General features: G+C 63.7%; 32 protein-coding genes and 1 pseudogene. 16 read left to right on the top strand and 17 right to left on the bottom strand.

What is annotated here, in order from left to right; translation table 11 throughout:
• The 7 genes from THIDRDRAFT_RS19875 to THIDRDRAFT_RS19845 all read right to left on the bottom strand — a co-directional run.
• On the bottom strand, positions 1-215 hold a 215-nt coding region (locus THIDRDRAFT_RS19875; RefSeq protein WP_007042705.1), incomplete at its 3' end, for a DUF4040 domain-containing protein.
• Positions 212-514 (bottom strand): monovalent cation/H(+) antiporter subunit G, encoded by a 303-nt coding sequence (gene mnhG, locus THIDRDRAFT_RS19870; RefSeq protein ID WP_007042704.1) that lies wholly within the window; start codon positions 512-514, stop codon positions 212-214. The genes THIDRDRAFT_RS19875 and mnhG, both read right to left, overlap by 4 nt.
• Entirely contained in the window at positions 511-777 is a 267-nt protein-coding gene (locus tag THIDRDRAFT_RS19865; RefSeq protein ID WP_007042703.1) for an MrpF/PhaF family protein, read from the bottom strand. The genes mnhG and THIDRDRAFT_RS19865 overlap by 4 nt, the downstream gene beginning before the upstream one ends.
• Complete coding sequence (locus tag THIDRDRAFT_RS19860) at positions 770-1,249, bottom strand: Na+/H+ antiporter subunit E (protein WP_007042702.1); 480 nt, start codon at positions 1,247-1,249, stop codon at positions 770-772. Before THIDRDRAFT_RS19860 ends, THIDRDRAFT_RS19865 begins: the two co-directional genes overlap by 8 nt.
• Positions 1,250-1,431: 182 nt before the next feature.
• Positions 1,432-4,038, bottom strand: coding sequence for a YbcC family protein (locus THIDRDRAFT_RS19855; RefSeq protein ID WP_007042701.1), 2,607 nt, complete (start codon positions 4,036-4,038; stop codon positions 1,432-1,434).
• 4 nt (positions 4,039-4,042) lie between these two features.
• On the bottom strand, positions 4,043-5,659 hold the full coding sequence (locus THIDRDRAFT_RS19850) for an NADH-quinone oxidoreductase subunit L (protein ID WP_007042700.1): 1,617 nt from the start codon (positions 5,657-5,659) through the stop codon (positions 4,043-4,045).
• 378 nt (positions 5,660-6,037) lie between these two features.
• On the bottom strand, positions 6,038-6,508 hold the full coding sequence (locus THIDRDRAFT_RS19845; RefSeq protein WP_007042699.1) for an Hsp20 family protein: 471 nt from the start codon (positions 6,506-6,508) through the stop codon (positions 6,038-6,040).
• Positions 6,509-6,782: 274 nt separating this feature from the next.
• Between THIDRDRAFT_RS19845 and THIDRDRAFT_RS19840 the strand changes: the two genes are divergently transcribed.
• From THIDRDRAFT_RS19840 to THIDRDRAFT_RS19825, 4 genes and pseudogenes are all read left to right on the top strand, one after another.
• On the top strand, positions 6,783-8,174 hold the full coding sequence (locus tag THIDRDRAFT_RS19840) for a phytoene desaturase family protein (RefSeq protein ID WP_007042698.1): 1,392 nt from the start codon (positions 6,783-6,785) through the stop codon (positions 8,172-8,174).
• Positions 8,175-8,289: 115 nt separating this feature from the next.
• Positions 8,290-8,913 carry an NAD(P)-dependent oxidoreductase gene (locus tag THIDRDRAFT_RS19835; RefSeq protein WP_007042697.1) on the top strand — a complete coding sequence of 208 codons (624 nt, stop codon included), beginning with the start codon at positions 8,290-8,292 and terminating at the stop codon, positions 8,911-8,913.
• A gap of 326 nt (positions 8,914-9,239) precedes the next feature.
• Positions 9,240-10,145, top strand: a complete 906-nt coding sequence (locus tag THIDRDRAFT_RS19830; RefSeq protein ID WP_007042696.1) for a D-hexose-6-phosphate mutarotase — start codon at positions 9,240-9,242, stop codon at positions 10,143-10,145.
• 115 nt (positions 10,146-10,260) lie between these two features.
• Positions 10,261-10,537, top strand: a pseudogene (locus THIDRDRAFT_RS19825) (HigA family addiction module antitoxin).
• 280 nt (positions 10,538-10,817) lie between these two features.
• Here THIDRDRAFT_RS19825 and THIDRDRAFT_RS19820 read toward each other — a convergent pair.
• Both THIDRDRAFT_RS19820 and THIDRDRAFT_RS19815 read right to left on the bottom strand, forming a co-directional pair.
• Positions 10,818-11,135, bottom strand: coding sequence for a helix-turn-helix domain-containing protein (locus tag THIDRDRAFT_RS19820; RefSeq protein ID WP_007042694.1), 318 nt, complete (start codon positions 11,133-11,135; stop codon positions 10,818-10,820).
• Positions 11,128-11,502, bottom strand: coding sequence for a type II toxin-antitoxin system RelE/ParE family toxin (locus THIDRDRAFT_RS19815; RefSeq protein WP_007042693.1), 375 nt, complete (start codon positions 11,500-11,502; stop codon positions 11,128-11,130). The genes THIDRDRAFT_RS19820 and THIDRDRAFT_RS19815 overlap by 8 nt, the downstream gene beginning before the upstream one ends.
• 390 nt (positions 11,503-11,892) lie before the next feature.
• Here THIDRDRAFT_RS19815 and THIDRDRAFT_RS19810 point away from each other — a divergent pair, with 390 nt between their 5' ends.
• Entirely contained in the window at positions 11,893-12,855 is a 963-nt protein-coding gene (locus THIDRDRAFT_RS19810) for a 2-hydroxyacid dehydrogenase (RefSeq protein ID WP_007042692.1), read from the top strand.
• Between the two features lie 115 nt (positions 12,856-12,970).
• Here the strand turns inward: THIDRDRAFT_RS19810 and THIDRDRAFT_RS24115 are convergent, their stop codons facing one another.
• Positions 12,971-17,548: a chemotaxis protein CheB gene (locus THIDRDRAFT_RS24115; protein ID WP_007042691.1), complete on the bottom strand. Its 4,578-nt coding sequence runs from the start codon at positions 17,546-17,548 to the stop codon at positions 12,971-12,973.
• Between the two features lie 350 nt (positions 17,549-17,898).
• On the opposite strand from THIDRDRAFT_RS24115, the gene THIDRDRAFT_RS19800 reads away from it, so the two are divergent.
• From THIDRDRAFT_RS19800 to ppk2, 3 genes are all read left to right on the top strand, one after another.
• A complete protein-coding gene (locus tag THIDRDRAFT_RS19800) occupies positions 17,899-20,151 on the top strand; it encodes an EAL domain-containing protein (protein WP_007042690.1) in 2,253 nt (750 codons plus the stop codon).
• Between the two features lie 102 nt (positions 20,152-20,253).
• Complete coding sequence (locus THIDRDRAFT_RS19795) at positions 20,254-20,625, top strand: hypothetical protein (protein WP_007042689.1); 372 nt, start codon at positions 20,254-20,256, stop codon at positions 20,623-20,625.
• 176 nt (positions 20,626-20,801) lie between these two features.
• A complete protein-coding gene (gene ppk2, locus THIDRDRAFT_RS19790) occupies positions 20,802-21,722 on the top strand; it encodes a polyphosphate kinase 2 (RefSeq protein WP_007042688.1) in 921 nt (306 codons plus the stop codon).
• Between the two features lie 70 nt (positions 21,723-21,792).
• Here the strand turns inward: ppk2 and THIDRDRAFT_RS19785 are convergent, their stop codons facing one another.
• The gene (locus THIDRDRAFT_RS19785; RefSeq protein WP_007042687.1) at positions 21,793-22,998 is read right to left on the bottom strand and encodes an NnrS family protein; all 1,206 of its coding nucleotides are present in this window, start codon (positions 22,996-22,998) and stop codon (positions 21,793-21,795) included.
• 252 nt (positions 22,999-23,250) lie between these two features.
• On the opposite strand from THIDRDRAFT_RS19785, the gene THIDRDRAFT_RS19780 reads away from it, so the two are divergent.
• Positions 23,251-23,871 (top strand): CBS domain-containing protein, encoded by a 621-nt coding sequence (locus THIDRDRAFT_RS19780; protein ID WP_007042686.1) that lies wholly within the window; start codon positions 23,251-23,253, stop codon positions 23,869-23,871.
• Positions 23,872-23,899: 28 nt separating this feature from the next.
• On the opposite strand, the gene THIDRDRAFT_RS19775 is transcribed toward THIDRDRAFT_RS19780, so the two are convergent.
• Both THIDRDRAFT_RS19775 and mobI read right to left on the bottom strand, forming a co-directional pair.
• Positions 23,900-24,421 (bottom strand): HPP family protein, encoded by a 522-nt coding sequence (locus THIDRDRAFT_RS19775; RefSeq protein WP_040845551.1) that lies wholly within the window; start codon positions 24,419-24,421, stop codon positions 23,900-23,902.
• A gap of 294 nt (positions 24,422-24,715) precedes the next feature.
• Positions 24,716-24,976, bottom strand: a complete 261-nt coding sequence (mobI, locus tag THIDRDRAFT_RS19770; protein ID WP_007042684.1) for a conjugative transfer protein MobI(A/C) — start codon at positions 24,974-24,976, stop codon at positions 24,716-24,718.
• A gap of 68 nt (positions 24,977-25,044) precedes the next feature.
• Between mobI and THIDRDRAFT_RS24110 the strand changes: the two genes are divergently transcribed.
• The 7 genes from THIDRDRAFT_RS24110 to THIDRDRAFT_RS19735 all read left to right on the top strand — a co-directional run bounded on the left by THIDRDRAFT_RS24110 (position 25,045) and on the right by THIDRDRAFT_RS19735 (position 32,227).
• Entirely contained in the window at positions 25,045-25,272 is a 228-nt protein-coding gene (locus THIDRDRAFT_RS24110; RefSeq protein ID WP_245535902.1) for a hypothetical protein, read from the top strand.
• The gene (locus THIDRDRAFT_RS19760; RefSeq protein WP_007042682.1) at positions 25,269-26,057 is read left to right on the top strand and encodes an SDR family oxidoreductase; all 789 of its coding nucleotides are present in this window, start codon (positions 25,269-25,271) and stop codon (positions 26,055-26,057) included. Before THIDRDRAFT_RS24110 ends, THIDRDRAFT_RS19760 begins: the two co-directional genes overlap by 4 nt.
• A gap of 229 nt (positions 26,058-26,286) precedes the next feature.
• Positions 26,287-26,556: a type II toxin-antitoxin system Phd/YefM family antitoxin gene (locus tag THIDRDRAFT_RS19755; RefSeq protein ID WP_007042681.1), complete on the top strand. Its 270-nt coding sequence runs from the start codon at positions 26,287-26,289 to the stop codon at positions 26,554-26,556.
• Complete coding sequence (locus THIDRDRAFT_RS19750; RefSeq protein WP_007042680.1) at positions 26,553-26,831, top strand: type II toxin-antitoxin system RelE/ParE family toxin; 279 nt, start codon at positions 26,553-26,555, stop codon at positions 26,829-26,831. Before THIDRDRAFT_RS19755 ends, THIDRDRAFT_RS19750 begins: the two co-directional genes overlap by 4 nt.
• The gene (locus THIDRDRAFT_RS19745) at positions 26,828-29,374 is read left to right on the top strand and encodes a hypothetical protein (protein WP_007042679.1); all 2,547 of its coding nucleotides are present in this window, start codon (positions 26,828-26,830) and stop codon (positions 29,372-29,374) included. Before THIDRDRAFT_RS19750 ends, THIDRDRAFT_RS19745 begins: the two co-directional genes overlap by 4 nt.
• 186 nt (positions 29,375-29,560) lie before the next feature.
• On the top strand, positions 29,561-30,892 hold the full coding sequence (locus tag THIDRDRAFT_RS19740; RefSeq protein ID WP_245535901.1) for an IS4 family transposase: 1,332 nt from the start codon (positions 29,561-29,563) through the stop codon (positions 30,890-30,892).
• 177 nt (positions 30,893-31,069) lie between these two features.
• Positions 31,070-32,227, top strand: coding sequence for a hypothetical protein (locus tag THIDRDRAFT_RS19735; protein WP_139058830.1), 1,158 nt, complete (start codon positions 31,070-31,072; stop codon positions 32,225-32,227).
• A 141-nt stretch (positions 32,228-32,368) separates the two neighbouring features.
• Here the strand turns inward: THIDRDRAFT_RS19735 and THIDRDRAFT_RS19730 are convergent, their stop codons facing one another.
• From THIDRDRAFT_RS19730 to THIDRDRAFT_RS19715, 4 genes are all read right to left on the bottom strand, one after another.
• A complete protein-coding gene (locus THIDRDRAFT_RS19730; RefSeq protein ID WP_007042676.1) occupies positions 32,369-34,633 on the bottom strand; it encodes an ATP-dependent helicase in 2,265 nt (754 codons plus the stop codon).
• 685 nt (positions 34,634-35,318) lie between these two features.
• Complete coding sequence (locus tag THIDRDRAFT_RS19725) at positions 35,319-37,376, bottom strand: TonB-dependent receptor plug domain-containing protein (protein ID WP_007042675.1); 2,058 nt, start codon at positions 37,374-37,376, stop codon at positions 35,319-35,321.
• Positions 37,377-37,382: 6 nt separating this feature from the next.
• Positions 37,383-39,347, bottom strand: coding sequence for a hybrid sensor histidine kinase/response regulator (locus tag THIDRDRAFT_RS19720; protein WP_007042674.1), 1,965 nt, complete (start codon positions 39,345-39,347; stop codon positions 37,383-37,385).
• A complete protein-coding gene (locus THIDRDRAFT_RS19715) occupies positions 39,331-40,131 on the bottom strand; it encodes a type 1 periplasmic-binding domain-containing protein (RefSeq protein ID WP_245535900.1) in 801 nt (266 codons plus the stop codon). The genes THIDRDRAFT_RS19720 and THIDRDRAFT_RS19715 overlap by 17 nt, the downstream gene beginning before the upstream one ends.
• Between the last annotated feature and the right edge of the window lie 297 nt (positions 40,132-40,428).

The following is a 40,428-nucleotide window of genomic DNA, read 5'->3' as shown; positions in this document are numbered from 1 at the left end:
AGCGCCCCGCCGAGCCCCGCGCCGATGGCCGCCTCCGCCAGCGCCACGTCGGGCGCGCGCAGCCGTGCCCAGACCAGCGCCAGCCAGAGCCCGAAGGCGATGAAGAACATCACCGCCCGACGCACGTCTGGGCTGGTCAGTGCGGCCACGGCCAGTCCCAGCAGTGTGGCGAGCAGCACCAGATCGAAGAGGAACATCAGCACATCGGCGGTCATGGCGTCAGATCCTCGCCGTCGCCGCGCAAGGCCCGCTTCGCGATCAGGTGGGATCCAGTCGCGCCGGCGAGCAGCACCAGCAGCCAGATCAGCACCAGCTTCAAGGCATGGAAGAGGTCGGGCACCCAGGGCAGCAGCCCGAGGATCACCAGTCCGAGCCCAAGGTTATCGGTCTTGGTCAGGGCGTGCAGCCGGCTGAAGAGGTCCGGCAGCCGGATGAGTCCGAGCGTCCCGACCAGGAAGAAGAAGGCACCCAGCAGGATGGACACGACCGAAAGCAGCGTCAGTACCAGACTCATTCGTCAGGCTCCCGATCCAATCGACGCCGGGTGAAGGCGGAGACGGCAACGGCGGCCAGCAGCGCAAAGATCAGGGCCACATCGGCCAGGGCCGGCATCTCGAAGGCGCGTCCCATCAAGAGCAACACCGCGATGCCCGTAGTCCCCAGGAGTTGGGCGCCCATCATGCGATCGGCGGGCGTCGGCCCGACAACCACCCGGGCCAGACCGGCGGTCATGCTGAGCAGGAGCACCAGGGCGGTTGCGATGAGGACGTCAGACATGCGCATCCGGCTCCAGGCGCTCGTCGAAGATGGCGGCGACGCGGCGCTCCAGGTCGGCCAGCTCGGGCGTCACATCCAGGCTCGCATCCAGCAGATGCACCTGGATGACATCCTGGTGTCGGTCGGCACTCAAGGATCCCGGCAGCAGGCTGACGCAGTCGAGGAACAGCACGCGCGCCGCAGGTTGCGACAGTCGCATCCGATAGGTCTGGAATCCGGGCGCGATGCGCATGCGCGGACGCAGGATCCGCCGCGCTACATCCGCCCCGCCACGGAAGGATTCGCGCAGGAAGAAGGGCAGGAACGCAAGCATCGGACGGATACCGGGGCGCGCCGAGTCCTGTGCCAGACGACCATACACCCAGCTCGCGAAGAGTACGGCGGGAAGGCCGATGACCCAGGAGGACGGATCCCAGCCGGCCAGGATCGTCCAACATCCGAAGAAAACGAGAAGCCTGGTGGCAAAATCCATGCGTCGCTCAAAATCCTTGATTGCCGATGCCTGAGTATCCCATTGAGGGCGATATCCGAGTCAACTCCCGCGAAACAAAATAGACCAGGATGTGGCGAGGAACGCACCGCATTGGTCGCGCAAGATGCGGTTCGCACGCTCATAGCATCCTACGACAGGTCGATTCTTACGCGGAAATCGCCTTAGAGACCCTCGGGCAGGACGCTGATCCAACCTTGCCCAGGAAGACGCCGCTCGATCTCGGCCCCGGACTCACCGAGCCTGAACAGATGCAGCCAGCCGTTATCCAAGAGCTGCCGGATCAGTTCATGACGGGCGATGATGTCCTCGATCGCCGCCTCGGGCGCCTGCAGAAAGGCGCTCAGACGCAGTGGCTCGTGCATCCAGCGCTGGCCATCGTGCAGCGACTGCAGCGGCAGCCCCACGCGCAGGTCGCCGGCATTACCCTCCAAGACGCCGATGGCACCGCCAACCACATTGTGAAGCACCTTGTTACCGCTGCCGAAACGGCGGTTGTCAACCATGGACCCGTAATATTGCAGATTGATCCAGGTCGCCACCACCAAGGGCGCGGTCATGATCAGCTCAAGGGTCTTGAAGTCGGCATCGGTTTGCCAGTCGTAATCATGCAGAAAGCTGCGCCCGCCAAGATCGATGCCCTGGGTGCGGGCGCGCGGGGCGGCGATAAAGGCGGCATTGCCCGCCAGCCCCCACTCCGGGCGGATCTGCGACCAGTCGCGACTACGGCGACGGATGCGCGTCTCCAGCCCGCGCCCGCTCAGCCCGTCGAGGCGGAGGAACGTGGCGCGCTGCATCCGGGTCAGCGCCCCCGCCTCCTTGAGCCAGCTCCTGATCTCGGCCAGCTCTTCCGCATAGTCCGACGGCAGGATGGCGGTGTCGAAGAGCCGCACATCGTCGGTCGTGGTGTCATGCAGACCGGGCAGGAACCAGGTGTCCGCAGGGATGGCGATACCGCGCTCGGCCAGTCCCTCGCGCACCCTCGGCTCATTGAGCAGGGCCGCCACGACGCGGGCGCTGGCCTCCCCGGTCTGCCCCCCGCAGGCGCCGCAATCGAGGCCGGCGGCGTAGGGGTTGTTGACGCTGGTGCTGCCGTGCCCGACCAACAGGACCAGGCGCGCGAACCCTTCGGTCAGGGACATGCCGCGCAGGATGCCCTCCGCCAGAGAGAGGCGGTCCTCCTCCGGGATGCCCAGGGTGGTCTCGGGCGCGGCACAACAGTGATCATGGGCCGGAACGTCCAGGCTAGGAGCGACCCGAGACGCCGCCTCGGCATCCAGTCGCAGATCGTTCGGGGCCGGCACGGGGCGGCTCCAGCCCAGGCTGTCGCCGATGAGCTTGGGGGCATAGAGCCAGATGCCGGCGGCCTCGACGAAGGAGAAACAGGACGAGGCACCCATCTTGAACGCCTTCCAGGACTTGCTGATGCCCATCCGCCGGCGCTGGGTGTTCAATGCCCGGTCGGAGCGTGCGCCGTCGGCACCCTGGATCTCGCTGCAGACGCGATAACCGGGACTGAGCAGCACCGGCGCATGGGGTTTCGCCTGGGCCGCGCCCAGGGGCACGACCTCGATCGGCGCGCCGAAGAAGCCCGCGAAGCCGAGCGTCTGAGCCTGTGGGCAGGCGGTCTCCAGCGATCGGCGCATGACCTCGGAGCGCACATCGATACAGAAGGCGGCCTGCATCACGGGCCGAACCGGCGATTCCTGGTCGTCTCCCCTGGCGGCGGTCAACTGACCGATCAGTCGACGCTGGTAGGCCAGCTCCTGGGCGGTCAGCAGCAGGTGGTCGATGCCCTGATCGGTCGACGGCCCGGCATCGGCCTGACCGGCAGGCTCGGGCACGACCGGAGCCTGGGCGAGCCCGGCGCAGACCGCGCGCCAGCGCCGAGTCAGCTCCGGCCTCGCCTTGTGTTCATAGACCAAGAGATCCCAGGCCAGGCGGATCGCCAGCAGCTCCTCGATGGTCGCGTCGCTTTCCCCCACAAGCTCCGCCTGCCAGCGCAGCAAGCGGGTCCAGGCCGCCCAGCCGCCGACATCCATCAGGGCTGCGTGCAGATAGTCGAGGACGGCGGCGTTCGGGATGCCCAGGCGCGTCAGGGCGGATCGGATGCAGTCGCGCGGGTTCTCCGGAAGGGCCTTGACCCGCGCGCGCATGCCGCCCTGCCCCATCATGGTGGTGCTGAAGTCGAGCGCCGCGAAACGCCGCCAGGAGGCGTAGAGCGACATGCCCTGCCAAGGCTGCTTCCAGGTTGCCTGGCCCATGTCGAAGTAGGCGGCGCAGTGATGGCTGATCCGGTCGACGACGAAGCTCGACCAGCGATCGGCATCCATCTCGTCGAGTACGGCGGTCAGCAGCGGGACACCGCCGGCTGGATGCGCCTCGCTGGCCGTTGCGCGCGCGATGTCATCCGGTTCGAGCTGGCTGCCGCAGAGCGCGGCGGCTTGGCGCAGGTCGTCCGGCGTGATGCGTCCGGCCTCGATCTGTTCCCGGTAATAGGCCCTGGGCATGTAGAGGCGTGCGCCGGCCGCCCGGCGCATGATGGCGGCGGCTTCCTGAAAGGGTGCCTGGCGCAATCCATGGAAAGGATTGACGGCGACGAAGCGATCGAGCGGCCAGACCGGGGCGATGCGATCGCAGGCCGCCGTGATTTGCGTGTCAAGCCATGAAGGCGCGATTGCGTGGGAAGCGTCGGTCACCTCTATCTCCTCCGTCATGGTCATCGCCTCGACCGGCGTCAGCGCAAGATTGGAGAGTGCGGTCAGGTTCATGCTGTCATCCTCCTCGGACGAGGGCCGGCGTGCGGCGAAGCGGCCACAGACGCGTGATCAACCGCGTGACCACCACGTCCACATAAAGACCGTTATAGAGGTGAACCTGGATGGCCTGGCGCAGCGGTGCCGCGAGGCGCATGAAGAGGTGCTGGAGCAAGATCAGGCCGATGAAGACGGCGACGATCGCCAGGCTCAGCGCCGTATCCAAGGCCCTACCAGGCAGCGGCACGGGGCGCACGCTCCCGGCAATGGCGGACTCGAAGGCGGTATGCAGGCCGAAGTAGCCGAGACAGACCAGTGCACCGATCGCACTCGCGCGCACCAGAAGGACCCCCTTGTCTTGCAGCACCAGCGCCTGGAGCAGGAGCTGGGCGACCGCGATCGCGACGATGACACCGGTGACGATGAGCGCCGGCTGGCGCGTTGGATCCACCCCAAAGAGGAACCCGGCGACCAGGGCCATCAGCACGGCACCCTGGAAGGCCACCAACCACTGCCAAGGCTGCGGTCCCGCCGCGTCGAACTGGAGCGCCGGCGCGCGGAAGGCGTCCACGCTGCTGCCGGCGGCGAGAAAGGCGTGCGCCTTGTAGAGCGAATGTGCCACCAGATGCAGCAAGGCCAGACTGTAGAGTCCCAGCCCAGCCTCCAGCAGCATGAAGCCCATCTGTGCCGAGGTCGACCAGGCCAGCGAGACCTTGATGCTGGTCTGCGTCAGCATCACCAGCGAGGCCACCGTCAGCGTCACCAGACCGATCACCGCCAGGGCCGTGAGCGCCGGTCCGGACACCGACATGATCGGACTCATGCGGATCACCAGAAAGGCGCCTGCGTTGACGATGCCCGCATGCAAGAGGGCCGAAACCGGGGTCGGCGCCTCCATCACCTGAATCAGCCAGCCGTGGAAAGGGAACTGGGCACACTTCAGGGCCGCGCTCAGCACGATCAACCAGGCCGCCCATTGCAGGGTGGCGGGCAACGGACCTTGGATCGACTCCATGGCCGCCCCGACGCCTGCCCAATTCAGGGTATGGAGTGTGGCGCCGATCAGGATCACGGCGATCAGCAGACTGGCATCCCCGATGCGGCTGAAGACGAACTTCTTGTGCGCGGCGATCAGCGCCGCCGGTCGCTCCGGATAGAACAGCAGCAACCGGTGCAGACAGAGACTGGTGGCGATCCAGGCCAACGCGAACATGAGAAGGTTGCCCGCAACGATCAGTGTCAGGATCGCCGCCAGCGTCATCAGCAACCACTTATGAAAGCGCCCCTCATTGGCGTCGCCCGCCACATAGTTGCGCGCATAGGTAGAGACGATCGCCCCCACCAGCGAGACCAGCGTCAGCATGATGACCGTCACCGCGTTGACGTAGACGCCAATGGCGAAGGCGCCGATGTCCAGCGGCAGATCGATACTGAGGAGCGTCAGGGATTCCTCGGGGCCGAAACCGTGGGTCAGGAGCGCGACCACAGCCAGCGCAAAGGCCGACCAGGCCAGACTGTTGGCCAGGGGCACCAGGCGTCGACCGAAGCGGTTGGCAAGATCGCTCGGGAGCGCGGCAGGGAGCCAAAGTGCGAGTGGCGCGGCGAGTGCCGCTGCCGTGGTGATGGTGACCGACATCTGCGCCTCCTGGGTCTCAGTCTCTGACGATGCGATGGTCAGAACATAGGCGTTAGGAGCACGCAAATAAAATCAATATTTGAGATCAAAACCATCGACAATTGTCGATGATTTCGTCACCCACGTGCGATGAGGACGACGACAGGTTTCGCGACACGACGGGAGAGATCCGGGTCGAACAGTTAACGACGACCGAAAAGGTGTCGTGAAGCGCTGGGCTGAGGGCGACGGCCTGCGGCTCCCGCTGGCCCCCTGCCCCACGGCCAACACGGGCGGAGCATTTCCGCGTCTTGAGGCCGCACATTCTCCGGACAGCAAAAGGCCGGGCACATGGCCCGGCCTCCTCACTCTCAGGTGAGCACGCTCAGTCGAGCGTCATCACGCAGCGGCCTTCGCCGAGTCTGCTGCATAGTCGATTGCTGGGCTCACGCCCATCCCGCGGATCTCAATGCGCCGGGGCTTCATCGCCTCGGGCACTTCGCGTACCAGTTCGATGTGCAGCAGCCCGTTCTCCAGACGTGCGTCGACCACCTTCACATAGTCGGCCAACTGGAACTTGCGCTCGAAACTGCGGTTGGCGATACCGCGATAGAGGAAATTTCCCTCGGCCTCGGTCTTCTTGCGCTGACCCGAGACGGTCAGGAGATTCTCCTTCGCCTCGATACCCAGTTCGTCCTCGGTGAAGCCGGCAACGGCAAGCGTGATACGGTACTGGTTCTCGTCCTGGACCTCGACGTTGTAGGGCGGATAACCGCCGGGCTCGCTCTGATAGGCGGTCTCCAGCGCATTGGCCATGCGATCGAAGCCGATCATGGAGCGGAACAGAGGCGAAAAATCGAGTGTGGTCATGACATATCCTCCAAATGAGCAATATGAAGTATCGAATCGATGGCGTTCTTGCGAACCGCCGGTTTCCAGGGACCCCAGGTGGGCGCCCCTTGTGTTATGTAAAGTAAATCCAGATTGGCACTCTGTCAAGGGGAGTGCTAATCGTGCTGCATTACACTTTTTTAACAATCCCTTAGGCTGACTTCCCAGAACCGCTTTCCGCCCTAGACACATCGAAGCGCACCTTCCGCAGCTTTGCCAATCCGATGGGCTTCACTCAACTGGAGAGCAACGCATGAAAGTCATCATCGTCGGCGCGGGCTTAGCAGGCCTCAGCGCCGCCATCTATGCGCGGGCTGAGGGATACGAGGTCCAAGTCATCGAGAAAAATCCATTGCCCGGTGGAAAGCTGTGGCAATGGGAACACGAGGGTTTTTCATTTGACATGGGACCGTCCATGATCATCGAGACCTGGATCATCGATGAGGTCCTCCGTCTCGCCGGGCAGGAGCCGATCGAATTCCAAGCGGTCTCACCACTCTTCTCGGTCTGGCTCGAGCATCAAAGCTGGACCATCGAGACGCACTCCGCCCTGGAGATGGTGCAAAGCCTCGCCCCGGACGATGCGGACAATTTCGCTACGATCGCGCGAAAAATGGAGACGGTCATCGCGGACATCCGGGCATCCTTGTTCCAAAAGCCCGTCAAGGGTCTCCTTGGACTCATGAATCCGCGTCTTCTGAGAGTCGCCAGCATCATCGATCCGCGTCTAAGCGCCTCGGAATATGCGAGCAAGCACTTCAAAAGTGATGTCCTTCGTGCCCTGCTGTCAACCTATCCATCCTATACCGAGCACCTGATCCAAAAGTCTCCTGCGATCGCCGTTTTCGTCCCCTTTCTCATGCTGCAGGACGGTATCCACTACCCCAAGGGCGGCATCTACTCGATTGCCGACCGGTTGTATCGAGGCGCCTTGGAGATGGGGGTGGAGTTTGTGTTCGACTCCGAGGTCGAACGCATCCAAATCGAAGAAAATCGCGTGGTGAGTGTCGGCGATGGTCACACTGCGGATGCCTTCATCTGCACGGCCGACTTCAACCACATCCAATCGCTCCTCGGAAGGACGTCCCACAAGAAAGCGGCACATGCCTACTTCGCTGCCGCTGTCGCCGTCGACAGAAGACTCCCGTTCACACATCACACGTTTCTCATACCCAAGGAGTATCCGGCGGCGCACTGCTCGATCGATGAGGGAAAGGTCCCGGATGAGTACCCTCTCTACCTATGCAGCGCCTCGAAAACGGACAGCGACTGTGCGCCGCAAGGATGCGAGAACCTCTTAATCGTCGGGGTGCTGCCCAGCACACAGGAGCACGATTGGTCCGACAAGGAACGCGTCTTCGACAATGCACTGAAGCAGATCGAGCGAATGACAGGCGAGACGATTCGTCCAGTGGCGAAGAAGATCGTTGCGCCCGACGACTTCGAGTCGCGTTTCAACAATACGGGCGGCTCTGTCTTCGGACTGTCCGGCCTGCATAATCCATTCGTGGGATTCAGAGAATACAACAAGGACAAAGAAATCAAGAATCTGTACTACGCGGGCGCGACCGTTCAGCCTGGAAGCGGCGTACCTCTTGTGATCCGATCAGGAAAATTTGCAGTCGACCTCTTGAAGCGCTCCTGAGCAGCGCGTTCTTCCGTTGGCTCGCGGGTCGTGATCGCTCGTGAAATCAGAAACTGCTGCGCCGCCCTCACTGTCAGATCGCTTCTTGGACAGACAACGATCAGGAGACAACGTCATGCAAATCGCTCTCTTCGGCGCGACCGGCGGCACCGGCCGGCAGGTCCTGGCCCAGGCACTGGAGCAGGGTCACCGCGTCACCGCCCTCGCCCGCGATCCCAGCACGCTCGATCCCCTTGAAGGACTGACGACGATCGGCGGGGATGTGCTCGATCCGAAGGCCGTCGCCCAGTGCGTCCAAGGCGCGGAGGCGGTCATCTGCGTGCTCGGCTCGCACGGCCGACAGGCACCCATTGAAGCCCCCGGCACCGAACGCATCCTGACCGCGATGCAAGAGGCCGGCGTGCGTCGGTTGGTGGTCGTGAGTTCGCTCGGCGTCGGTGACAGTCGCGCGCAAATCGCCTGGCCCTTTCGGTTGGTGATGGACCTCATGTTGAAACCGATCCTTGAGGCCAAGGCGGAACAGGAACGGTTGGTGAAAGCGAGCGGGCTCGATTGGGTCATCGTGCGACCCGGCGGACTGACCGATGGACCCCGTACCGGCGCCTATCGCTTCGACTTGAGGGTCGGTGTCGACCCGACCCTCAAGTCCGGTCGCATTGCGCGCGCGGATGTGGCGGATTTCGTGCTCCGCCAACTGACGGACGACACCTTTCTGCAGCAGACACCCGCAGTCACCTGAGCCCGCGTAGGGCGTAATAGCGATAGCCTATTGCGCCGCATGTTTGGCAGGCTGATCAGTCAAAGACGCAACAAACGCTGCATGCCCCTCGCACCTCAAATTTCATCTTTGTGCCACCAACCTGATAGCCCTGCGCCAATTCCTTTCGGCGCAATACGCTGCGCTATTGCGCCCTACGAACGACGAACCCGCAAGGGTGTCGCCGATTGAGCTTGATCGCGGGCACAACACACTGGAAGCGGCGAGCCTCCGTGTGCGAAAGGTCTAGACTGTCCTCCACCAACGCCATCGGGCATGCCAACCGATTCAACCAGGAGCGACCCGCCATGACATCCGAGCAACTCAACGCGGAATTTGGAATCCCCGAGCACCTTGTCTTCCTCGACGGACCCGGCGGTCTGGTGCAGGCACGCATGACGTGTCCCTGGGGAGCGGCGGTGGTCTCGACCTACGCCGCTCAAGTCTTGAGCTATGTACCGGCAGGCGCCGCACAGGATCTGCTGTTCGTCTCCGAGCAGGCCAACTACCAAGCGGGCAAGGCCATCAAAGGCGGTATGCCGGTGTGCTGGCCCTGGTTTGGCCCCGATCCGCAGGGGATGGGCCGTCCTCAGCATGGCTTCGTCCGCAACCGTCAGTGGCAGGTCACCGGGAGCCATCGATCGGCCAACGGCGAGATCCGGCTGGTCTTGGGTGTGACCGACACGGACGAGACCCGTCAACTCTGGCCGTCTGCGTTCGCGTTGCGGATCGAGATCACCCTGGGTCAGGCCCTCCAGGTCACGCTGGTCACGGAAAACCGCAGCGACGCCGCCATGGAGATTGGCCAGGCCCTGCACACCTATTTCAGGGTGGGCGATGTCAACCGGGCCAGGGTCGTCGGCCTTGAGGGTGTCACCTACATCGACAAATTGGACGGGGGTATCGAGAAGGTCCAACGCGGAACAGTGACGGTTTCAGGGCCGTTGGATCGCATCTACCTCGAACCAACAACGGAACTGGTGTTGGAGGACCCCGTCTTTGAGCGGGCGATCAAGATCCGATCCAATGGCAGTCGCAGCGCGGTGGTGTGGAACCCCTGGGTCGAGCAAGCCGCCGCCATGGGGGATTTCGGTGACCTCGAGTATCTGCAGATGCTCTGCGTGGAGACCACCAATGCCGGTCCGGATCGGGTGTCCATTGCGCCCGGCGGGACTTATCGTCTTGGGGTCGATATACAGGCGAAGCGCATCTGAGTTGAGCCCATTGTGATCGACGATCAAGGCGCTGCGGACGCCGATATCGCTCCAGCTTCGCAGCCCGCCGGGGAATCGCCTGGAAGCGTTGAGCGGCGACCGCGCCACTAACACGATGCGCCCGATGCATCCGGGTGAGATTTTGCGCGAGGACTTTCTCGCCCCCCTTGGACATGAGCGTGAACGCCTTGGCCGTGGCGCTGCGCGTGCCGGCGACACGACTCCATGAGATCGTCAAAGAGCGCCGCGCTATCTCGCCTGATACGGCGCTGCGCCTGGCGTGCTACTTCGGGGGTGATGCACAGTCCTGGCTGAACCTACAATCCAGCTTCGATCTGCGCTGCGCGGAGTTGTATTCGCGCGATGCGATCCCGCGTGAGATTGACGCTTGAGAGCGCTGCTGATCGGAGCGGTCCACTTGCACTTGATCGGGCAGCATAGATCGCCCGACTTTCCGGATCGTCCCAATTGCTGACATTCGGCCAACGCCAGCGAGCAACCGCAGCGGCCTCTTCAGTGGACGTTGGAGCCCGTCTGCGGCCGACCGATGTGGAGGCCATTCCCCTGTTACGACCCTGACCACCAAGACTTAGGTCCTACTTGTCTTCCGTTTCTCCGAGCTGATCAGCAAGGGACCAGCGCCTCAAGCTTCCTTTCGACTGAACCGGGCGTTCAGGCGATTGCCTGAATCCCCTTCTTCTCGATGACGGTCAGAAGCCGAAGTGCTGGCCCGCCCGGGCGCTTGACGCCTCGCTCCCAGTCCGAGACCAAGTTCTTGCTTACATTGAGGTAACGGGCAAAAACTGGCTGAGAAAGATGCTCGCGCTCACGCAGAGCGCGAATGGCCTCAGGAGAGAGGGGCTCGACTGGCGTCAGACAAGCGTCATCGAATTCGCGCATTGTCTGCTTGTCGATGGCACCTACCTCTTGGAGGGCCTCCATGGTCTCGTGAATCGAAGCCATCGCGTCGCTACGATACTGTCTAGCCATCCTGTTCAACCTCCGAGAATTGCCCATTATGGATCAGTGCAGAGAGCTGCTCGTGCGTCAACTCAAGGACGTGCCGCGCCGCGTTCTTGAATGCTGTTTCTTCCTCGTCGCTGATATTGGCCTGCTGGCTCTTGGCGAACCCGTAGACGAAGAAGGCGCGATGCGCCTGACGGTACAAGATCAGCGTCCGGTAGCCTCCTGATCGGCCTTGCCCAGGGCGCGCCAAACGCTGCTTGATGACTCCACCGCCGAGATCAGCATCGATCAGCCCCTGCTCCGCTCGCACGACGGCTTCACGTAACATCCCGTCCCGGATCTTCTGCTTGCGCGCGAAGCGCTCGAACCAAGCGTTCTTGAAGATCCTCACGTGCTCTTTCACTCCGATGCTATATCACACTAAGTATTATATCACTGAGTCGACACAATCACCTCCGTTAAGATCCAGGCGTTCGTCAGCGCAACGGCAAAATGATTGGCAGAGCATCTGACCTGCTATCAGACGCATTTGGTTCGGTAGGAACTTGATACTGCTAGCTAATCCGGACCGGATCCGACGATGCTCTAGCGTCCGGTTCCCAGTCGATTTCAGCCGTCGAAGCAGTCGGCGTTCAGAGCCTCGACGTAGTCACAGGTCTGGTGCGGATGGACGGAAGGGCAGAACAATCAAGCCGCAGAGCCGCGACAGATCGGCCTCTGGTGACGGCTCCCTGCCCGGCCCATTATCATGCAGTGCTCAGCCACTGTTGCGAGCCCCCTCATGACCACCCTGAACGGCGTTTTGCTGGACCTGGCCACGATCGACCAAGGTGACCTCGACCTGTCCTCACTGGATCGGGTCTGCGGCCACTGGCAGCGCCATGCCTACACCGAGCCGGTCGATACGCTGGAGCGCCTCAGCCACGCACAGATCGCGGTGACCAACAAGGTGGCGTTGGATCGCCAAACCCTGACCGCTGCCAACGAGCTGCGCCTGGTCTGCGTCGCCGCCACCGGCACCAACAACGTCGATCTGGAGGCCGCCCGCGAGTTGGGCATCGCAGTGGCCAATGTGGCGCGCTATGCCACCCCGGCGGTGGTGCAGCACGTTTTCGCCCTGATCCTCGCCCTCACCACCCGCTTGCCGGAGTACCAACGCGCGGTCTCCTCGGGGGCCTGGCAGCGCCACGACCGCTTCTGCCTGATGGACTATCCGATTCGCGAGCTCGCCGGGCGCACTCTGGGCATTGTCGGTTTTGGCGAATTGGGCCAGGCGGTCGCTCGGGTGGCCGAGGCCTTCGGCCTGCAGGTGCTGATCGCACAGCGCCCCGGTGGCCCGTCTCGTGAGGGCCGGCTACCGCTGGAGGCGTTGTTGCCGCAGGTCGATGTGCTGACCCTGCACTGCCCCCTCACGGACACCACCCGCGGCCTCATCGGCGCCCGCGAACTGGATCTGATGCGACGCGATGCCCTGCTCATCAACACCGCCCGCGGCGGTATCGTCGACGAGCAGGCGCTGGCCGAGGCCCTGCGACGCGGCACCCTCGGCGGAGCCGGGATCGACGTGCTGAGCACCGAGCCGCCGCGCGGGGGCAACCCGCTGCTGGCGCCGGATATCCCCAACCTGATCGTCACCCCGCATATCGCCTGGGCCAGCCGCGAGGCGCGCCAGCGCATGGTGGACGAGGTCGCGGCTAACATTGAGGCATTCCTGGCGGGGAAGGACCGCAACCGCGTCGCCTGAGCGGCATCGGCTGGGGACTTCGCCCGAGGACGGAAGCTGGCCCGCTCACTGCCGACGAAACCCGTGATCATCCCTCAGATCCGATCAGCGCCCCACCCACGCGACATGAACCCCATCAGGTCGCGGTAGCGTCTCGCGGTTTGAGATGAGGGATGAGCGCGCTGAGGGTCACAGGCTTGAGGAGGCGCACATCGAAGTCGTGGGCACCTTCGGCCGAGGTAAAAGCCGAATCCGTGTAGCCGGTCACGGCAATGATCTTGATGCGTTCTCTGAAGGGCTCCTGCGCCAGCGCATGCGCGATCTTGTATCCATCCACGTCCGGCAGCCCCAAATCCAGCAAGAGAATCTCCGGCGGCGCGGCACGAATCGTTTCCAGGACCTGGCCGCCATTGTCCAGGAGACGGACCCGATGCCCGACCATCTTGAGGAGCATCCCCAAGGCATCGAGCACGTCCTGGTTATCGTCGACGACCAGGATGTCGCATGACTCGGTCGCCGCCAACAACGGGTTCGCGTGCTCCACGTGATCCACGCCGATCTCTGGGTCCTCACTCCGTTCCTCGGGCGATTCGGGAGAGGCCAGCGGCAGGATGACGCTGAAACGACTCCCCCGTCCTTCACCCTCGCTGAATGCCTCGACCTCGCCCTCATGCATGTCGACGATCTGTTTGACCAATGTCAGACCCAGGCCGAGACCGGCATGCTTGCGCCCTGCGTCCGTCGGGGTGGTGTCAAGGATGCTGAAGACATGCGGCAACAGATCACTCGCGATGCCACGGCCGCTATCCTCGACATCGAGTCGGAGGCACCGATCACCCTCAATCCGCAGCGAGAGACGGATCCGGCCGCCATTGGAGGTATAACGCACCGCATTGCTCAGCAGATTCGAGATGACCTGGATCAGCCGCGTCCCGTCGCCGATGACGAAGATCGGCTCCTCGGGGATCTCCAGGACGAGCGTCTGCTGCTTGTCCTCCAAGGCGGGACGCAAGGCGTCGAGGGACTCCTGGATCAGCGATTGGAACGTGTGCCGAGCCATATCGAGGCTGAGTAGGCCGCGACGGATGCGCGACATGTCCAGCAGGTCGTCCACCATGTGCTTCAGGTGCTGGGCCTGACGGTCGATCATGTCCGCCGCCCAGCCCAAGTCGATGTCCCGCTCATCGTTCATTTGCATGATCTGGATGGTCGTGCAGATGGGCGTCAGCGGGTTGCGCAATTCGTGTCCGAGCATCGCGAGGAACTGGTCCTTGCGCCGATCCGCCTCCTCGAGCTCACGCGAATGCTCGCGCAGCGCGGCCTCCAGGCGTTTCTGTTCGCTGATGTCGACGAAGGTTCCGACGCTTCCGCGGACCTCGCCCTTCTCGTCGAAGAGCGGTGCCGAATAGGTCAGCAGATCGAGCCTCGATCCGTCCTCGAACTCGATGACCTCCTGGAAACCGCTGATCGTCTGTCCCAGCTTGGCCGCCTGCTGCATGGGCATGTCCTCTGGGTCGAGCACCTTCCCGTCGTGGAGGACACGAAATGTCAGCCCCGTCGCCTCGGGTCCGGACATGGAGGGATTGATATCGGGTGGGAGACGCAGCATCTGAGCGCCCGCCCGGTTCATCACCATGTCTCGGCAATCCTTGTCGCGCGCGAAGAAGATGCCCACCGGGGCCGCCTCCAGCAGCGCCTGGATCTCGTCGAGATGGCGCCGATTCTCGCGATGCAGGCTGTTGAGACGCTCCTCGTCCCGGCGCCGTGAGGTGATGTCGGTCACCAAGGCGAAGAAACCCTGGACGCCTTCCTGGTCTTCGATATCCGGTATGTAGTCAGCCGAGACGTAGCGCGGCTCGCCAAGGACATAGTTTACCCAGCCCTCGAAATGGGCGGGCGTGCCGGAGAGCGCGGTCTCCATATGGGAACGGACCGCCTCGAAGGCCGCATCGCCCAACAGATCCTGCACACGTTTCCCGCACACCGCATCCTGGTCGACGCCGAACCAGTGCTGGTAGACCGCGTTGTTGAAGCGATAGCAGAGATCCTTGTCGATATAGGAGATGAGCACCGGCAGCGAGTCGGTGATCCGGCGCAGATGAGTCTCGCTCTGGCGCAGGGCGACCTCCATGCGCTTGTGCTGGGTGATGTCGGTGAAGGTGACGACGACCCCCTCCGTATGATCGTCCTCGGTCCGATAGGGCAGAATGCGTCGCTGGAACCAGCAATAGTCGCGGCTTTGGACCTCGTGGAACTCGACGGATTGGCCGGCCAGCGCCCGCCGGGCATCGCTCAGCAGATCCGCGTCTTCGAAACGCCAGGTGATATCGGTCACCAGACGCCCGATGTCCGAAGGGATGAGGCTCATCAGCTTGCCCACGGCGGGCGTATAGCGGCGGATGCGCTGATTCCGGTCGAGGAAGAGCGTGGCGATGTCGGTGCTGACCAGCAGGTTGTTGAGATCGTTGTTGGTCTCCTCGAGCTCGTGGACCTTGTCCTCCAACTGGCTGTTGAGGGTGGTCAGCTCCTCGTTGAGCGACTGCAGTTCCTCCTTCGAGGTCTCGAGTTCCTCGTTCGTCGACTGCAGCTCCTCGTTCATCGACATGACCTCCTCGTTCGAGGCCTTCAGCTCCTCGTTAGAGGTCTCCATCTGCTCGATGGTGCTGCGCAGATCCTCGCGCGTGCTCTTCAGCTCTTCCTCGAGCTGGCGCACCAGCGAGTCCTCGCCCTCGCGGCGCTCGACCTCGGTGCGGACGCTCGGATCCTCCTTGCCCTCGTCTTGGAAGGAGACCAGCAGCAGTCCACCCTGCTCTCCATGCTCGTCGGTCTCGCGGATCGGCGTGACGGTGATGAGGACCTGATACCACTGCTCGCCGCGGCGGACGTGCGCGCCGCGGCTGATCACCTGGCGCTTCTCGCTCGCGGCCTGGCGCAGGGCGCCGCGGAGCTTGCCGCGCACGCCCTCGGCCGCGAGCAGCAGCAGTTCGTCGGTCGGGTCGCCCGGTGCCGGTCCGAGATAGTCGCGGATGGCGCCGTGGAAATAGAGCACCCGATGGGAACGGTCGACCAGCACCGAGGCCGGCGTGAAATGCTCGACCAGCGCCTTCTGGGTGATCACGCCGTAATTGGTGCCCGGACGCCTGCTCACCCCCTGACGCATGTCACCGGACCGATGCCGCCGGATCGACTCGCTCGGGAACTCCAGATTGCTGGGCGCAGCCGTATCGATCTTGCGATAGAGGCGCCACTTCTTGGACAGCGGCTCGAACAGCCGAGAATCCTGCCCGGTCGTCTCTGAGGTGCCGAGGAAGAGATAGCCGCCGGGCTGAAGCGAGAAATGAAACAGGGAGAGGATCCGTTCCTGATACTCGGGCTCGATATAGATGAGCAGATTGCGGCAGCTGATGAGCGACAGATTCGAGAAGGGAGGATCCGTTAGGAGGTTTTGCGGGGCGAAGATGACGCGCTCGCGCAGGCTCTTCTTGATTTGATAGCGATCGCCCTCGTGGTTGAAGAAGCGCCGCAGACGCTCGGGCTCGATGTCGGCGACCAGGCTTTCGGCGTAGACGCCCGCTCGGGCGACCTCTAGGGCGTCCAGAGACACGTCGGTGGCAAAGACGATGAGGTTGTTCGGGCGCCCGATCGACTCGGCCGTTTCCGCGAGCAGGATCGCCAGACTGTAGGCCTCCTCGCCGGTCGCGCAGCCCGGCACCCAGACGCGCACGCTCTCCTCGCTCTTGCCGATCCGCTCGAACAGCGCGGGAAGTACCTGGTCGCGCAGCTGCTCCCAGGCATCGCGGTCGCGGAAGAACTCGGTCACGCCAATGAGCAGATCCTTGCCGAGCGAGCGCACCTCGTCCCTATCCTCGCGCAGCCGGGCGTGATAGGCCTCGAACGTCGGGGTGTGGACCAGACCCATGCGGCGCAGGATGCGTCGATGCAGGGTTCCGCGCTTGTAGCAGCGGAAGTCGTAGTTCTCCCGCGCGATCAGGAGCGAGAGGATGTTGTCCAGATAGTCCTGGTCCTGCTTCATCCGCGCGGTAGGAGCACCCTGCAGGCTGAAGTGCTCGATGTAGCGGACCAGGACGTGGGGCATCTCCTCGACCGGCAGTGCATAGTCGACGTCCCCAGTCCCGATCGCGCTGCGGGGCATGCCATCGTAGGCGGCCGTGGACGGATCCTGCGCCAGAACCATGCCGCCGCGCGCCTTGACCAGACGCACACCATAGGTGCCGTCGGTGCCGGTGCCGGAAAGCACGATGGCGATGGCATGCTCCTGCCGGTCGTGGGCGAGCGAGCTGAAGAAATGGTCGATCGGCATGCGCAAGCCGCGGCGCTCGGTCGGCTCGCTCAGATGCAGCGTGCCATCGGAGACGGTCATGACCGTATTCGGCGGGATGACGTGGAGACGGTTGGGCTCGACCCGCATGCCGTCCAGGACCTGTACCACCGGAATCCGAGCATACTTGTTCAAGAGCTCGGCCATCATACTATCGTGGGTGGGATCCAGATGCTGTACGAGCACGAATCCGGCGCCCGTATCCTGCGGCATCTCTTGAAAAAGCGTACGCAGAACCTCAAGACCGCCCGCGGATGCGCCGATGCCGACGATCGGAAAACCAACCGACTCGCGAGGCTCGGAATCGCGCGTCGGTTGATCCGAGGATGGATGAGAATCGGGCGTCTGCGCCGAATCGTCGCTCCCTGAATGCATACCCCCACCTGAGATCGGTTCGATCAAGAATTGACTATCCTGAAATCAGCCCCCAGACATACACGGATAACGTACTAGCGACCTGGCCGCAGCTCGCATTTCACGCCCCGTTCATTTGGATCAGCGGTCAGATTCATTGCCCCTGACTCACGTACGTGACCCATATGCGTCCGACATCGACGCGTTCTGTGTCATCGAGAAAAAGGCCCATGCCCTTCGAGTCGGCCGCCGCCGACTGCTTGCGACCATCTCTCGCTCGACCAGCACGCAGCTCAGGATAGCCCCGCCCCCCCGGATTGAAAAGACACCCAATCTGGATGCGATACGGCGGTCAGCCAATGGAGGCGACGATGAACGGCAAGAGAACGATCGAGAGCCCACACGCACCGACCACCCCGACGAATGGGTCGAGCACGCCTCGGAACGTCTCCGATATCCATGCCTTTCGGGGCCGATCGGCCCAAGTTCTGAAAGCCAGAACCGTCAGCCAGGCGCTACGCACAACCCTGGAAGCCCTAATGCAATTGGACGGCGTCTCGGCCGCTGGTCTCATGGAAATAGGCGGCGACGCCTCGGATCCCCAGGCATTCGTGCAGTTGGGGGACTGTGGATGCGCCTTGGCGCTCTGTCAGCACGCCCCTTGCGAGACGGCCGAAACCCAGGGGTTTTGGACCGGCCCAGTGACATGCTGTCATCCAGTGTTCGCGCATCTGCTTTCCATCGAGGGATTCGTCGAGGTCCTTTGGCTGCGCTCGGCCTATCACCGTCGTCGTTCGCTCACCCTCTTCGTTCTGAGCCGGGAAGCGTCCTGGCGATCGGATCTCGTCTACTCGATATTGGCCCTGGCAGCCACGCTAGGCGGGAGTCTGGCGCGGCTCATCGCCGAATCGGAATTGCTCGCTCGAAGCGAGGAACTCGAGCACCTGGCCTTCCACGATCCGCTCACCCGCTTGCCGAATCGGCATCTGCTGAGCAGCCGCTTGAGTCGGGCCTGTGCAAGAGCCAAGCGCAGCGGGACCAGCCTGGCGGTCTGTTACCTGGATCTCGACGGATTCAAGACGGTCAATGATCGGCTTGGCCACGCCATGGGCGATCAGGTACTCAATCGCACCGCCGAATGCCTGCTCGAAGCCAGCCGCGAGGACGATACCGTCGCCCGCCTCGGCGGCGACGAGTTCGTCTTGCTGATGAGTGGCCTGCAGGACACCCAGGATTTGCCGTCGTTCGCACACCGCGTGCTCGATGGGCTCCAGGCAGGTCTCGCCGATCTGGACCTGCCGACGCCTGTCACGGCCAGCATGGGGATCACCCTGTTCCCTCAGGACGACGCCGACGGCGATACGCTGCTGCGACATGCCGACCACGCGATGTACGACGCCAAGAACCGAGGCCGCAACACCTATGCCCTTTTCGACGCGGGACGGTTGGACCAGACCAGGATACTGCCCGAGACGGTCGATGAGATCCGCCGTGCCATCGTGAACGACGAGTTCATACTCTACTTCCAGCCGCAAGTCGATCTGCGCACCGGGCGCGTCTCGGGACTGGAGGCATTGATCCGCTGGCAACACCCGCACCGCGGTCTACTCGAGCCGAATGACTTCCTGCAACCCGTGATCACGGGCCACTATGCCAAGACCTTCGATGAATGGGTGATTCAATCCGCCTTGCGCCAGATGGAACGCTGGCAAATCCAGGGACTGGATCTGATCGTCAGCGTCAACATCAGCGGCAGTCAACTCCAGGATTCGGGATTCGCCGAACGCCTTGGCCGCTTCCTGAAACGGCATCCGAGCGTGCCACCAAACCGTCTCCATCTCGAGATACTGGAATCCGCCGCCTTGGCGAACATCGCAACCGCCAGTCACGTCATTCAGCAATGCGAAAGGCTGGGCGTCCACTTCGCGCTCGACGATTTCGGTACAGGTTACTCATCCCTGACCTATTTGAAGGAGCTGCCCGCCACCTCTCTCAAGATCGACCGATCCTTCGTCGCCGGGATGCTTGCAGACGCTGGCGATCTGGCGATCGTCGAGGGCATCGTCGGACTCTCGCAGGCCTTCCAGCGCAACGTCATCGCCGAGGGTGTCGAGTCCGATCTTCACGGCGAACTGCTCCTCAAGGCAGGCTGCCAGAATGCCCAGGGATTCGCGATCTCACGTCCCTTACCGCCACACGAGGTGGCACCCTGGGTACGGGCCTACCGTGCACCAGAGACTTGGCGCAGAGCGGCCTCTCGATTCATCCGCTCGGACAAGGTCTCCTTCCTGACGCTCGAGCTCGCCCTGCGCAGCTGGGTTCGCCACCTGTTCGAGGCGATCGAGACCGGCGGCGATTTCCACGACCTGGGCGAGAGCAATTGCTTCCTCGGGCGTTGGATTCGGGGCGAAGGTGTGTCGCGCTATGGCCGGCATCCGGAGATCAGGAATTTCATTCGGGTACACCGTCGGCTGCACCAGATTGCGGAGCAGATGCACGCGCTGTCCGCCCCCCCGGAGGACGAGGAGATGGGCTATCTCCGCCAGGAGATTCTTCTCGCCCAGGGTGCACTCATCGACATCCTCCAGCGGATCTTCGTCGATGAGCAGGAGCTGCCCGAATGAATGTTAGGATCCATGCTTGGAGTGCATTCACTCGGCCGTCCTAAGGGTTGCGCTGATCGCCCCCCTTTGATGGCCGCCTCGAGGGAGCGACAGGAGAGCCCCATGAAGAACCCCGAATATGCCATCGCCCAACGCTGGGCGTCCCGCGTGCTGTTGCCGGCGTTGTGCCTCGCCACCAGTCTGGCCCACGCAGACGTCGAGCCGAACGACAGCTGCCCATCGGCCGATCGCGTCGAGCTGTCCTCAATGCCCACTACCCTGAACGGAACCCTGGAGGCGTTCGGATCCGGGATGGGCGACATCGACTTCTATCGGATCTCGGCGACACCCGAAACGCCGGTCCAGATCACGCTGGAAGGCGACTCGGAGCACACGGATGCCGTCGGGGATCCGTCCTGTCTCACCAAGACGGGTGAATCGGAATATTCGGTCCTGTCGAAGAAGGAGAGCCAGGCGCTGACCGAGGTTCGCTGACGGGCGACGATCCCAGAGGGCCATGGATGCCCGAGGCCAATCCGCCGGCCTCTCTGTAGCCCTGGGTGACATCGCATGACTGACAGATCGGAGACGGATCCTCCGTCCATAGGGTGCGAAGTTCCGTAACAGTCGGTGGGTATTGTGTCCGACGATTCATGATCGGGAGTGAGAGCATGACCAGCAAAGACGCGCATTTCGAGGGGATGGACTGGATCAGGGCCGAGCTTGAGGATTCGCTCGACGAGGATTTCGAGCTCGAGATCTCGGAGCCGGCCCTTTCGCTGGAGCTGCGCAAGATCTACAAACGCAGACATCCGGACACGCTCGACCGCCGGGTCTATTTCACCGAGCTCCTCGCACTCCAGGCAGAGCTGATCAAGCTTCAGGACTGGGTTGAACATACGGGCGAGAAGATCGCCGTCATCTTTGAGGGCCGCGACGCCGCCGGTAAGGGCGGGGTCATCAAGCGCATCACCCAGCGGCTCAACCCGCGCGTCTGCCGCGTGGTCGCGCTCACCAAGCCGAGCGAGCGCGAACGTACCCAATGGTACTTCCAGCGCTATGTCCCTCACCTGCCCTCTGGCGGCGAGATCGTGCTTTTCGACCGCTCCTGGTACAACCGCTCCGGGGTCGAGCGGGTCATGGGCTTCGCCTCCGAGGATCAGGTCGAACAGTTCTTCCAGGATGTCCCCGAATTCGAGCGCATGCTGCTGCGCTCGGGCATCCGGCTGATCAAATACTGGTTCTCGATCACGGACGAGGAGCAGCAACTGCGCTTCCTGATGCGCATCCACGATCCGCTCAAGCAATGGAAGCTGAGCCCCATGGATCTGCAGTCACGCGTCCGCTGGGAGGCCTACACCAAGGCCAAGGAGGAGACCTTCGCCCGGACCAACATCCCGGAGGCCCCCTGGTTCATCGTCGCGGCCAACGACAAGAAGCGCGCCCGGCTCAACTGCATCCACCATCTGCTCCAGCAGATCCCCTACGAGGAGGTGCCGCACGAGCCGATCACACTGCCGGACCGCGTCTTCGATCCGGATTACGAGCGCGAGCCGCTTCCGCCGGAGCTGCATGTACCCCAAAGGTACTGATTTTTCCCAGCGGCAGGGATGCCGCCCCGTCAACGGAAGAAGCCCCCCGATTCAGGGCCATTGAGCCCACTCAGCCCGGCCGCCCGTCCGGGCGCGCACTCACCAGCATCGGCGCATGCACCCACAGGAAGAGTCCGAAGGCGAGGATCCAGCCGATGCCGCCCACCATCAGCCAGATGTGATATCGCGCAGGGTCGAGCAGCGGCCCGAGCCCACGCAGCACCGCCGCGAGGTTGATGCAGACGAAGGCGACGAGGGTCAATGCGCTCGCCTCCATCGCCCGCCCCGTGTGTCCGACGGCGACCCGCGCCATCATACCCAGCGTCAAGACGCCGATCGCACCGATCGTCAGGGCATGCAGGGCACCGCGCGCGGGCATGGACGTGAAGGCCGGCAGCCCATCCAGAATCAGACCGAGCGCGAGCCAGAGCAGACCGGCCTGGAGCACGGTCAGCATGGGCGTGATCCAGACGCGCCGATCGTGCCAGCCGACCAGACGCGCCAGTTGGATCAGACCCAGCGCAACCGCGAGGACGCCGGCGATGGCGCCAAACGGCGCGATGACATCGGCGACCAGGAACGCGGTGGCCACGACGAAGTTCAGGCGTTCCAGGGGCACGAAGGTTCGCGGGCGCGCATCGGCGATGACACTGCGGATGAAGAAGGGCATGACGCGTCCCGAGACCAGCAGGATCACCAGCACCATCAGGTCCAGCATCAGGCGATGACCGCGGCTCGCACCTCCCGGCAGGAGGCCCAGCGCATCCAGATGCACGAGCGCGTTCGCCAGGATCATGCCCGCGAAGACCGCCAGAAACACCCGGTTGACCGGATTGGGGCCGTGCCAAAGCGGCCTCCAGAGCGCCCATGCCAGTGCCGGCAGAAAGGCGAGATCCACCAGGGCGGCGATCCAGGGCGGCAACCCCAGCCAAGGCGCGAGCCGCCCGGCCAGCCAGAGCCCGAGCAGCGCGGCGAGGCGCCCGCCGGTCGCCGTCGGCATCCCGGTCCAATTGCGCACGGCGGTCAGCAGGAAGCCGGCCAGCACCGCCACGAGATAGCCGAACAGCATCTCGTGGGCGTGCCAGGCGATGCCGACGAGATGGCTCGGCTGCGGCCAGAGACCGCGTAGCATGGCCAGCCAGATGGCGACGTCGAGAACGGCTGCCGCGCCCGCAGCCAGAAAGAAGGGCCGAAAGCCGAGGGCGAGAACCGGGGCGGACTCGAAGTTGGGGATAGCCGCAGCGCCTCGGTGGCGCCGGGTCCATGGCTCAAACATCGCGACTCATCATGGCATGCATGTCCCCTCTAACGTACCGATCGGCTGAATATCGAAGTTCTCGGCCAGTCCTTTGACGGCGTTCGGCGACAGGTCGGGCCGAGACGGAGCCGAGGATGGCGATAGGTTGACAGCCGAGCGCAGGGAGCGACTTGATGCGAATCAAGGCACATCCCGCCGTGAGACGGGAGCCTAGCCTCGTGGGGGTTCCGAGAATCCCGATCACGACTGACTTCACCACCGAGACATCCGATGCAATCGAACAAGACGACCGAGCCCGCCTCGGCGGGCGACCTGCCCGAGCTGGAGCTGTCCGACGCCGACATCCTCGATGCGATGCGCCATATCCCAGGTTACATCGACATCAGCACGACGGACTTTCGGGCGATCTACCATCTCGCGCACACCCATGCGCTTGAGCGTCTCTTCGGCCCGATCAAGGTCGAGCGTCTGATGCGCACCGGCATCGAGCCACTCACGCCCGAGGTCATGCTCGACGCAGCGGCCCGCTCCATGGTCCGTCAAGGACTCAAGGGCCTGCCCGTGGTCGACGGCGAGGGTGTCGTGATCGGCATGCTGACCGAGACCGATTTTCTCCATCGACTGCAGGCCGGCACGCTCATCGAGCTGCTGCTGCGTCTGATCGAGACGCCCGATGGGCTCGACCACCGCTGCCACGAAACGCCGGTCGGAGACGCCATGACCGCACCGGCAGTCAGCGTGCTCGAGGGGGCCGGCTTCGCCGAGATGATCGCCGCCTTCCATCGCCATGAAGGACGCGGCATGCCCGTCGTCGATGGGCAGGGCCATCTGCGCGGTGTGCTGCTGCGCAAGGACTTCATCTCGGCCTTCCATCTAGAGGACCTGCTGTGAGACGGACGCTCCGGCGTCGCAGGCCCGTTCAGATCCAGTTCTCGGGATAGCGGCGGGACTCGGGGATGTTGTTGACCAGGAGGGCGACGACCAAGAGGATGATCGGACCCAGCGTCGCCGGCACCAGGCAGTAGAGGAAGCCCAGGTCGTGAATCTGCTGCGAACCGATGATGGCGATCAGGGCGGTGGCCCCGCCGGGTGGATGCAGCGTCTTGGTGGCGTGCATGAGCGCGATCGCCGTGGCGACCGCCAAGGCTGCGGCGAGCCAGGTGTCGTTCTGAAACAGCGTCCACACGGCCACGCCGACGACGGCCGACACCAGATGGCCGCCGACCAGATTGCGTGGCTGCGCGAGCGGGCTGCGCGGTGCGCCGTAGGTCAGAACGGCCGATGCTCCGAGTGAGCCGATCACCAGCGTCAGATCGGTCCCGACGAAGAACCGCTGGTTGACCCAGACAAGCGCACCGATCCCGAGAAAGGCGCCGACCCAGGACCAGAGCATCTCGCTCAGACTGACACGCGGCGGCGATCCGCGCGTCGTACCACGCATCTTGCGGAAATACCGGCCCAGTCGACTGAAGAGAGTCGGGTTCCGGGGCTCGTCAGAGGGGGCCCGATCAGACGCCCGCTCCCGCTTCGACGCAGGTTTCGTCATCAATCCATCCTCATCATGATCCTCACTCCATCCCGATCGAGGAGCAGGCTGATCGCCGTGTCGTGCACCAGGCCACAACGCTGAATGAGATCGGCACCAGCCTCCTTGATCCACATCAAACCGCATGGGCCGCATGACAGAGGCTGGGAATCCAAACGCGACTGTCCAAGAGGCATTGGCGAGGACGGCTCAGACGTGTCGGCGATGCCCCACTGACGCCCCTGACTCCCACCTCCCAACGGCATTGGTCAGATAACGCGCCTGACGACGCAGCATCGCGATCTGGTGGAGCAAGACACGGATCTCGGCGAAGCGCGGCTCATAGGTCTCGATCAGCTCCCGCTCCCAGGGCTCGGTCCGACCAAAGGCGCAGGGGGGATAGCGGTGCCCTGCCCCGCGCGGGATGTCGTCGGTCCGTCGAGGTCCCCGCACCCGGAACCATTCGATCATGAACACGCACGGCGCCAACCCCGTTCTGTGCCATGATTGAGGGTATCGCTTCCGATGGGGACAGTGCCATGCAGCGGTGGATCAACCCGGAGAAGGACCGTTACGACCTGATCGATCTGGTCCAGGATCTGTTCGGCGACTGGGCTCTGGTGCTCTGCGCACTCGGTTCGCGCCGGGGACGGCTGCGGGTGGTCGGCCCGCCGTCCGAGGCGGAGGTACAGGCGCAGGTCGAAGACATTGCCCGACACTGCGGGCGGGCAGCGGGGTTATTGGCGACAAGGGGGCTCGTGCGATGACTGAGACGGATCGGACACCGGTAGGAATCGTCACCGGCGGAGCACAGGGCATCGGACGCGCCCTGACGCAGCATTTCCTTGAGGCGGGCTGGCGGATCCTGGTGCTGGACCGGGATGCCGAGGCCATCGCCGATCTGGAGCAGGACCTCCAGCACCCTGCCCTCCTAGCCTGCACGAGCGATGTGGGCGAGGAAGCGGCCGTGACTGCGGCCTTCGCGGCCCTAACCGAGTGGCAGTCCCGCGACGGCCAGTCGGCGGGGATCGATCTGCTGGTCAACAACGCCGGAATCGCCGATCCGCACAGCGGCCCACTGGAGTCGCTGACCCTCGCGGACTGGCGCCGCTGGCAGGACAGCCATCTGACCGGGGCCTTTCTCTGCACCCGAGCGGCCATCCCTGGGCTGCAGATCCGGCACGGCGCCATCGTCAACATCGCCTCGACCCGCGCGCTCCAGTCCGAACCCAACTGCGAGGCCTATGCCGCAGCCAAAGGCGGTTTACTGTCCCTCACCCATGCCCTGGCCATCAGCCTCGGACCGGAGATCCTCGTCAATGCAGTGAGCCCGGGCTGGATCGAGACCGGCCCCTGGCAGAAGTCGAGCACGCGCCACACCCCGACGCACCGCCCCATCGATCATTCCCAGCATGCGGTGGGCCGCATCGGCGAGCCGGCCGACATCGTCGCGGCGGTCGCCTTCCTCGCCAGCCCGCAGGCGGGGTTCATCACCGGACAGAATCTGGTCGTCGACGGCGGGATGACGCGCACCATGATCTATGCGGGATGAGGCCAGGGAGGCGTCGTAATGATCGACTGGACCAGAGTATTACCTGAGCGAAGCAGACGTTGGAGGTTGACAGGTCAGGGTCTCAGTCACGCGGATTCCTGCCACCCAGGCGAGAAACTACAGCGACTGGATTTCCTCAGTTTGCCGGCACGCAGAAAATCGGCAGCCAGCTTGACGCGCACCTCTAGTAGCGCTCAAATTGGTATCAATTTGAGTATCAGGAGAGGTCATGAACAGCATTCCTGCCCAAGAGATCAAGCGCCGCGGAATCGCGGCCGTGGACGAGGCCCTTCACAAAGGCCCTGTACATATCATCAAAAACAACCGCCCGAGCTATGTCGTGCTAACCGAAGATGCCTATGCAGAACTGCAAGAGGCCCAGCAGGAAACCGCGAGGGAACGTCTCCGTGCCTCGCTGGCTGACCTCGAGGCAGGTCGAACGAATCGCTACGCGGATGCGGATTCGCTGATGCGCGCACTCGACGCTGACGAAGCATGAGCTTCACGCTCGTTACGACGGAGCACTTCGAGCGACGGGCTCGCAAGTTTCTTCGCAAGCACCCCGACCTCCGCCCCACGCTCAGGGACACCTTGGGCGACCTCAGTCGAGATCCTTTCCAACCCAGGCTGAAGCTGCATCCCCTCGCCGGCAAGCTGGAAGGGATGCAGGCGGTCAGCCTGACCTACAGCTATCGGTTGACGCTGTTGCTCAAGGTCACGGAACAGGAGATCGTCCTTCTCGATATTGGGACCCACGATGAAGTCTACGGATGAGAGTCACCGCCAAAGACATCGACAGCTGGGCTGAGCGTCGCGAGGCGCAAGGCGAGCTGCCACGTCTGATCCGACGCTTGGCGATGCAGGCAGGGTCGATCACGGAGATGACCTTTCCGGCGGGAAACTCGGTGAGTCGTCCTGGCTGGGATGGGCAGCTCACCAGCAAGGAAGGTGACGCTTGGGTTCCGGTCGGCCGATCGCTCTGGGAGCTGAGCGTTCGAGGGGACGTGACAACCAAGGAGAACGAGGACTACGTCAAGCGGACCGATTCGACGTCTGAAGAGACACGCGCTGCCTCGACGTTGGTTGTCGTGACGGCGAGGCACTGGGCGAAGAAAGAGGAGTGGTCAGGCCACAGGCAAGCCGAAGGCAAATGGCGCAACGTCCTCGCCTACGATGCAGATGACTTGGAAGCCTGGCTAGAAGCCAATCCGGCAATCGCGCTGTCGTTCGCCGAGGACCTCGACATCGCAGGCGACGGAGTCGAAACCGTCACCCACCATTGGCAGCACTGGGCCTCCCAATGTCAACCACCCATCTCGCCGCAAGCCTTCTTCGCCGATCGGCAGGACGCCAAAAGCAAGCTCCTGGCCGATCTGCGGGCGCACATCGGCCAAGAAAAGAACGGAACTTACGCGATCCGCGCTGACAGCGCCGCAGAGGCAGCCGCCTTCGTCTGTGCCGCCGTGCTGGAAGCAGAGGAGATCGCGGATGTCGCAGTCGTCCTCACCGATGCCCATGGATGGCGCTTCGTCGAGGTCAATCCACGACTTCGACTTGTGATTGCCGTCCGCCCAGAAATCGCGGCAAGACCGGCAGCCGATGTTCTCACGGTCGTTCCGGCCGCGGCAGGCGACTTGGCGTCTGGATATGGAGGAGCCGATGGCCAGGGGTTCCATCTGGAGCTCAAACGACCCAGCATCTACGCCTTCCGCGACGCCTTGATCGAGATCGGCGTCGAAGAATCGGATGCTCGACGACTTGCAGGCTCGACCGGACGCTCCTGGAGTGTCTTTCGTCGACGACGCGCCGCGAATCCTTCAATCCGTCGCCCGCATTGGCTCGCGCTGCCCGAAAGTGATGTGCTCACGAGCCTGTGCTTGCTAGGTGCCTGGCACGCCGAGAAGTCGGCAGATCGGGAGATCGTCCAACGACTCGTGGGTGATTCTTACGAGGCGATCGAGCGCAAGCTGCGCGTGCTCGCCCAAGTCGATGACGCCCCGGTGATCGCCATCGGTAAAGTCTGGCGCGCCAAGGCACCATTGGAGCTGCTCGACCTCTATGCCGACCGGATCACGAGCGCCGAGCTGGATCGCTTCTTTGAGATCGTGCAATCCATCTTGATCCAGCCGGACCCAATGCTGGAGCTCGAGCCAGACAAACGTTGGATGGCACAGGTCTACGGCAAGGTGAGGGACGAATCCGGTCTGTTGTTCGAGTCGGTTTGCGACGCCTTGGTGAAGCTGGCGGTACGCGGAGCCGATTACCCCGGACTCGAGACGCTTCATGTCGAGGCCCGGGTCAAGCGCCTGATCGAGGGATTGCTTCTTAACGCCGACGAAACCCGGTGGTTATCTCTAGCGTCGCATTTACGTCCATTGGCCGAGGCTGCCCCCGATACCTTCTTGCGCGCCCTGGAAGCAAGTCTTGCTAGATCGGACGCCCCGGTCATGCGTCTTTTCGCTGAGAGTGTCTCTGACGAAAATCCTCTGAATACCGGAATCTGGTGGTATTCCGATCTGCTTTGGGCTCTGGAGACACTCGCCTGGTCGCCGCGCTGGTTGCTGCGAGTCGCGTTGGTCTTGACGCGTCTATCTCGCGCGAAGCTCCCGGACAACTGGGGCAATCGACCCATCCGCAGTTTGGTCGGTCTTTTTCGAAGCTGGTGGCCACAAACCACGGCGAACTTGGATCAGCGCATCGCAGTGCTCGACAGGCTCATCGCGAGCGAGCCCGACATTGCGTTCGACCTCTTGGATGCATTGCTGCATCGCGATCAAGACATAGCCTCTCCGTCGTCAAGTCCGAATTGGCGCGACGACGATGCGGGCAACGCCGCGCGGCCGACTGGAGCCGAGATTTATGGCATGCTCATCGCCGCAGCCGATCGGATGATTGGAATGGCGGAGGGAAATGCCGCTCGGCTCGTTCGCTTGCTCGACAAGCTGACCCTGCTTGGCGATGCCCGAGCCGATAAGCTGGCCGTGATGGTATTCGCCTTCGTCGACCCGAGTGCGGACGACTCCGCCCGGGAGTCGCTTCGCGATGAATTGCGTAGGCAGTTGCATTGGCATCTGAATTACGGAAAAGGCCATCCTGACACTGACCTTGGTATCGTTCAGCTCAATCGTTGGCGTGCGCTCTACGACGCGCTGTCTCCAGCCGATCCGGTCCTCCGTCATCGTTGGCTGTTCCAAAACGGATGGGTGGAGCTACCCATCGAAAAGGGTGAAGACATTGAACAGGAGGAACAGCAACGAACAGCTGAGCGCCTTAGCGGACTACGTCAGATCCATAAGGAGCTTGGACCAGGGCTTTGAAGGTCACATATAGTGACTCCGCACACTCATTGAGTCCAAGGCATTGCCAGTGTTGATTCGCCCTCCTGTGGGCGCTGTCAGGCCCCTACATTGCTGACAGTCTGCTTGTTTTTGACCACGCCCTGGAGCCTCCCTGTGCTGACCCCGTTGCTCGATCGCTTTGCCACGCATTTTCCGATTCCTACCATGGCCCGTGCGCTGCTGGAGCGCAGTTTTCATCCGGAGCGGCTCAACGCCTGGTTCAAGACGGTGGCGCAGGGCCAGTACAACCGCAAGCTGCTGTTTTCGAAGCTGTTCGAGCTGATGATGCAGGTGGTCACGCGTCAGCAGCCCTCGGTGCATGCGGCCTATCAAGGGGCGCCCGAGCCGATTCCGGTTTCGCTCAAGGCGGTCTATGACACGCTCAATGGTCTGGCGCCGGAGATCGCCTCGGCGCTGGTCGATGACAGCGGCGAGCAGGCCACGTCGATGATCACCGCCCTCGGGGGAAGCCGTGAGCCGCTGCTGAGCGGCTACCGAGTCAAGATCCTTGATGGCAATGCCCTGGGCGCACGTGAGCACCGCCTCCAAGAGAGCCGCAGGCAGTGTGCCGCCCCCTTGCCGGGCAAGGCGCTGGCGGTGCTCGAGCCGGCGCTGGGACTGATGACGCACCTGATCGCCGAGCCCGATGCCTATACTCAGGAGCGGGCACTGCTGCCCCAGTTGGAGAGCGCCATCGAGGCCGGAGATCTGTGGATCGCCGATCGCAATTTCTGTGTTGCCTCCTGGATCTGGACACTGCATCAGCGCGAGGCAGCCGTGCTGGTGCGCGAGCACCAGCAGATCCCGCTCCATCCGCTTGAACCATTGCGCCCGGTCGGGCGTAGCGAGCAGGGCGTGCTCAGCGAGCAACGCGTGACGATCACTGCCCCCGACGGGCAACAACGCCTGGAGTTGCGCCGCATCCGCCTGGAGCTGAGCGCGCCGACGCGCGACGGTGAGACACAGCTGTACGTTCTGACGACCCTGCCCGCCGCGGTGGCCGACGCCGCGCAGGTAGCCACGCTTTACCACACGCGCTGGAGAGTGGAACAAGCCTTTTTGCATGTGACCACCGAGCTGCGCTGCGAGCTCGAGACCCTCGCTTATCCGTCTGCGGCCCTGTTCGGATTGGCCATGGCCATCGTTGCCTACAATGCCTTAGCCGTGCTCAAGGCGGCGCTGCGCCAGGTCCATGGCGCTGAGACCATCGACACCGAGCTCTCGGGCTATTACATCGTCAACGAGATGGGTCGCGTCAGCGAGAGCCTCGAGACCCTGGTCGAGCCCGAAGATTGGGCCGTCTTTCAAACGCTCACCACCGAGGCCATGGCCGCCTGGCTGCTCGCCACAGCACAGCACGTCCAGCTGCGTAAGTACCGCAAGCATCCCCGTGGACCCAAGAAACCCACTCCGGCCCGCACGCACGACCCCGCCAATCCTCATGTCTCCGTCGCGCGCGTGCTTGCACAGCGTCAGAAGGCCAAGAAAATGGCCTGAGCCTGAGACAGTATGGGCAAATAGCGGCGTCACGAATTGTGACCTTCAAAGCCCTGGGAGCTTGGACTCGCGGGAGTCGAGCGTCTAGCGGAAACCTGCGGGGATGCCTTCCTCGTCGGCTATTGCCTGCTAGAGATTCTGGATCGCGACTCGCTGTCAGACTGGATCGTCGAATTGGTGCCAAATCTCGAGCTCAGAAAACATTTGGCACCGATGATCGCTGGGATCGTCCGCTCTCAGCCAGACGTGGAAAAATCGGCAATCCTTCGCAACATCATCCAGTCCGGGCGGGAAAGAGAATGGCCACCGGAGCATCTCGCCGAATGTCTGCGGCTGGCACGGGATGAGCCCTTTACTTGGGGGCTCGCCGAGGAGTGCGGAGACGCGGTCGAATCCGTCTACTGGCGCACCGTCACCCCTTGGCTCATGCGGTCGAAGCCAGCGGACCGTGAGTTTGCGATGTCGAAACTGCTCGAAGCAGGCCGGCCGATCAGTGCGTTGAACGCCACGATCCATGACACAAACGCTGTCAATCCCGCCTTGCTCGTGGAAGCCCTGGATACGGCACTCCGCACCGGAGAGCCCAATGCCCAGTTTCCGAGATCGTGGCATCTCGCGAAGCTGATCGAGCGATTGGAATCCTGGGAGGACATGGACCAAGAGCGCTTGTTGCAGATCGAGTTCCTGCTGGCTCCCTCGTTTCGGATCGAGCAAACCGCTGAACTTAAAGCGCTCACAGAGGCCATCACGTCCAGACCAGAGCTATTCGCCGAGCTGATCTGCCTGCTGTACCGACCCGAGTCCGTTGAGCCAAAAACGCAAGCGTCACCGACTGACGGAGAACGCGCGGCTGCGGAGAATGCCTGGCACCTACTGGATGACTGTCGCCGCCAGCCCGGAACCTTGCCCAATGGCGAGATCGATCACGATTCCTGCATTCGCTTCGTCGATAGGGCTCTCGAACTCTGCCGCGAGCAGGATCGCCTGACGATGGCAGAACAAACGATTGGCCAGATTCTGGCACACGCACCAGAAGGTGCGGACGGCATCTGGCCAGGATCGCCGGCGCGAGACATCCTCGACCGCGCTGAATTCGAGCAGATGCGCACAGGCTTCGAGTTTGGAGCACGCAACAAACGCGGCGTCACGTCGCGCGCCATGGATGAAGGCGGCGCGCAGGAACGATCCTTGACCGCTCATTTTCGAAACCATGCCGATGCGCTGGCGGTGACCCATCCGTTCCTCGCAGAATCGCTCCGGCGGATTGCTCAGAGCTATCACGACGACGCGAAGCGCCACGATGACGAAGCGGCTCTATGGCAGGAGCGATACTGAGCCAACTGCTGCCAGCTCGTAAGACAAGACGCTCAGATGGACCTGGACGCTGCGCGTCGTTTGATCGAAGCTGACCAGAAAACCCGTCGAGACCTGTCCGCCGGCTGCAGGGCGTTTTGCATTCAGATCGCGCCCAAATGATCACACCCGCTCCAGCGGGGCCATGCTCGTCTTGATCCGCCGCACCCGGCCGTGAAAGTCGATGTCGACGATATCAGAGTCGACGAAGCCGACGATGAGGCCGTCTCCGAAGACCCGATGCCGAACGCGATCATGCAAGGACCAGTGCTGGAGGCACTGAGGCGTTTCCGGTTCGGTGGCCTTTGAGACCGGCGGGGCGTAACGGGCGTCGATCCCGACCTCACCCAGGTAGCGGTTGAACACCGCCAGCCGAGCCGCCGGTGCCGGCGGAAGCGTCGTGAGCGGTTCCTCTCCCTCGAGATGACGGGCGATGGCGTCGCCGAGGTCCTGGCTGGTGCGCAGGTTCGCCTCGAAGACGAAGGGGCTTGCCTGGAGTCCGTCCGGATGGTTGAACGCCATCGGTTCACCGCGCGGCTGGGCGTCGAGCCGCGCATCGGGCGGAACCACCAGATGCAACGCCTCCTGGGCGCGTGTCAGGGCGACGTAGGCCAGACGCCGTTCCTCCTGAGGATCGGCGCGCCTGCCGGGAAAGACTCCCGCTTCGAGTCCCAGGACCATCACCATCGGCCATTCGAGTCCCTTCGCCTGGTGGATCGTGGAGAGCAGGACGCCGTCGCCTTCGGGCGCGTCACGTTCTGCGGTGCGGCGCAGCGCGTCCATCTGGGACAGGAAGTCAGTGACCGAGGCGGCGGTGCGCGTGGCCCATCCGAGGAGGGTGTCGTAGGCGATCTGTTTGTCGCGGGCAGTATCGCGGTCGGCGGAGCGCGCCTCGGTGCGCCGGAGGTCGGTGCGCTCGGCATAGTGGCGCAACACCTCGGCGGCCGGACGGTCGCGCCAGCCGGGGGCCGCACGCCAGAGCGCGGCGCGCTCTCGGATACGGTCGGCGTGAAAGGCGTGCTTGACGGTCTGGGCGACCGCGGCGATGGCCTCGGCGCCCTGCCCCGGATTCTGGAGGATCCTTTCGATCAGGGCATCGAGCACCTGGTTGGAAAGACGCAGACTCGGGGTGGCGAGCAGGTGCCGGATGATCGCACGGGCGTCCGGCTCGGCGAACAGGGTGCCGGCGGCGAGGCGCAGGACGCCGAGCAGTCCGGCCACCTCGGGGACCTGGAAAGCGGAGTCCCGGCCGGGCTTGATGACGGGGATACCGCGCGCGAGCAGGGCGAGTTCGAGACCCAGGGTCTGGGCCCAGAGCCGGGCGAGCACGGCACAGTCGCGATAGGCCCGGCCGCGACGATGCCAGTCCTCGATGGCGGTCACGACGTCGGCCTGATCGCCGGTCGCGGTGGCACCGATGGTTGCGATGCGGGTGCGCGGGGTGCCCGGCGCCGAAACGCAGAGGGTGTCGAGACGATCGGGGTTGTGGGCGATGAGCTGGGCGGCGGCGAGCGACAGGGCATGGCCGAAACGAAAGGTGCGCGAGAGGCTGTAGCGGGTGGCGCCGGGAAAGAAGCGGTCGAAGTCACGGCCCATAAACCTGGGCTGGCTGCCACGCCAGGCATAGATGCACTGGGCGTCGTCGCCGACCGCGCTGAGGCTCGCTCGGGTGCCGACGATGTGGCGCAGCAGCTCGAGCTGCACCCGGCTGACGTCCTGGAATTCATCGACGATGACCGCATCGAGCCGGTTGGTGACCATCTGCCGCGCGGTTGCGTCGCGGCATAGGAGCGCCACGGGCTCATGCTGCAGGTCGGCGTAGACGCGCAGTCCCTGCCGCGCCAGGGCCTCCTCGAAGCGATCGAAGGCGCGGATGAAATAGCGGTACTGAGGCTGGATCGAGAGGACCTCGAAGGCCTCGGTCGCGGAGCGAAGGTCGGCTTTCACCAGGTCGACGAACTGGATGAAGGTCTGCAGGTCGTCCGGGCTCGGTGACTCGTCGCTCCCCTCCTCGCGCAGGGCCGTCTGGGCGGCGTGACGCGCGAGGGCCTTGATCACCGTGTCCTTGGTCTCGAGGCGGCGTTGCGGCAACAACCCTTTGCTCTCGAAGAGCCGGGTCAACCTGAGACCCAGGGCGTGAAAGGTCTGCACCTCGGGTGCTGCCGTCCCCGCTGGCAGCGCCGCGGCGAGCCGCTGGCGAAACTCGGCCACGGCCGCGCGGTTGAAGGCCAGGATCCGGATGCGTTCGGGCTCCAGGCCCTGCTCGAGCAGGAAGCGCACGCGCCCGACGAGCATGTGCGTCTTGCCGGATCCGGCCACGGCGAAGGTCAGCGAATGACCGGCGGGATGCGCGATGGAGGCGCGTTGTTCCTGGGTATAGGGCCGCACGGGTGTGGCTGTCGGGGGCTTTCGGGACGGGGAGAGCCTAGGGTATCAACCTTTTAGGCTTGCGAGGGATCGCTTCAGGGGTTATCGACGGGTGACACTAGAGTTGACATCGCAGGGCGCGATTGAGGCCAATCGAGGCGATTCATGCGCCTTGACGTGACCATAAGCGATTAATTTGGTGGGCCGTGTAGGATTCGAACCTACGACCAAGGGATTATGAGTTAACTGCACAGTTTATGTAAAACATACAGTTACGTGGGATTTGTTTTCCCAAACAACTGGCTTTGTAGCCTTTCAGGTCAATAGCTTATGGATTTTTTTCAGGAGTCCATGAGCCGAAAAATAGCGTGATGGTGCTGATCTCGACAACACTTCGGTGACGCGTCGACTGTGTTTATTCAACCGAGATCGACCGGCAATGGCTGACAGCTATCTAGTAACGAAACCCACAATACTGGGACAGTTACAACCTCTCTTGCCCTGTCTCGGCGACCTATCCTTCTGGACCCATTTAACCGCCCATCCCTCTCGGCTACCATTGTCAGACTCACGATTGCCTAGACTGCATCAACGACGCAATAATACACAAAAAGTCTACGAAGACGCGTTCCAAGCGCCGCATCGCGTCACCCACAATAACCTCAGACTATTTCGAAGTCTTCGAACTCATACCTCCTGACTGCCCCTAGAACCGCACCTCAATCGACCCATAAACAGTGCGGACCGCGAGGGGCAGATCCTGCGGCAGCGAGGTTCCGGCTGATGCCTCCTTCAGATTGCCGTTCAGAAGATTGCGGATGTCGAGCTGTACCGAGAGCTGCTTGGTCAGGTCGTGACGGATGAGCAGATCGAGCTGGCCGTATTCCGGTGCTTCGTTCCGCGTATCCTCCGCTACGCGGGCACGATCGCCGACATACATCCCCTGCAGATTGAAGACGGTGCGACCCCACCGGTATTGCAGGGATCCGTACAGGCGATGATGCGGGCTGTAACCGGCGTCCTCGCCGGTGGTTTCGTCGGTGTTGTACTGATAGGCGTACCAACCGCGCAGGAGCAGGTTGCGCGAGAGCGCCCAGCGCATGTCGAGCTCGCCTCCCTGGCCAATCTGACGACCGACGTTCTCCGGCTCGGCATAGAGGGTGCGATTCTGCTGGCGGATCTGATTCAGGGTCTCATGATGAAACAGATTCAACCCGAGCTCAAAATCGTGGTGGGGCCGGTACTGCAGGGCCAGCTCGACGGTACGTAGCCGCTCCGATTCGAGTTCAGCGTTGGCCTGATAGATCGGCAGCAGGCCATTGCGCGTCTCAAGCAGGGTCGGGGCACGAAAGCCCTCGCCATAGAGCAGCTTCGCGGTCCATTCGGGCAGTGGCGTCCAGACCAGGACAGCGCGCGGGCTGACCTGGGTGCCAACATCTGAGTCATCATCCAGGCGTGCGCCCCAGGTGAGCGACCATTTCGGTACGATCAGCCACTCGTCCTGGAGATAGGCGGACAGCAGCCGGCGATGGCCGTCATAGGCAGACCCTGTCGCGGCCGCTGACAGCAACTGGGTCAGGGCACTGGCATAGCCCGTGAACGAATCACTCAGCGTGGTGCCGACGCCCATGCCAGAGCCGATGGAGGCCAACCCGCTCAGCTCAAGCGCATCCACTGCATAGCGGATCTGCGCAACCCCCAGTCCCAGGGTGATGAAATGCCGAGCGGTGGCCGCATAGCGAAGATCCGCCCGCAGTCGCGCGGTCTCCTGTTCGGCTGAGGCATCGAAACGCACGCCCTGCGCGAACAGCCCGGAGGCGGGAAACCAGGTGACATCATCGAGCGCGAGCCGGGTCTGCGCGGCATCCAGTTGCAGCGTCAGCGCGAGGCGCTTGCTGAATCTGACCTCGCGCGCAAGCCGTCCTTCGACCGTCTCCAGCGTGCGGGTCCCGCTGGGATCGATGGCACTCAGGATTCCGGCTCCGAGCCCCTGCGTCGTGCGCGAGAGTCGCAGCATGGCGCGCGTCTGACCGAATCGGGCATTCGCCAGCACGCCCAGATTACGTTGGTCGGTGTTGACCGCACGCGGTGCCAGCGAGACGTCGGTGCCGAGCGCGGCATCGATCTGCGTCAAGTGGTCGGCACGTATCAGGGGCGTCGGCCCGTCCGTCTCCATGACCTCGGCGCTGAGCAGGATGTCGCTGGATTCGGTGCGGTTCCCAACCAGGAGACGGCCGTCGCGCGTGCGCTCTGAGCCACCGCTGAGCGTGATCTGCGGCTGATCGACTTGCTGGCGCGTGATGACATTGACCACCCCGGAGAAGGCATCCGCGCCAAATACCGAAGAACCGGGGCCGCGTGTCACCTCGATCCGGTCGATCGCATCGATCGGGATGACGCCCAGGACGCTGAGCGGATTGCCGAGGATCAGGTCCGATTGGGCCACCCCGTCGAGCAGCACCAGGAGGTTGCCCGAGCCGAAACTCGAGAAGCCACGCACCAGGACATTCGGCGCATAGTCGTTGGTCCAGCCCAGATGAACTCCGGGCACCAGTCGCAACGCCTCGACGACGCTGCGAAACCCGCCGTCACGGATGTCCTCGGCCGTGATGACGGTCGCCACCGCCGGGGCCGTGCGATAGAGGTGGGCGCGTCCGGTCGCGATGCTGACGGATCTCTCCGAACCGAACAATGCCTCCGCAGCGGTTTGAGCCAGGGCGTGGTTGGCGAATGCGCCCAGGACGGCGAACAGGAGTCGTTTCATGGGATGTCACCTCGGCGTGCCGCGATCAGCCTGCACAGACTGCTCGATCAGCGTCACGATGGTCTCAATGAGCCGCTCTGGCCGCACGGGCTTGACCATCAGGTGGGCACCCAAGCGGGTGATGGCCGCCTGTAGGGGTGCCCGATCGTCCCCGGTCAAGATGACGGCCGGGGTAGTGTTCGTGGGGAAGGCGCGCAGTCGCGCCAGGATGTCGAGGCCCTGGCAGCCCGGCATGCGGTGATCGAGAATCACCGCAGCGTAGGCACTCGGAGCGTGCTCCCACAGGGCCAGGGCAGAGGTGCCGTCAGCACAGGCGTCGACGCTGAATCCGGCCTCGCGCAGAAAGAGCGTCAGGGGAGCGCGGATGCTGTCCTCGTCCTCGGCGAGCAGGAGGCGCTGTCCGCGATGCGCAGAGGTCTGAACCGGCGTTGGCTCCGACTCCGACGGTTGCTGCGTGGAGGAAAGCGCCGCAGCGCCCGTCGGCATCACCGGGAGCGCGATGCGAAAGCAGCTGCCGATCCCAGGCTCGCTGGTGACCGTGAGGCGGCCACCTAGGGTTTCGACCATGCGCCGACTCAGCCAGAGACCCAGTCCGATCCCGGAGGATACCGCCCCTGCGATCCCGCTGAACCCCTGGTAGAGGGGCTCGAAGATCCGTTCCTGCTCTGCCGGCTGGATGCCGATCCCTTCGTCGGTCACCTGGATGACGACGTGCTTGCCATCGCGGCTCGGCTCCAGGGTCAAACGGATCACGCCCCCGTCGGTAAACTTGTCGGCATTGCGGATCAGGTTGTAGAGCACCTGGGTCAGGCGCGTGCGATCGCCGATCAGGGTGATGTCCGCGTCTGGCCGTGTCAGTTCGAGCCGATTGCGCGGCGACAGCGTCGGTTCAAGCGTGGTGACCACCTCATTGAGGAGTGCGCCGAGCGCGACATGCTGGTAGGTCACCTCGATCGGAGGCCCGGACTCGACCTTGGTCAGATTGAGTAGCTGCTCGATCAGTTCGAGCAGTTGGTTGGAGGCCCGCCGGATGACCGCCAGGGATTCGCTGCTCGGCGCGGGCCGGCAACGCTGGAGCAGGCGCACATGGAGAATGATCGCCTGCAAGGGCGTGCGCAGCTCGTGGCTGACATTGGCGAGAAAGAGCGTCTTGGCGCGATTTGCCTGCTCCGCCGCATCGCGTGCCGCGCGCAGATCCTGCGTGCGTGCCGCGACTGTGGCCTCAAGCGCCTCGGCGTGGGCCTCCAATTGGCGGTGATTCTCCGCGAGACGCGTCCGCAGGGTGGTGACCGCAGCATAGAGGCGATGGACCTCCGCGGGACTCGCTGTTGGCGGATTGGGAAGCACGGTCCCGAGCGGATCGCCGAGACGGCGCACCAGGGTGCCCAACGGGGCGATCATGCGCAGGGATCGGTACGCGACAGCCAGGCCAAGCAGCAGCGTCAGGACCCCGAGCTGCGCAAGCGACACCTGTGCCGTCTCCAGCGCGAAGCGGAAGGCTCGCTCCAGCGACAGGGTGAGAACCACGCGCCCGAGCGGGGTCTTGGGGTTGGGCGTCCCTGCGTCCACGCGGGCGGACGATCCACGGGCCTTGGCCAGAACCGCCATCTCCACCTGCACGGTCCGTTTGGCCTGCGCGTGCTCCGCAGTGGACTGCTCGGCCATCACCTGCCCGGCGGCATCCAGCAGCCGGACCTGGATCAGATCCGGAAACTTCAGCAGGCTGCCGACGAGCGCCTGTGCGTCCGGGCGTGAGCCCACCAGCAGGGCATAACGGGCGTCCTCGGCCAGGATCGTGGCCAGTTCATCGGCGGTGCGCTCGCTGAACAGCCGTGCCTGCTGCCAAGCGGTCCAGAAGAGGATCAGGGGCACCGCCAGCCCGAGTCCCAACGCCAGGAGCACGAAGGCATCAACGAGCTGGCGAGCATAGGATTTCTGGCCTGGTGGGGGCCTTTCAGTCGTCGAGCGCATCGAAACCTATCTCCTCGGCCGGGCGCACCGTCAGTCCGATGGCCCGAGCCGTGCGTGCATTGAGCACCCGCTGGACCCAGCGAATGTCGCTCAGCCCCCGATGGTCTTCGGACAGGTGCGCGGCGGCGGCGCGCCCGAGCGCCCGATAGTCGGGCGTCAGCGCAAAGAGCAGTCCCCGCTCCACGGTGTCGGCGTCGTCGCTGATGACAGGGAAGCCGACCTTCCAGCTCGATCGCACAATCGGTGGAATCAGGATGTCCGGATTGAGCGCCAGGACGTCGCGATGGAACCAGACGGCGCTGCTGGTGCTGGCCTCGCCCCGGACCCGCTCGATGGCCAGCGCGGCCGCGCGCAGACCGTCGACCGCGATCGGAATCCAGCGGAGCCCGAGCGTATTGGCCGCGCGTTGTGCGCGCCGGATCAGCTCGGCCGGCACCGTTTGCAGGTGGATGAAATAGAGCACCTCGGTCGTTGGCGATAGCACCTGCAACTGCTCGACGACCAGAGCCGGGTCGACGAAGCTGGAGAGTCCGTTGCGCGCCTGCGGGGGTAAGGTCCCAACCAGGATCGGCAGGACCCGGGCATCCGGAAAGGCCCGCTCGGCCGCAGTGTAGGCGGCGGCACCGACGGCCACGATCTGCCGGGGTGCGCGCGACCAGGACTGTGCCTTCATCGCGTCAAGCGTGCAGATGCCAATGTCCTGGCTCGCACCCTGGGTCAGCCCCTCCAAGAGCTGATCGATGACCGCGTCATACGCGGGAGCCACGGCGGGATGGACGAGCATCAGAGGCGCCTCCTGGCACACGTCGGCCAGCGCAGGGCGCGGGGTCGGCAGCCAACACAGCAAGAGGGCCACCACCCAGACGCGCCAAGCGGTCCATCTCCCCTTTCGCGAGCGATGACGCAACAGGCCCATGCAAAGGGATCTCCTCTTTCAATGGGTGGCGTGACCAGGGGTCTCATCGCGTCCAAGCGCCGGGTCAGTCACTCATCTGGCCCGATGATCCGGTGCCACCGAGCACGGCGCAGACAGCCTCGACGGCCGCCGGCAGACGCCGTCCCCAGCGCGCGGCCGCCGCCA

The sequence above is a fragment of the Thiorhodococcus drewsii AZ1 genome (assembly GCF_000224065.1).
GTDB lineage: Bacteria > Pseudomonadota > Gammaproteobacteria > Chromatiales > Chromatiaceae > Imhoffiella > Imhoffiella drewsii.
The sequence above is the reverse complement of the archived record's forward strand: the minus strand, read 5'-3'. Positions and strand labels throughout refer to the sequence as shown.

Excerpts from the sequence above, each read along its gene's own strand:
- THIDRDRAFT_RS19840 (WP_007042698.1), top strand. The coding sequence starts at position 6,783 with ATGAAAGTCATCATCGTCGGCGCGGGCTTAGCAGGCCTCAGCGCCGCC.
- mobI (WP_007042684.1), bottom strand. The coding sequence starts at position 24,976 with ATGATCGAATGGTTCCGGGTGCGGGGACCTCGACGGACCGACGACATC.
- THIDRDRAFT_RS19780 (WP_007042686.1), top strand. The coding sequence starts at position 23,251 with ATGCAATCGAACAAGACGACCGAGCCCGCCTCGGCGGGCGACCTGCCC.
- ppk2 (WP_007042688.1), top strand. The coding sequence starts at position 20,802 with ATGACCAGCAAAGACGCGCATTTCGAGGGGATGGACTGGATCAGGGCC.
- THIDRDRAFT_RS19860 (WP_007042702.1), bottom strand. The coding sequence starts at position 1,249 with ATGGATTTTGCCACCAGGCTTCTCGTTTTCTTCGGATGTTGGACGATC.
- THIDRDRAFT_RS24110 (WP_245535902.1), top strand. The coding sequence starts at position 25,045 with ATGCAGCGGTGGATCAACCCGGAGAAGGACCGTTACGACCTGATCGAT.
- THIDRDRAFT_RS19740 (WP_245535901.1), top strand. The coding sequence starts at position 29,561 with ATGGCCCGTGCGCTGCTGGAGCGCAGTTTTCATCCGGAGCGGCTCAAC.
- THIDRDRAFT_RS19720 (WP_007042674.1), bottom strand. The coding sequence starts at position 39,347 with ATGCGCTCGACGACTGAAAGGCCCCCACCAGGCCAGAAATCCTATGCT.
- THIDRDRAFT_RS19755 (WP_007042681.1), top strand. The coding sequence starts at position 26,287 with ATGAACAGCATTCCTGCCCAAGAGATCAAGCGCCGCGGAATCGCGGCC.
- THIDRDRAFT_RS19795 (WP_007042689.1), top strand. The coding sequence starts at position 20,254 with ATGAAGAACCCCGAATATGCCATCGCCCAACGCTGGGCGTCCCGCGTG.
- THIDRDRAFT_RS19760 (WP_007042682.1), top strand. The coding sequence starts at position 25,269 with ATGACTGAGACGGATCGGACACCGGTAGGAATCGTCACCGGCGGAGCA.
- THIDRDRAFT_RS19810 (WP_007042692.1), top strand. The coding sequence starts at position 11,893 with ATGACCACCCTGAACGGCGTTTTGCTGGACCTGGCCACGATCGACCAA.
- mnhG (WP_007042704.1), bottom strand. The coding sequence starts at position 514 with ATGAGTCTGGTACTGACGCTGCTTTCGGTCGTGTCCATCCTGCTGGGT.
- THIDRDRAFT_RS19865 (WP_007042703.1), bottom strand. The coding sequence starts at position 777 with ATGTCTGACGTCCTCATCGCAACCGCCCTGGTGCTCCTGCTCAGCATG.
- THIDRDRAFT_RS19750 (WP_007042680.1), top strand. The coding sequence starts at position 26,553 with ATGAGCTTCACGCTCGTTACGACGGAGCACTTCGAGCGACGGGCTCGC.
- THIDRDRAFT_RS19785 (WP_007042687.1), bottom strand. The coding sequence starts at position 22,998 with ATGTTTGAGCCATGGACCCGGCGCCACCGAGGCGCTGCGGCTATCCCC.
- THIDRDRAFT_RS19850 (WP_007042700.1), bottom strand. The coding sequence starts at position 5,659 with ATGTCGGTCACCATCACCACGGCAGCGGCACTCGCCGCGCCACTCGCA.
- THIDRDRAFT_RS19830 (WP_007042696.1), top strand. The coding sequence starts at position 9,240 with ATGACATCCGAGCAACTCAACGCGGAATTTGGAATCCCCGAGCACCTT.
- THIDRDRAFT_RS19855 (WP_007042701.1), bottom strand. The coding sequence starts at position 4,038 with ATGAACCTGACCGCACTCTCCAATCTTGCGCTGACGCCGGTCGAGGCG.
- THIDRDRAFT_RS19745 (WP_007042679.1), top strand. The coding sequence starts at position 26,828 with ATGAGAGTCACCGCCAAAGACATCGACAGCTGGGCTGAGCGTCGCGAG.
- THIDRDRAFT_RS19715 (WP_245535900.1), bottom strand. The coding sequence starts at position 40,131 with ATGCTCGTCCATCCCGCCGTGGCTCCCGCGTATGACGCGGTCATCGAT.
- THIDRDRAFT_RS19845 (WP_007042699.1), bottom strand. The coding sequence starts at position 6,508 with ATGACCACACTCGATTTTTCGCCTCTGTTCCGCTCCATGATCGGCTTC.
- THIDRDRAFT_RS19820 (WP_007042694.1), bottom strand. The coding sequence starts at position 11,135 with ATGGCTAGACAGTATCGTAGCGACGCGATGGCTTCGATTCACGAGACC.
- THIDRDRAFT_RS19835 (WP_007042697.1), top strand. The coding sequence starts at position 8,290 with ATGCAAATCGCTCTCTTCGGCGCGACCGGCGGCACCGGCCGGCAGGTC.
- THIDRDRAFT_RS19800 (WP_007042690.1), top strand. The coding sequence starts at position 17,899 with ATGAACGGCAAGAGAACGATCGAGAGCCCACACGCACCGACCACCCCG.
- THIDRDRAFT_RS19775 (WP_040845551.1), bottom strand. The coding sequence starts at position 24,421 with ATGCGTGGTACGACGCGCGGATCGCCGCCGCGTGTCAGTCTGAGCGAG.
- THIDRDRAFT_RS19725 (WP_007042675.1), bottom strand. The coding sequence starts at position 37,376 with ATGAAACGACTCCTGTTCGCCGTCCTGGGCGCATTCGCCAACCACGCC.
- THIDRDRAFT_RS24115 (WP_007042691.1), bottom strand. The coding sequence starts at position 17,548 with ATGCATTCAGGGAGCGACGATTCGGCGCAGACGCCCGATTCTCATCCA.